General features: G+C 41.9%; 42 protein-coding genes and 1 tRNA gene. 18 read left to right on the top strand and 25 right to left on the bottom strand.

From position 1 onward, the window contains the following. The 3 genes from ACFFAP_RS05470 to ACFFAP_RS05460 form a co-directional block, all read left to right on the top strand. Positions 1–2,713 (top strand): response regulator (locus ACFFAP_RS05470; RefSeq protein ID WP_375510270.1); only part of this gene is annotated, 2,713 nt, incomplete at its 5' end. A gap of 992 nt (positions 2,714–3,705) precedes the next feature. Next, entirely contained in the window at positions 3,706–4,050 is a 345-nt protein-coding gene (locus ACFFAP_RS05465; protein ID WP_118162512.1) for a DUF1815 family protein, read from the top strand. Between the two features lie 833 nt (positions 4,051–4,883). Next, complete coding sequence (locus ACFFAP_RS05460; protein ID WP_375510269.1) at positions 4,884–5,384, top strand: acyl-CoA thioesterase; 501 nt, start codon at positions 4,884–4,886, stop codon at positions 5,382–5,384. Between the two features lie 99 nt (positions 5,385–5,483). Here ACFFAP_RS05460 and ACFFAP_RS05455 read toward each other — a convergent pair whose 3' ends face one another. Together ACFFAP_RS05455 and dxr are read right to left on the bottom strand one after the other, a co-directional pair. After that, positions 5,484–5,681 carry a hypothetical protein gene (locus tag ACFFAP_RS05455; RefSeq protein WP_375510268.1) on the bottom strand — a complete coding sequence of 66 codons (198 nt, stop codon included), beginning with the start codon at positions 5,679–5,681 and terminating at the stop codon, positions 5,484–5,486. A 327-nt stretch (positions 5,682–6,008) separates the two neighbouring features. Further along, positions 6,009–7,205: a 1-deoxy-D-xylulose-5-phosphate reductoisomerase gene (dxr, locus tag ACFFAP_RS05450; RefSeq protein WP_375510267.1), complete on the bottom strand. Its 1,197-nt coding sequence runs from the start codon at positions 7,203–7,205 to the stop codon at positions 6,009–6,011. 446 nt (positions 7,206–7,651) lie between these two features. Between dxr and ACFFAP_RS05445 the strand changes: the two genes are divergently transcribed. Both ACFFAP_RS05445 and ACFFAP_RS05440 read left to right on the top strand, forming a co-directional pair. Then, positions 7,652–8,959 carry a mannosyltransferase family protein gene (locus ACFFAP_RS05445; RefSeq protein WP_375510266.1) on the top strand — a complete coding sequence of 436 codons (1,308 nt, stop codon included), beginning with the start codon at positions 7,652–7,654 and terminating at the stop codon, positions 8,957–8,959. A 332-nt stretch (positions 8,960–9,291) separates the two neighbouring features. Further along, complete coding sequence (locus tag ACFFAP_RS05440; RefSeq protein ID WP_375510265.1) at positions 9,292–10,557, top strand: hypothetical protein; 1,266 nt, start codon at positions 9,292–9,294, stop codon at positions 10,555–10,557. A 44-nt stretch (positions 10,558–10,601) separates the two neighbouring features. On the opposite strand, the gene ACFFAP_RS05435 is transcribed toward ACFFAP_RS05440, so the two are convergent. Beyond that, positions 10,602–12,170: an ArnT family glycosyltransferase gene (locus ACFFAP_RS05435; protein WP_375510264.1), complete on the bottom strand. Its 1,569-nt coding sequence runs from the start codon at positions 12,168–12,170 to the stop codon at positions 10,602–10,604. A 77-nt stretch (positions 12,171–12,247) separates the two neighbouring features. Between ACFFAP_RS05435 and ACFFAP_RS05430 the strand changes: the two genes are divergently transcribed. After that, positions 12,248–13,639 (top strand): DUF2079 domain-containing protein, encoded by a 1,392-nt coding sequence (locus tag ACFFAP_RS05430; protein ID WP_375510263.1) that lies wholly within the window; start codon positions 12,248–12,250, stop codon positions 13,637–13,639. A gap of 168 nt (positions 13,640–13,807) precedes the next feature. Here the strand turns inward: ACFFAP_RS05430 and ACFFAP_RS05425 are convergent, their stop codons facing one another. The 9 genes from ACFFAP_RS05425 to ACFFAP_RS05385 form a co-directional block, all read right to left on the bottom strand. Next, positions 13,808–13,939 carry a hypothetical protein gene (locus ACFFAP_RS05425; RefSeq protein ID WP_375510262.1) on the bottom strand — a complete coding sequence of 44 codons (132 nt, stop codon included), beginning with the start codon at positions 13,937–13,939 and terminating at the stop codon, positions 13,808–13,810. An 827-nt stretch (positions 13,940–14,766) separates the two neighbouring features. Next, positions 14,767–15,528 carry a Uma2 family endonuclease gene (locus ACFFAP_RS05420; protein ID WP_375510261.1) on the bottom strand — a complete coding sequence of 254 codons (762 nt, stop codon included), beginning with the start codon at positions 15,526–15,528 and terminating at the stop codon, positions 14,767–14,769. Between the two features lie 522 nt (positions 15,529–16,050). After that, positions 16,051–16,359, bottom strand: coding sequence for a KGK domain-containing protein (locus tag ACFFAP_RS05415; RefSeq protein ID WP_375510260.1), 309 nt, complete (start codon positions 16,357–16,359; stop codon positions 16,051–16,053). Positions 16,360–16,697: 338 nt separating this feature from the next. Further along, on the bottom strand, positions 16,698–17,759 hold the full coding sequence (ccsB, locus tag ACFFAP_RS05410) for a c-type cytochrome biogenesis protein CcsB (RefSeq protein WP_375510259.1): 1,062 nt from the start codon (positions 17,757–17,759) through the stop codon (positions 16,698–16,700). Positions 17,760–18,053: 294 nt separating this feature from the next. Beyond that, complete coding sequence (locus tag ACFFAP_RS05405; RefSeq protein ID WP_375510258.1) at positions 18,054–19,820, bottom strand: DUF3352 domain-containing protein; 1,767 nt, start codon at positions 19,818–19,820, stop codon at positions 18,054–18,056. Positions 19,821–20,268: 448 nt separating this feature from the next. After that, the gene (locus ACFFAP_RS05400; protein WP_375510257.1) at positions 20,269–20,832 is read right to left on the bottom strand and encodes a Uma2 family endonuclease; all 564 of its coding nucleotides are present in this window, start codon (positions 20,830–20,832) and stop codon (positions 20,269–20,271) included. Positions 20,833–20,863: 31 nt separating this feature from the next. Further along, positions 20,864–21,439: a Uma2 family endonuclease gene (locus ACFFAP_RS05395; protein WP_375510256.1), complete on the bottom strand. Its 576-nt coding sequence runs from the start codon at positions 21,437–21,439 to the stop codon at positions 20,864–20,866. A gap of 176 nt (positions 21,440–21,615) precedes the next feature. Beyond that, positions 21,616–22,239 (bottom strand): chorismate lyase, encoded by a 624-nt coding sequence (locus ACFFAP_RS05390; RefSeq protein WP_375510255.1) that lies wholly within the window; start codon positions 22,237–22,239, stop codon positions 21,616–21,618. Positions 22,240–23,201: 962 nt separating this feature from the next. Then, a tRNA-Leu gene (locus tag ACFFAP_RS05385) sits at positions 23,202–23,282 on the bottom strand. A gap of 157 nt (positions 23,283–23,439) precedes the next feature. On the opposite strand from ACFFAP_RS05385, the gene ACFFAP_RS05380 reads away from it, so the two are divergent. Both ACFFAP_RS05380 and accC read left to right on the top strand, forming a co-directional pair. After that, positions 23,440–23,604: a hypothetical protein gene (locus ACFFAP_RS05380; RefSeq protein ID WP_375510254.1), complete on the top strand. Its 165-nt coding sequence runs from the start codon at positions 23,440–23,442 to the stop codon at positions 23,602–23,604. 75 nt (positions 23,605–23,679) lie between these two features. Beyond that, positions 23,680–25,023, top strand: coding sequence for an acetyl-CoA carboxylase biotin carboxylase subunit (gene accC / locus ACFFAP_RS05375; protein WP_375510253.1), 1,344 nt, complete (start codon positions 23,680–23,682; stop codon positions 25,021–25,023). A 72-nt stretch (positions 25,024–25,095) separates the two neighbouring features. Here accC and ACFFAP_RS05370 read toward each other — a convergent pair whose 3' ends face one another. Further along, a complete protein-coding gene (locus tag ACFFAP_RS05370) occupies positions 25,096–25,389 on the bottom strand; it encodes a YggT family protein (protein ID WP_375510252.1) in 294 nt (97 codons plus the stop codon). 259 nt (positions 25,390–25,648) lie between these two features. Here ACFFAP_RS05370 and psbX point away from each other — a divergent pair, with 259 nt between their 5' ends. The 4 genes from psbX (at position 25,649) to ACFFAP_RS05350 (ending at position 28,113) form a co-directional block, all read left to right on the top strand. Continuing rightward, entirely contained in the window at positions 25,649–25,768 is a 120-nt protein-coding gene (gene psbX, locus ACFFAP_RS05365) for a photosystem II reaction center X protein (protein WP_099100805.1), read from the top strand. 245 nt (positions 25,769–26,013) lie between these two features. Beyond that, positions 26,014–26,934 carry a Ycf66 family protein gene (locus ACFFAP_RS05360; protein WP_375510251.1) on the top strand — a complete coding sequence of 307 codons (921 nt, stop codon included), beginning with the start codon at positions 26,014–26,016 and terminating at the stop codon, positions 26,932–26,934. A gap of 47 nt (positions 26,935–26,981) precedes the next feature. Next, a complete protein-coding gene (locus ACFFAP_RS05355; protein ID WP_375510250.1) occupies positions 26,982–27,542 on the top strand; it encodes a TolB family protein in 561 nt (186 codons plus the stop codon). 46 nt (positions 27,543–27,588) lie between these two features. Continuing rightward, on the top strand, positions 27,589–28,113 hold the full coding sequence (locus tag ACFFAP_RS05350; RefSeq protein ID WP_375510249.1) for a TolB family protein: 525 nt from the start codon (positions 27,589–27,591) through the stop codon (positions 28,111–28,113). A gap of 58 nt (positions 28,114–28,171) precedes the next feature. Here ACFFAP_RS05350 and ACFFAP_RS05345 read toward each other — a convergent pair whose 3' ends face one another. Beyond that, complete coding sequence (locus ACFFAP_RS05345; protein ID WP_375510271.1) at positions 28,172–29,176, bottom strand: succinate dehydrogenase/fumarate reductase iron-sulfur subunit; 1,005 nt, start codon at positions 29,174–29,176, stop codon at positions 28,172–28,174. Between the two features lie 1,453 nt (positions 29,177–30,629). Here ACFFAP_RS05345 and ACFFAP_RS05340 point away from each other — a divergent pair. Both ACFFAP_RS05340 and ACFFAP_RS05335 read left to right on the top strand, forming a co-directional pair. Next, positions 30,630–31,067, top strand: coding sequence for an AbrB family transcriptional regulator (locus ACFFAP_RS05340; protein WP_069074038.1), 438 nt, complete (start codon positions 30,630–30,632; stop codon positions 31,065–31,067). Positions 31,068–31,362: 295 nt separating this feature from the next. Then, complete coding sequence (locus ACFFAP_RS05335; RefSeq protein ID WP_375510248.1) at positions 31,363–32,232, top strand: lysostaphin resistance A-like protein; 870 nt, start codon at positions 31,363–31,365, stop codon at positions 32,230–32,232. A gap of 154 nt (positions 32,233–32,386) precedes the next feature. Here the strand turns inward: ACFFAP_RS05335 and ACFFAP_RS05330 are convergent, their stop codons facing one another. From ACFFAP_RS05330 to ACFFAP_RS05315, 4 genes are all read right to left on the bottom strand, one after another. Further along, positions 32,387–33,508: a geranylgeranyl reductase family protein gene (locus ACFFAP_RS05330; RefSeq protein WP_375510247.1), complete on the bottom strand. Its 1,122-nt coding sequence runs from the start codon at positions 33,506–33,508 to the stop codon at positions 32,387–32,389. Positions 33,509–33,667: 159 nt separating this feature from the next. After that, positions 33,668–34,216, bottom strand: a complete 549-nt coding sequence (frr, locus tag ACFFAP_RS05325) for a ribosome recycling factor (protein WP_375510246.1) — start codon at positions 34,214–34,216, stop codon at positions 33,668–33,670. Beyond that, a complete protein-coding gene (gene pyrH / locus ACFFAP_RS05320) occupies positions 34,203–34,931 on the bottom strand; it encodes a UMP kinase (RefSeq protein WP_334998183.1) in 729 nt (242 codons plus the stop codon). The genes frr and pyrH overlap by 14 nt, the downstream gene beginning before the upstream one ends. 71 nt (positions 34,932–35,002) lie before the next feature. Beyond that, positions 35,003–35,557, bottom strand: a complete 555-nt coding sequence (locus tag ACFFAP_RS05315; protein WP_375510245.1) for a thioredoxin family protein — start codon at positions 35,555–35,557, stop codon at positions 35,003–35,005. A gap of 446 nt (positions 35,558–36,003) precedes the next feature. On the opposite strand from ACFFAP_RS05315, the gene ACFFAP_RS05310 reads away from it, so the two are divergent. Then, positions 36,004–36,903, top strand: a complete 900-nt coding sequence (locus tag ACFFAP_RS05310) for an alpha/beta fold hydrolase (RefSeq protein WP_375510244.1) — start codon at positions 36,004–36,006, stop codon at positions 36,901–36,903. A 771-nt stretch (positions 36,904–37,674) separates the two neighbouring features. Here the strand turns inward: ACFFAP_RS05310 and ACFFAP_RS05305 are convergent. After that, entirely contained in the window at positions 37,675–38,379 is a 705-nt protein-coding gene (locus ACFFAP_RS05305) for a diacylglycerol/polyprenol kinase family protein (protein ID WP_375510243.1), read from the bottom strand. Between the two features lie 60 nt (positions 38,380–38,439). On the opposite strand from ACFFAP_RS05305, the gene yidD reads away from it, so the two are divergent. The 3 genes from yidD (at position 38,440) to ychF (ending at position 40,204) form a co-directional block, all read left to right on the top strand. Then, on the top strand, positions 38,440–38,676 hold the full coding sequence (gene yidD, locus ACFFAP_RS05300; RefSeq protein ID WP_334977793.1) for a membrane protein insertion efficiency factor YidD: 237 nt from the start codon (positions 38,440–38,442) through the stop codon (positions 38,674–38,676). A 163-nt stretch (positions 38,677–38,839) separates the two neighbouring features. Then, on the top strand, positions 38,840–39,067 hold the full coding sequence (locus tag ACFFAP_RS05295) for a hypothetical protein (protein ID WP_334693680.1): 228 nt from the start codon (positions 38,840–38,842) through the stop codon (positions 39,065–39,067). A 45-nt stretch (positions 39,068–39,112) separates the two neighbouring features. Next, the gene (ychF, locus tag ACFFAP_RS05290; protein WP_292823730.1) at positions 39,113–40,204 is read left to right on the top strand and encodes a redox-regulated ATPase YchF; all 1,092 of its coding nucleotides are present in this window, start codon (positions 39,113–39,115) and stop codon (positions 40,202–40,204) included. A gap of 43 nt (positions 40,205–40,247) precedes the next feature. On the opposite strand, the gene ACFFAP_RS05285 is transcribed toward ychF, so the two are convergent. The 6 genes from ACFFAP_RS05285 to ACFFAP_RS05260 all read right to left on the bottom strand — a co-directional run bounded on the left by ACFFAP_RS05285 (position 40,248) and on the right by ACFFAP_RS05260 (position 48,070). Next, complete coding sequence (locus ACFFAP_RS05285; protein WP_375510242.1) at positions 40,248–40,370, bottom strand: hypothetical protein; 123 nt, start codon at positions 40,368–40,370, stop codon at positions 40,248–40,250. Positions 40,371–40,380: 10 nt separating this feature from the next. Then, complete coding sequence (locus tag ACFFAP_RS05280) at positions 40,381–41,292, bottom strand: hypothetical protein (RefSeq protein ID WP_375510241.1); 912 nt, start codon at positions 41,290–41,292, stop codon at positions 40,381–40,383. A gap of 205 nt (positions 41,293–41,497) precedes the next feature. After that, positions 41,498–43,798, bottom strand: coding sequence for a response regulator (locus tag ACFFAP_RS05275; protein WP_375510240.1), 2,301 nt, complete (start codon positions 43,796–43,798; stop codon positions 41,498–41,500). A 5-nt stretch (positions 43,799–43,803) separates the two neighbouring features. Then, entirely contained in the window at positions 43,804–44,250 is a 447-nt protein-coding gene (locus ACFFAP_RS05270) for a response regulator (protein WP_375510239.1), read from the bottom strand. Continuing rightward, the gene (locus ACFFAP_RS05265) at positions 44,247–46,808 is read right to left on the bottom strand and encodes a GAF domain-containing protein (protein WP_375510238.1); all 2,562 of its coding nucleotides are present in this window, start codon (positions 46,806–46,808) and stop codon (positions 44,247–44,249) included. The genes ACFFAP_RS05270 and ACFFAP_RS05265 overlap by 4 nt, the downstream gene beginning before the upstream one ends. An 824-nt stretch (positions 46,809–47,632) precedes the next feature. Next, entirely contained in the window at positions 47,633–48,070 is a 438-nt protein-coding gene (locus tag ACFFAP_RS05260) for a hypothetical protein (protein ID WP_375510237.1), read from the bottom strand. Between the last annotated feature and the right edge of the window lie 244 nt (positions 48,071–48,314).

Raw genomic sequence — 48,314 nt, 5'->3', positions numbered from 1 at the left:
TACATCCACCTATATTCAGATGGAAACTACAGATAATACTGTGGATGAACTATCGGCTATAGAAAATATCAATTTTGGTGAAATTTCAGATTTAGCCCAGACAAGCCCAGAAGTTTTAGGTACTGAGCCGAACAATAACTTAGAAACTGCCTTTGAATTCCCAGAAAACACAGATGAAGATACAGAGCTGGGTTTTGCAAATGATTTATTGTTTACAGAAACTGCTCTATCAGAAGTAGAAAACCAGCCAAAATTAAGAGAAAGTGCGATAATAATTGATTTGCAAGATGTCAATGAATTCACACAAACGGTTATTCAGGAAGGTGTAGAAACCGATTTGTGGGGTATAGCAGAGACATCTGAACCTATACCAGTGTCAGAGGGCGAAAACGCTATTGTTACCTCAATTGAAGAATTGGTAACGACAGAAAACATTGAAGTAGTTGCTCCAGAAGATGATTTTGCAGACTTGGAAGCATTACTAAAAGAGGAAGTAGCACTTAACCCCAAAGCTAAGGAGATACCAGAAGTAGATTTTGCAGCCCTGGAAGAATTGCTAGGTACAGATAACGCCAGCGATGTCTACGACGGGCTACGCCAACGCCAGCCCTTCAACACTCAACCAGTCTTAGCGAAAAATGCCATTCCATCACCAGCTATAGATGAATTTGGTGACTTGGAGAAGTTGCTGGCACAAGCGGATCAAACAATATCCCATTCACCATCAGTAAAATCTAACACCAACAAAACTCCTCGTCCCTCTACTCGTCGGGCTGCGAGATTTGAAGAAACGATGAAGGTTCCAGTTAAGCAACTGGACGATATGAGTAATTTAGTTGGGGAGTTGGTGGTAAATCGCAATACCTTAGAGCAGGATCATGAACGGCTGCGGCAGTCATTAGATAACTTGCTGATTCAGGTACAACAACTCTCGGATGTGGGCGCAAGAATGCAGGAGTTGTACGAGCGATCGCTACTGGAAGCTTCTCTATTAGCTGGACGCAAAAAGAAAGACTCCGGCTTACAAGCGTCTGATTCCAATGCCGATAGGGGTTTTAGCGAGTTAGAAATGGATCATTTTACTCCCTTCCATACACTCTCACAGCAGATGATTGAACGCATTGTGCGAGTGCGTGAGTCGGCAAGTGACATTGATTTTGTTACCGAAGAAACCGAGCGCGTAGCAAGGCAGTTCCGCCAAGTAACCACCCAGCTACAAGAGGGATTAACAAGAGCGCGAATGGTACCTTTTGCTCAAACTATCGATCGCTGGCGGCGAGGAGTGCGCGACAACGCTATCAAGTGTGGCAAACAAGTGGAGTTGGTGATCGAAGGTGGTGATACCTTAATTGACAAGATGATTTTGGATCATCTCACCGATCCGTTAACTCACATGCTGAATAATGCGATCGCTCACGGTATTGAAACGCCAGATGAAAGGCAAGCTGCTGGTAAACCACCCGTAGGAATCATTACTATCCGTGCCTTCCACCAAGGCAACCAAACGATCATTTCTGTAGGCGATGATGGCGCAGGCATCGATTCAGCAAGGGTTAAGGCTAAGGCAGTGAAGATTGGCATGATTACAGAAGCGCAATCATTAGCCATGTCTCGCCTGGAAGTCTACGATCTGCTGTTCCAGTCTGGTTTTACAATCAAAGACCAAGCAGATGAAATTTCTGGTCGTGGTGTGGGTATGGACGTAGTGCGCTCCGAAATTAGCGAAATTCGGGGGACAGTGAACACCGATTCTGCGATTGGCAAGGGAACCATTTTCACCATTCGTCTGCCACTGACTCTGAGTATTTGTAAAGCTCTCTGCTGCGTCTCTGATCGAGCCAGGATTGCCTTCCCGATGGACGGTGTAGAAGATACGCTGGATATACCAGTCAAAAATATCCAGCACGATGCCAATGGGGAATCATTTATTTCCTGGCGCGACACAGTGCTGCCATTCCGACCCCTGAAGGAACTTTTAACCTTCAATCGCCAAATCAGTCGTGGTAATGTCTATGGCGGCACTAGAGATGATGATATGGTTTCTGTGGTCGTGGTGCGATCAGCAAATTCCCTAATTGCTCTACAGATTGACCTAGTATTGAGCGAACAAGAAATTGTAATTAAGCAATTTGAAGGCCCAGCGCCTAAACCCATTGGTGTAGCTGGTGCTACAGTCCTGGGTGATGGTCGGATTATGCCCATTGCTGACGTACTAGAAATAATTGACATCTTCCAAGGACGGATTTCTACACAAATTGGTGGCAATTCTTGGCAACAGAAAGGAATTCCTGTAGACACCTCTCCTGCGAAGATTGACCCGACAGTGCTAATCGTCGATGACTCGATTACAGTCCGAGAGTTGCTCTCCTTAACTTTTAATAAGGCAGGCTATCGTGTAGAACAGGCGCGTGATGGCCAGGAAGCTTGGGATAAACTCCGCTCCGGTCTGCCTTGTGATATCGTTTTTTGCGACATCGAAATGCCCCGTTGCGATGGTCTGGAGTTACTCTCTCGCATTCAGAAAGACTCTAACCTTAACCACTTACCGATCGCCATGCTCACCTCGCGGGGTGCAGACAAGCACAGACAAATTGCAGCTCAACTCGGTGCTAGTGGCTACTTTACCAAGCCTTATCTCGAAGAAGCTTTACTTGAAGCTGCGACGCGGATGTTGAAAGGTGAGAAACTTGTTAGCACTACAGGTAATGTTTAGTAAGTAATAAGTAGTAATGCAAAATTATTTACACATCTTATTTGGCTCTGTGCCTGATCCATAGGGCTTACGCACAGGTAACGGAAAACCGTAGACGCATTCGCGTAGCGTCTCGTAGAGAAGCGGCTTACCGCAGGTTACCACTCCAGACACAGAGAACACGGAGAAATAATAGTTTGAGAGGTATTTTGCGTAAGTCCTGATTCAATAAAGGATACAGTATTTCAAAACATTAGAACAAAGGATGTACCACAGAAAGTTAAAGATCGAGCAGAAGTAATTAGGTTAAGCGCACATGACTGGTATGTGGAAAAAATAGCTAAAAATATTGCCTAAATGGCAACATTGCTCTGCTGAGTTTAGGTATTGTTAGTGTTGAGTTTATCCATTGTGGATTCTACACTCAGACTTGTCTATTAATTACGTAAAGTTCGTATAAAGAACTATAACTAACTGCTTTTAGTACTGAATAGCAAATTTGCACTGTTATCTGCTCAACTTTATATATAGAGGAGAAGAAAATTTGGTATACTTAATTCTTTGTCTATACCAAAATCTAGGTTACAAAGAGAACATAGCAAACATCTAAATAAGACACTAGAACGATGTAAAACTACATTATAGCCTCTAATAACACTTATTTTGGCTGCACCTCGCCAATCAAAGCGAAATATGTAGCTTTTCTGTAGTTGACTAGTGCTAGATTTAAGTTACTCTTAAAGCGGATCGCTTCTTGTAAGAATCTACCCTGACAGAAGTGTATAAAGATATAGTTAAATTTAGCAATTGTGTCCGAGATTTTTAATTTGCAAACTGAATAGTTTGATACGGCGCTCAAAAACCTGATCCACTACCCTAAACAAGGTAGTCAATTAACGACTCAATATCATCTGTCTGGTAATTGTATTGAATAGTTTACAATACCAGTGGATGAGAAAATCTAAAGAAAATATAAAAGAAACTCAAATTACTGTGGTGTCTGGAGGACAAAAGTGTTTCTGAGACTAGCACATCAACATCGACAATTCGTCCAAGACTTGGTAATGAACCTGCAAGCCTTGGCGGTTGTATTAGAGCGGCGCGGGTATCCTGCATCTTGTTACACGTGTGGCGACCAAATGAATAGTGCATCGTTTATGGTTAGCTTGGGTGATAACCACCTGATTCGGTTTTTGGTGTCCGATTACGGGATTACTTGGACGGAAATGCGGGATGACCGCGAATTAATGAAGCTAGAAGGTGCGGAGGCAATTAGCCAGCTGGACGAACTGGCTGATCTTGTCAAGCAATCTATGCAAACCGATACAGGCTCTAAAACTCTTGCCAAGAAGTATTAAGGTTCCAAAGGTCGATGGCAAACTAGAAATTGATTATCGGTAATTGGTAATGGTGGCTTAGTTAGCGATCGCTCTTACCTGTTCTCCATTACCATTAAGTGATTGGCTCGTGGCTGGCCCATCGCATATTTTTTGGTATCTGCCAAAACCTCACAAGCCGGATTCTGAGCCTTTAGCTGGAAGGTTAGTAAAACGCACTACTAATCACAATCAAGATAATTAGTAATTACTAATTCATAATTCATAATTAAAAGACAGAGGTTAAAAACCTGCAACTATCAAGCAAGCAACCCTACTTAGCTTGGGGTCTAAATCTACTTATATAACGCAATTATGAATTATCAATTATGAATTATGAATTTTTAATGAATTTTTTAGCTGACCGAAGAGGCAGGGGAGCAATAAGCAGGGTGCAAAGGGGAAACTTTCTCCCCAGCAAAGCGCACCCTGCCTTATCCCATTAATTTTGCTGGGTTCGTAGTAAGCACAAAGCGTGCTTAAAAATCTAGGACTAAAGTCCTTACTACGAACTTTTTCCCCCTTCAAAATTAATGACATAAACCACTAGTACGCCACGGCGTAAATAGAGCAACCATCTAAAATCCCTAAAAAGCCTATTCAATAATACTTTTGAATGCGTGAATGCGTGAATGTGTGACTTCCGCCTTGCGGTACTAGTGGGACTTAAACAAAAAATCAAACCCAAGTTAGGTATACCGTTATACTGCTGGCTTGGTGGATTTTCAACTCGGAATTGGTTTCAGCGAAAACATTAAAGGTTTTTTATGCTATTCAATAATTTATAAAATTTATAGGTGCTGAGAAATTTGAAGATGTTAGAAGAAAAGCCCAGCCAACCAAAACTACCACCAACCAACGCCCTTGACAATCCATCAAGTCCTGAATTTGAGAATTGGTTTGAATATCCTGTCAGAGTGCAACCCCACCACACTGACTATGCAGGTATTGTCTGGCACGGTTCTTATATAGCTTGGATGGAAGAAGCACGGATTGAATGCTTGCGATCTATAGGGATTGAATTTGCTGATTTAGTTACTATAGGTTGCGATTTGCCAGTTGTAGAACTGTCGGTACGCTATCACCACTCAATTCAATTGGGTATGGCAGTGCTAGTAAAAACGCGCATGGCTGAGGTGACTGGTGTGCGAATCAATTGGGATTATGCTATTGTCTCAACTGATGGACAACAATTGTACGTCACTGCCAAAGTGACTTTAGTAGCTTTAGATCGCGAAAGAGGCAAGATTATGCGTCAGTTGCCGCCAAGTGTTAAGGATGCACTGGCTAAAATTTCAGCATTAAATAAAAATTGACCAACAAAGGTTATAAAGGCAATTTGCTTTAAAGTTCAAAATTTTATCTGATCATTTTTTGTAATTCACCTTGATTAACAAAGGTGAATTTTTAATTTTTTACTTGCCGTTTTGGAACTGTGATATAGTTTGCTTAAACTGCATTATGTGATGCCAAATATCTTGTGGGGTAATGCCAAAACTAATGTTTAATAAAATCAGGATTGCGGCAATAGTTAATGCACTACTCACGGTTGCTTTCAACAACTTCGACAATATTATGAAGATAATCCAAGCTACAATCAACGTAGCAATCATAATGTAGAAATTCCTTAAGAATAGCCCTTATCTGAAAAGGTGTTTAGTCAGAAAGGGGAAGTTTTTATCGGAAGTAAAAATTACTACTATTAAAGCTATTAGACCTAATTTGCAATAGATACTAAAGCTAATATTTTTTAACTGTACTAATGCTATATTATTTGAAAATGAGACAATGATTCAGAGAAGAGGCAATTTATTTGGCAATTTGGCAGAGGATAGACAAAAATGAATTTATTCGTTAGCCTTCAGCCTAATGCTGAAGGCTAAACAGGAATTGGCCAAGAACCAGAAAATCCGCCTTTTGGGTATCTGAACTAAAGGTTTTTATCGCAGAGAAATTATCCGCGAGTGAGTTTCTAACTTTTCAGTCGCTGTTAAAACTTCTTGTCTTGCCCATTTATCTGCTGTCAAAATGTCATCTAAAGAGGGATTAGAACGGTTATCATTTTGATGGCGATCGCACACCCATTCGATACATCGGGGAATATCTAAAAACCGAATTTTTTCTGATAAAAATAAAGCCACAGCTTGCTCATTTGCGGCATTCAACACAGCTGGCATCGAACCACCAGCTTTACCCACAGCATAAGCTAACTGCATACAAGGATACTTTTGGTGATCTGGTTCACGGAAGGTTAAGTTTCCAGCTTTGACTAAATCTAGTCGTTCCCAGTTGGTGTAAATGCGATCGGGCCAAGATAGCGCATACAGCAAGGGTAAGCGCATATCCGGCCAACCGAGTTGGGCTAAAACTGAAGTATCTTGCAGTTCAATCAGCGAGTGAATAATACTCTGGGGATGAATGACAATTTCGATATTGTCATAATCCAACCCAAACAGGAAGTGAGCCTCAATTACTTCCAGTCCTTTATTCATCAAAGTAGCAGAGTCTACAGTGATTTTACGCCCCATCGACCAATTCGGATGCTTGAGAGCGTCAGCAACGGTTACATCTGCTAACTTTTCTACATCCCAGTCCCGGAAAGCCCCACCAGATGCAGTCAGCAAAATTTTCCGCAAGCCTCCCTTTGGCACACCTTGGAGACACTGAAAGATTGCGGAATGTTCGGAATCAGCAGGGAGTAACTTTACACCATGTTTTTCGACTAGGGGTAGAACCACAGGGGCCCCAGCAATCAGGGTTTCTTTGTTCGCTAAGGCAATATCTTTACCAGCTTCAATAGCTGCGATCGTGGGTAGCAAACCAGCACAACCAACGATCCCGGTGACAACAGTTTGAGCATCGCCGTAGCGAGCGACTTCTATCACTCCCGCGTCACCTGCCAGTAAAATCGGTTGGGGATCAAGGTCAATGATAGCTTCTTTGAGCGCTGGTAATTTATCTTCTGAGCAAATGGCTACTATTTCCGGTCGAAACTGCCGAATTTGAGCAGCCAACATCTCTACATTGTTCCCAGCTGCCAATCCCACAATCCGAAACTGATCTGGGTACTGAGTGACAATATCTAAAGTCTGAGTACCAATAGAACCAGTGGAACCAACAAGAGTAATCGCTTTCACAATTGCTTAAGGATTTACAAACAACTCCCACTATAAATTGCTGGGGACTCTTTAATAACAGGAATCACTATAATCGATACACTGACGACGACGGGGAGAGAGCCAGAGACGCAAAGAAGGAAAATTTACCCGTGTCCTCGTCACTGCACTAGCCCTAATCCGTTAATTTCAACTCGATAGACTGCTAGCCATAAAGTACTAAAGTTGCTCATTTTCCATACAAATAGACAAAAATTGTCTTCATAAATAGTATATTTTTAAAGATAAATTCGGAAAAAATTGTCAAAAGTAACCAAATAAGAAATAATTTTAATTAATTGGGAATCTGTCCAGTTTATTAATGATGTTGATGGAGAATTTCATATGGAAAAGATTACTTATAAATTGCTGTATTGCAGCTATAAGTAAAAGGATACATAAAGGAGTTTGTTGAAGCACTCAAGCTTATGGTTAAAGTTCAGATAGTTAGAAAAAAAGTTTTATGGAAAAATGATTTACTGTTTCCAGCAGCAATATGGCTTGCCAGCCGAATATTCATCTGGACTGCTATGTTGCTGGTTGCGCCAAAGCTACCGTTAGCAGCAGAAGAATTTTTGCCCCCTTTTGGCTGGGGGGTTTTTGATGCATGGGATAGTATACATTACCGAGCGATCGCTACTTCTGGATATGAATTTGTGAATGACGGCAAGCAACACAATCTTGCCTTTTTTCCCCTGTTTCCCTTAAGCATTTGGGTTGTGATGAAACTGGGCTTGCCGTTTGAATTAGCAGGTACGTTAGTCAACAACTTGGCATTTTTCGCAGCCCTTTACTGTTTGTACTTTTGGATCAAAGAGAATTATGGGATCAATGCAGCGCAGTGGACGACTGCTGTAATTTCTTTGTATCCATCTTCCATGTTTACGGGGGTGATTTACACAGAGGGCTTGTATTTGTTTTTGAGTACATCGGCTTTGCGGGCGTTTGATCAAAAGCAGTATGGCTGGACTGCGCTTTGGGGCGCGATGGCGACAGCAACACGTCCTACAGGTATGGCATTAATTCCAGCATTTGCGATCGCAGCCTGGAAAGAACGCCGACCACCCATTGCCTATATAGCTGGTTTTACTACCGCTATTGGCATACTCCTATTCAGTTTGTATTGTGCGATTTATTTTGGCGATCCTTTAGCTTTTATCGAAGCACAACGGGGATGGCGACCAACTCTGGGGTTTGATTGGCAGGGTTGGTTAAATATGCTCATGCAAATTGTAGTTGGCACAAATAATTGGCAATTTGGTTGGATTCAAAACCCCTCTGGCGGAATTCCAGACCCCTGGTATCTGTTGTTGTTTGGCGTAATTGTTGCCAGTAGCTATCTTTTATGGCGTTTCCATCAACGTTTTAGTTCTGTGAAATTATTTTATGGCTTTTATGCTTTAGTCTTATTTTTGTTGATTATAGCAAGTGAAGAGTGGATCAATAGCTTGCTCAACTTGTTCATGGTCTTAGGTGGTGGCTATGTGTTGTGGCGCTTAGGCAGGCAATTGACCGCAGTTACAGTTATTTATGGCTTTTGCGGTATTGGTTTGCTCCTAGCTTCTGGAGGTACCATCTCTTTGAGCCGCCTTGCCTATGGTATAGTGCCTCTGAATATAGCCATTGGTGTGCTGCTATCTCGCCATCCTCGTCAGGGATATTTAATATTGGGCGCTTTTGTGACATTACTAGCCAAAATAGCTGTAGGATTTGCCCAAGAGCGTTGGGTTGGTTAGAGAATTTGATACCATTATTTGAATTTAAATTTCCTAATGACTGCATCCAATCAAACGAAGATAGCGATCGCTTCATTATTTGTAGGTGTAGATGCCATTTCTTTTGGCTCTATTTTTATGAAATTGAGCGAATCAGTGCGATCGCGGCTTTAGTAATCTTCCCCATACTTTTGTTCACTTTTTCAGAACAAGTAGCTTTCTTTGACTGGGCAATTGCGGTAGTTTTAGTGGGTATCTATCTAGCCCAATCTAGCCAATCTACTGTTCAAGTAACGAACGAAGGCTCGTAGTACCATGACAGTTAATAAAAGTTCATTTATCTATCTGCAAAGATGAATATAAGGAAAATTTTTTTGGTGAATGGCTTATTTTTTGTCATAGCTATGTGGCTTTCTAGTAGGCTTCTAATAGCCATCGCTATGTTACTGATTGCCCCATTATTTCCAAGTTCATCAACTGCCGTTGCTGCCACGTTCAGTTGGGATGTTTTTCATGCTTGGGATAGTGTTTGGTATGAGAAAATTGTGACTTCTGGTTATGATTTCTCTAGTGACGTAAAGGAAATTCACACAGTTGCATTTTTTCCTTTATTTCCATTGTTAAGCAGGATAATTATGTTCATTGGTTTGCCTTTTAAAGTGGCAGGTATATTAGTTAATAATTCGGCTTTTTTAGCTGCCTTGCTCACACTTTATTTTTGGGTACAGGAGCTTTACGACACAAGCACAGCACGATGGGCGACAGCTACTTTAGCATGGTGTCCCTATTCCCTTTATGGAACTGTAATTTACACTGAAGGTCTGTTTTTGTTGTGTACCACATCTGCCTTACGAGCTTTTAATAAAAAGCAATATATTTGGGCAGGATTCTGGGGAGCATTATCTACAGCAACCCGACTACCTGGAGTTGCTCTTATCCCCGCTTTTCTGTTTGTTTCTTGGAAAGAATGTAGAGGCATAAAAGCCTATATTGCCAGTTTAACTGTTGGTTTGGGTATATCTCTGTACAGTCTTTATTGTCAAATTAAATTTGGCGATGCTTTGGCTTTCATCCATGCACAAAAAGCGTGGCGTGGTGATGCAACAGGGTTTGCTTGGGAAGGTTGGTGGAAGATGCTGATGCAAATTACGGTAGGTTTCACTAATTGGAAATCTGGTTATATTAAAGACCCTTTATATCTATTATTCTTTTTAATAATTATTGGTAGCGGCTATTTATTATGGCGCTTTCGTTTACATCTGGGGATGAGTAAATTCCGCTATGGATTATATTTTTTATGGCTATTGTTGTGGTCATTGACAGGAGATGAATTATTTAAAATTGCACTAGTTTTTGGCGGTATTTATTTACTATGGTTATCACGAGATAAAATTCCCCTTGTTACTGTTGTTTATGGCTTTTCTTCCTTCGCTTTAATTTTGAACACAGGGATTACAGCCTCGGCTGAACGCTACGCTTACGGTATTGTATCGCTGTCAATAGCATTCGGGTTATTACTTGCGCGTTATCCTCGTTGGGGATACCCAATTATGTACTTTTTTGGAATACTAATGTTTACATTTTCTATTCGATTTGCCCGCGATCTTTGGGTAGCTTAGGTTTAATTCTGAATCCTGGCTCCTGACTCTTAAATTCTGTTTTGTTAATTTTTGGTAATTAGTGTAAATCCGTTAGCTGCGCCTAGAATTTTACTACCAGTTAAATTCATTTGCTGTAAAGCCTCATTGTCTAACAGCAAATAATATTTATTAGATAACATTTTTTGTAAAATTGGCAGAGTTGTAGCAGTTACTTTGCAATCGCTGTAAAAATCTAAACTAGGACGCCCATAAGCAAAAGAAGTATAAATTTGTGTTCCTGGTGAAACATTTGCCCGAATTAATTCCGCTACTGGTTTAACTGGAAAAGCTTCGTTTAATTCCCAAATCCACGATTGCGAACTTACCAACAGGGCTAAAACTAAGTACATCCCAGAAAATAACACTGGAATAAAGTTGCGATCGCGCTGTTTAACTAGCCATGCTGCCATACCCATGCTTATTACCAAAACAATACTCATGACTATTAAAATCGGCTCTTTTTTAATAAAAAAGTAAATACAACCTCCTAAACCAGCAATAGAAATAATAGCCAGAAATATTGTCCAACTTCGCACTCTAAAATGACGATTGTACCAAACTTCGCTCAAATTAGCCCCAATTGCCAAAGCTAAAAATGGATATACAGGCATGATATACCACGGGAGTTTAGTTCTCATAAAAGAAATAGTTCCTAAGTAAATAATTGTACCCAATAGAACTAGATAACCCCAAGTATTATGACGGTTTTTCCCAGCTAGATAAAGCCCTCCAGGCAAAAATAACAGCCAGGGAAAACCATATTTAAGTATTTCTAATAAATAGTACCAAACAGGCCCGCTATTACCTTCAACAGGTTGTAAAAGGCGGTCAAAAGCTTGTGCTTGAAAATGCACTTCTAAAAAAGTATTACCGTAATGTTGCCATTGAGCAGTGTACCAAGCGATCGCTGGAGCATTTCCTAACAAAATTCCCACCCAGAGATAGGGACTTTTCAGCAAAGCTAATTGTCGATCTGCAAGTAGGAATAAACAGGCGATCGCGCCCAAAAGCAAAACTATCATTCCCTTAGTCAGAATAATTAACCCCAGACAAAATCCCATGCCTACAGCATATTTTCGGTTTTGACGTGCCTTCAAAAGACAAAACAACAACAGCAAGAAAAAAGAAATAGTCATCCCATCTAACATTGCTAGCCGTCCATGACGCACCACAGGCAACATTGTCAAGTAAACTAAAGCAGCAAATAGAGCCGGTAAACTTTGGTTAAAAGCCAAACGCCCTACCAAGTAAAGTAAAGGCACTCCCAAAGCAGTTAAAACCGCACCAGGTAAGCGTGTCGTTAACTCCTGCACTCCTCCTAAGTGGTAGCACCAAGCTATTAACCATTGCATCAAAGGCGGTTTTAATAAAAATGGTTCTCCCTGAATAGTGGGATAAAGCCACTTACCAGTACGGTAAATTTCTCTGGCAACTAGAGCGTAAGTACCTTCATCCCAATCTCGTAAAGCGGAGTTTCCTAAAAATATCAGCCATAGAACTAGAGATATTACCACTAAGCTAAATAACCATTCTTTTTCTCGGAATATGACGGTTCTTTTTGTGAATAGCTTTACAATATTTGTGCGATACATTTAGGGCTGATTGTGGTATTGAATAATATTGCTAATTATGTCTCTAAAATACTCACGATGAATACTTTTTTGATGGTATGAGGAAAAAACTGAATCAGCTTGGTTATCTTGGTTGGATAATTGGCGTGAGTGCCTTAATTTTGTTTGGGTGCAGCAGCTTGCGACACGAGTTGTTTCAATCAAACGCTTTTGACTTAGGAATTTTTGACCAGGCAGTTTATTTAATTAGTCAAGGGCAACCGCCTATTAGTTCTTTCATCGGTTTTCATATTTTGGGCGATCATGCTGCTTGGATATTCTATCCCTTGGCTTTACTGTATAAAATCTACCCTAGTGTTTACTGGTTATTTGCTGTCCAGGCTGCTGCCTTGGCATTAGGCGCTTTGCCGACTTGGCATCTAGCCCGCCAAGCTGGATTGAAGGAAAACCAAGTAATAGCGGTGGTATTTGTGTATCTCTTGCAGCCATTGTTATTTAACGCCAATTTATTTGATTTTCACCCAGAAGTGATAGCTGTACCACTACTATTGGCGGCGGTTTTAGCAGCAAGGTTAGATCGGCTAGGATGGTTTTGTTTAAGTATTTTCCTGGTGTTGGGATGTAAGGAAGTATTATCCCTGACCGTTGCTGGAATGGGAGTTTGGTTACTTTTGTTTGAAAAGCGGCGTTTATATGGTGCGATCGCTCTTTGTGCTGGTGTCGCCTGGTTTCTGATTGCTACTCAGGTAATTATTCCTTTTTTCAACAGTGCAGAAGCAACAGCAATGCTACGTTACAGCTATTTAGGTAATTCAGTTCTAGACATTGCAAAAAATATAGTGTTTCAGCCAGGACTGCTCGTGGGAAGGGTTTTTTCACGGAATAACCTAGAATATTTGGTTCTGCTGCTAGCACCTGTGATATGGGCGCTTTCCCCACAAGGAATAAAACCTTTAGTAGGAGCTATTCCTTGTTTGGCGCTCAACATTCTAGCTGATTACCCACCTCAAAAAAACTTGATCCATCAGTACTCTATTCCAGCGCTGCCATTTCTGGTGTTGGCTGTAATTTCCAGCCTCGCCGCAGGTAGGGGATGGCTCCAAAATAAACGAGCGATTATCCTGTGGTCATTAGTGGCGTTTTTAAGTCTGGCAAAATTTCCCCATTTTGGAGGTAAATATTTAAAATCTATAGATACTTGGCAAGCTACAAAACAAGCGATCGCTCAGATTCAAACTAAAGGAAGCGTTTACACCACAGCAGAAATTTCCCCGCATTTAAGCCACCGAAAATTGATTACGTTTACAACTAGCGATTCCCCACCTGCTGATTTAAATACTTATAATTATGTATTGCTCAATGTCCGTCATCCAGGCTGGTCAAATAGTCAGGAGTTTACTGCTAGCTTGGCCAATCAACTTAAAAATAATCAAGGATTTCAGTTGAAATATCAGCGTGATGATGTGTATTTGTTTGTCAAAGTCGCTTGAGCGTTGGAGTAATAATTCTCATTGCTGTTGATAAAAAGTCGATGTATAGCAATCCGATTTGATTCTTGAATTACTCGTAGAGACTGGGGACTGGGAAGAAGAAATAAAGGTGTACTGAGTTTTTTCACGCAATCAAATATGAGTCCTATATAACTCCTCAATTGTTACTCAACCGCCCTCAGTAAACTGTATGACAAGTTCATGCTCATCAAGTAAAGCAGTTTCTAATAGAGCTAGCCGTCCTGTAGCAATTACATTCACTTCCCGTTCTTCGGGTTTAATAAATAATAAAGCAGACATGATATAAATTATCTTAACTGAATACCAAAGAACAGCGCTTTGCCTTTGTGCTGGATGACTTTGAGGCTATAAAGCGATCGCACTCTACAATCAATCTTTAGAAATAACTGAGCGTATTGGTAATGTCTAAGGCAAAGCAATGACTCTGTGATGGTTAGAACATTTGGCAGAACAGCAGCGTGAATATACTAAAGCGATATCCTATTTGCAACCAGCTTTAGAGATTTTGCAGCGATTGAAGTCACCACACGCTGAAACTGTGAGTGCAAGTCTTGATAGGGTAATTCATAATGACGCTCCTACGTCGCTCATAGCGTTGCCATGCCGCAGGCTTTACGCTACGCTAACGTAATTCGTAATTACAGCACCGAAAGATTTTTTATCTCACGCAAAGGCGCAAAGACGCAAAGAAGAACGCGAGAGTGTTTTATAAATAAATGAAAATTGCTGTAATGAGTCTTTGATACTCGCGGACGAGTCTTTTATACTCGCGGACGAGTCTTTTATACTCGTGGACGAGTCTTTTATACTCGTGGACGAGTCTTTTATACTCGTGGACGAGTCTTTTATACTCGCGGACGAGTCTTTTATACTCGTGAATGAGTCTTTTATACTCGCGGACGAGTCTTTTATACTCGCGCGAGAGTCTTTTATACTCGCGGACGAGTCTTTGATACTCGTGAATGAGTCTTTGATACTCGCGGACGAGTCTTTGATACTCGCGGACGAGTCTTTTATATTCGTGAATGAGTCTTTGAACTCCATTAATCAACCTCAGAGCTTCGTTAATGAACCTTTGAGCTTTGTTAATAAGTCTTTACAGCAATTCAGGACAGAGAATCAGGATCTATGCCGAGCGATCGCAACCGTTCTCGTAATAATTGGGTTTCCTGCTGTGCTTGCTGAACTTTTTGTTCTGCTAGTTGAACTTTTTGTTCTGCTAGTTGAGCTTTTTGTTCTGCTAGTTGAGCTTCTTGTTGAGCAAGTTTTTTGTCTTCTTCTGGTGTTAAAAACCTTTGCCCTTGCTGGTTATACCAATACAACCACTCGCGCGGAATGCCTAGATAAGTTCCCTGTTCCATGCCAATTCCTAAACCAATATCTGGTAGCCAAACAGGATTACCATCTTGAAATTCATAAACATTATTAACTAATTTGTAAACTTCTAAACGTGGCTTACGGCGACGAAATGGATTGTAAACCACATAATACAAAATCCCCAATCTTGCATACTCTGCTTTCTTGGTTGAGTACTCACCGCAATATGTCTGAGACACTACCTCCAGCGCTAATATCGGTACTCTCTTCTCTTCCCAAAGCACGTAACTGGGGCGGAGGTTTTGATCGTAAAATCGCTCTACGCCCAAACTCAAAAATCCATCTGGGACTATCGCTGGTAAATCTGGGTCATGATAAATCCCCATATCTATACCAAAAAACCAATCCATGCGTTCTGCCCAAACCATCGCTAAGATAACTTTGAGTAAACCTGGAATTATATTTTGTAATTCGTTATCCACTGGGGTATCGTCAGAGTCTGGCAGTTCCTCAGATGAAGGCAAACAAGCTAATGGATCGTACTTTAGCATGATGGGTTTACTCTTCCTCAGTTATTAGTACATTTTTATTTTATAAATGAATTTTGATAGCAATTTAAATGAAAGAATCAGGATCTATGCCTAGCGATGTCTAACGACAAGCCGAGGAAACATCTACGCATTTTTTTACTAATAATTTATACCAATTATCTAAAATAAGCCAACAGATGTAAGCAGGGATTGCTTTGCTGCATCTAAATTTCTTAATTGCGAATGGGCGAAAAAGCGAATTGGTATTAGCTTATTGTTGAGCTTGCTGGCCTTGTTCTTGCCCCCCTTAAAAAGGGGAGCGGGCGCGGTCTTCTCCCATTCGTGAAAGGCTAGCGCCTTTTTTTCGGAACGCTACGCGAACGCGGAGTGTCTCGTAGAGAAGGGGGTTTCCCCCATGAGCGACTGGCGTGGGTTGGGGGGATAAAAAGTTTATCGGGCAACTCTAAAAGACTTGTGTTTACACTGTAAACTAACAGAAAAAGACTAAGGTTCTCAGACTTTAGTACCCTTGCTTATTGGGTATTAGTTTTCTACTTGTTTGAGCTTTTGAAAAATTTCATCAAGTGGTGATTCAGATTCATCAGGACAAAACTCTAAAGCAAGTCTAACTTTTCCTTTTTTCCATCCCTGAGTACTAAATTGCAAAACTTCGCAATTTAATCCTTGGGTATACAAATTTACTTCGTCTGTTTCTTCCGCTCCAATATATTCCTTAATTGCTGTAATCAAATCACGGACTTTAAAAGTTTTAGCAATATTTAACTTATTAAAAGTGTCTGGTTCTATAGACACAACTTCATCATGGTTTAGTATCTCGAATCCATCTTCCATAAAAATCTCCTGTCACTAAATCTATACTTTCCACAGATTTAGCAGTTCATCCGAAATAATTCCCAAGAGATAAATAATAGTAAATTTAAATCTGCTCCTTTCTCCCTCTTTGCCAGAGGCTACGGTATATACACAAGTCTTTGGTGATGCAATTTAAGATTTTCGCCCAGCCCCTAAGATACCTCAAGAAAGGTTTTGCTACGCCAAACCTCTACCTCTCCTTAGTAAGGAGAGGGATGTCCGATAGGACAGGATGAGGTTTTTCTTTTATTTTGGGTAATTCGATCGCTTGTGTGTACACCGTAGCCGCCAGAGGAGAGGGGTTAGGGATGAGGTTACTAAAAGAACCAACCGTAAGAATGCAAACCTTTACCCAAAAGATTCACACCGAGATAGCAAACCCAAACAACAACAAAGCCGGTGGCGGCTAAAATTGCAGGACGACGCCCTTGCCAACCGCGAGTGATTCGGGCGTGGAGATAGGCGGCGAACACTAACCAGGTAATTAATGCCCAAGTTTCTTTGGGGTCCCAACTCCAGTAGGAACCCCAAGCTTCGTTAGCCCAAACGCCACCGGCAATAATACCAATTGTCAGCAGGGGAAATCCTAGCCCGATGATGCGATAGCTGATGTTGTCGAGGGTTTCGGCAAGGCTAAGGCGCTGGGGTGAAAGAGGTTCAGCAGATGCTACAGTTTGAGGCTCAGAGGTAGTTACTAAACCCAAAACTGCGGTGTTACCGTTACCGTTGCCGTTGCTACTAGTTTCAAAACGAGCAAAGCCGTTATTTTCGGCAGAAGGGGCTGATGGTTGAGAAATTAGCTCAGATGCTTTGTTTAAGCGGTAGCCGTTGCTGCGATAGCCACCAGTACCTACAGAACTACCTTGTAGTTGGATGTTTTGACCGCGAGTCACAACTAAAAAAGCGATCGCTAATAATGAACCTACCATCAAAGCAGAATAACTCAACATCATGACGCTGACATGCATCATCAGCCAATTTGACTTCAAGGCAGGTACTAGGGGTTCTGACGCTTGCATCTGGGATGGTAGTGTCACAGTAGCAAAAGCAGCGATCAACATTGCTACTGGAGCTGTAACAACTCCTACTAAGCGGCTACGGCTACTACTTTCAGCAATGAGATGGACGGTGGTAATTCCCCAAGTTAAGAAAAACAGGGATTCATAGAGATTACTTAAAGGAAAGTAACCAGCTTCTATCCATCGTGCCCCTAGTAGAGTCGCCATGCACAAATTAGCGATCGCCATTCCAGCTGTCCCCAAAGCGGCTAGATAAGGCAGATTTGGAAAAGCCGCTCCTCCCCAATACACCAGCATTGTTAGGAATAATATGGCAAAGGAGGCATTGTCCAGCCAGTTCTGGAGTATAACTAAATTCATAAAGTCTTCTCTCCGTGGATGATTTAAAATATCGATTCTGACTGTTCTGATCCTATATGCTTAGAGGGTCATGAAACAGGGTAAAGTTAGGAGTTATGAGTTATGAATTAATAATTTTTAATACCATTCTCTTTTAAGGTTGCTAAAGATGATACCGCTCTGAGGTAAAGAAACACCAGACTCGAAGATTGATATATAGCAATATTTTTGAGAATTGGTACAATTTCAAACTCTTAACTTCCTACTCCAAACTCCAAATTCCAAACTCCAAATTCCTAACTTTTCAAATTGCTGTTATGGAGAAGTCGTAGATGGTGTAGCAGAACTGCTCTTATTGCTTTCTGGACTAGGCAAGGCAGTTGAGTTCCTAACTTTTTTGAGTGTTATAAAAACGTCGTAACGGTTACTGCGACTGTCACTGACGGCAGATGTCATGCCAATTGAGCGCGTTGCAGCTAGCAAAGTTTGTTGATTGGCGGTGAGAATTGTTGGGGGAAGATTTTTCAGAGTTCGTTCCACATCCAGAAAAAATTGACCATTTGTCGGATTTAGTTCTGTAGGAACTGTTTGTTGGAAGGGAAGAGTGCTAGCTAGTGTGTTGTTGGGTTTGGGAAGAATTTTATCAGTAACGGGAGCGCCCACTACTAGAAAAGCGACATCTCCATCTAACCAGCCGTGGGTGGCAGTTAAGGTACCATAGGGTGAAACCCAGTTAACAACGGGTTGCCCTGCGACTTTCGCTGGTTGAACTTGGAACTGGTATTGATTTCTCATCACGTCATCGAGCTGTTTTATGGATGTTTCAGCTGATTGGCGATCGCTGCCCTGTACCATGAACACCAAACCCGCACGAAAATCATTTGGTGAACCTTCTTTTGGAGTAGTAGGAATCACTGATAAGGAAAACTCGCCTTTCATCCAACTGAGCAAATCCTTATCTAAGTCGAGAGTGGTAAGAGATTTTATACCACTTCTAAGTTGTTCTGGTGCGATCGGCGAGAGAGGATTTCCCTGAGATGTTAAAACGTAATCTCCCCACAACCTCTGTAAGTTTCCCCCGGAAAGCATCATTAAGGTTTCTGCTGGTACGCGGCTTTGCATTTGCCCAGCTTTGTTTTCTACCGCCAGCACCCGTTGACTATTAGGGTTTAACCAAGAAACGCCCTTGAAGCGGATTCCTTCTGCCTCTAAGGTCATTGTCCCCGCTAAACCTTGGTTATTTTGCAGTTGAGCCAAAACTTGAGCAGGTAAAGGGCGATTCGGAGAAGCTGCGGCTATTTTGGCTGCTGTTGGCACATTTACGTAAAACTGGCCAAAGCGTTCGTAATTGGCAATTTTCGGAAAGTTCTCAGCAAAGCCCCCTGTTGTAGCTAGAGATGTTTGATTTTTGTAAGCATCAATTGCTCGTTCTGTGGCTTTGGGACTATCAGTTATAACTAAAAAACGCCCATCTAGTAATGCTGCTGAGAAGTTTTCTCCTGCTTGTCCCTGGCTTTGTTTAATGGCGATCCCTTGATAAATACGGTCAATCCATTTGCCTTGTTTAAGGGTTTTGGGTTGTGCCAAAATGTTTTTGGCGATTTCTGGATTTTTCACTGGTAATACCATTACCATCGACTGCTGAACGCTTGCAGCATCTTCATTGGTGGTAACTGGTTTGGGTGCAGCAATACTTGCTGTTGCTGGGGCAAGGATTGCGATTGTAACGTCATTGCCTACCCAAGGAGCGATATCTTTCTGGAAGTCGTAACCATTATTAGTGAGAAAGCGATCGCGCAATTCTACTAAATTTTTGTCCAGTTCAGCTTGGGTTTCTTTTGTGCCAAACTGCCGCAATTTCTGCCACTGCTGGGGATCTGTTGTCAGAGAAACCGCAAACAGGGCATCACCAGGAATAATATTTGCACCTACTAGCAAATCGCTAGAAGATCGTTGTCTCTGGCTTAACAACCAGTATGCTACACTACCCGCACCAATCAATAGCCCAGCAGCCGAGAGCGTTAGCACCAGAGACGGTTTTTTATTTTTCTTCATCGGAACAGACACAAGAGGCGGTGCCATTGAAACCTATACCTTATACTTGCAAACTTATTACTTGCTTAATTAGTTAAGTACACCAACAGGTTTAACCATTTTTTAGGGCAGTTAATTATATTAAATTTTTTCACCCTAGATGTTGATGATACTTCGGTAATCAACCTTCCCTACTCTTTCAAAAGCTGTGTTTTTGACTCAGTTACCATTTTTAACACGCTTTTTTGAATTTCGTAGGACGTTTCCCTAAGATTAATGCCTCAGTCCGAAAGTTTTTGCAAGTAAATCTGTTATTTCAAGCAATTAGAGAATATAACTAACTTGACAAAGCTGGAAGCCAATTTCAGCTTTTGCTCGGTAGCGATATGCGATCGCCACCGGAAAGGGCGGGTACGCGATCGCGCCACATTATAAGTACAGTATTTTTTGGGGCAATGCGGTATAGCTTTGGTATACCGTCAGGCTTATCGCCTACTCATACTTGCAACTCAAATCCAGGTAGTATATCTTCTCCAGAAACAATCGCTGGCATTTGCACAACTTCTACAGCTTTCAAAAGTCGGTAAATTTCAACTCTTGCATCTTGAGGATTAATCAGCCAACCCAAGCGCAGACCATTTTTAATGTATTCCTGCATTTTCTCTTGAATTGGTGCAAGCCGATCTGTCTCCGAACGCAGTTCAATCAAAAAGTCGGGTACAAGTGGCGGAAATTTTTTTCGTTGTTCTGGCGTTAAAGCTTCCCACCGCTCCAATTTTACCCAAGCAGCATCAGGTGAACGTTTTGCACCGTTGGGAAGTATAAATATAGTTGAAGAACTAAAAACTTTCCCTAATTTAGCTTCACGATTCCAATTATTTAAGTCTGTAATTAAATCTGCTTCTTGATTTCCGCTTTCTCCTCCTACTGGTGGCATAATTATTAATTCTCCGGCTGCATTCATTTCCAGGCTTAAATCACGATTGGCAATACACAATTGATAAAATTGCTCATCGCTTAAATGAGCAATTGGTTCTAGATTTAGCACAACAGTATTCATTAAACCTTTCCTTGTGTCTTTCTTGCTAACATCAGTAGGAAATTCTTGCTTGTTGGAAAATTTCTTGAGGTGTAATTTGCAAACCTTCAAATAAGGAATCTTCTAAATTATCAGTACCACGTTTGGTTTGAGGGAGAATATCAGGATAAAAAATAGTAATAGTTTTTGCTCTAGAATCAATAATCCAAACTCGTTTAACTTTAGCTTTTAGATAATCAGTAGCTTTTTCGGTCATTTCTCCAAAAGTTTGACCGGGGGAGATAATTTCAATGACTAATTCGGGTGGAACAGGACAAGCTTCATCTTGCAACCAATCAGCAGAAAGACGATTATAAGAAATATAAGTCAAATCTGCTACAGGAACCCAGTCTTGTTGATTTCGTGTTAGCTTAATTGCCCATTCAATTACAACCCGCCCCTTTCCTTGCGCCCATGCAGACAATAGTATAAATAACGCACCTGTTATAGAACTATGAAAAAATTTTGGTGCCATCTGATCGTTTTTGAATTTGGGAACAGCTTCTCCATCAATGAGTTCGTAGCTGATATCTCCTTCGGGAAGCGCGAGAAATTCTTCGAGGGTGAGTTGGGTTTTGAGTGGAATCATGGTTGAACTGGGGGAATGACTCTATTTTAGAGAGGATGCGATCGCAGAACAACGGCAAACCATCACCGAAAACTCATTAGTCTAACGGCACTACTACCAGATTTGATAATTTCATTGTATGATTTGAGCTACTTGGTTTTGCTGGGTAGCGAGCGATCGCGCCACATCATGCCTTTTTACTGATTTTTGGAATTTAATTGCATAGCTCCCAAATATTTAGTTAAATAAGGGGAAAAAACTTCATAAATTAAGGTTAGTGGCTGTCCATGATGCCAAAACAAGTAATGGCGACCCCAAAAAGGCCCAGTTACATCAAAACCAGACTCTAGCGCCAATGAGTCACCATAGTAAATTCCTCGAACATCCCGATACAACTCTGTGCGGAGACGAGCTAAACTCGCCCAAATTGGTAATGAACGATTTTGCAAATACTCATCTACATGACTGGCTTCCCACCACGAGGTAGCATAGGCTAATCGTTGACCAGAAGCAGTCCGCAGCCACACTTGTCGCCGTAGTCGCGGCCCTGGAACAGCTTGGATTAAGTCAGGTGCAGCATCCAAGTCCATGCCAATCAATGACATATCAATAACATCTACTTCTACAGGCTCACCTGTAAGCAATTCTAGATGACGTGTTGGAGAGCCGTCACCCAAAAGCATTAGCTGCCAAGCAGGTGCTAACTGAGTATGAGGTAAACTTTGTTGAATCACTTCCTCCCCTCCTTGCCAAATCGGAGTGAGGCGATGCCAAGCTGCTGGCAGTGTTAAGTTGTTTGTCGGCGTAAAAGTAATACTCAATGCTTTTTACAAAACTTCACGTATCTCTATAAAAGCATAAAAAACTAGTACTTTGGCAAGGCAAATTTGTTGGGTGGGGAGTAGGGAAAGATTTTTTCGTTTCGTCAAATTTTCTATTATGTAGTAAGCACTTCAGTGCTTTAAACAAGGACTAAGAGAACTCCACACAATGATTTCTTCTATCATAAGAAAAGCAAAATACAGAATAAGTAATCAAAAAGCACAATATTAACACGTATTTATAACTAGAGGTTTTAGTTTATCCTCTTTTAATTTTAGTGCTGGTACTAATGAATATATGTTTTTTCGTGAACTACTATTGGCATTAAATAAATTTGAAATTATTTGAAAAAGTACCTTTTACCACCTTAGGAACAATTAAGTCTATACATAAAATGTCCTCACTCCGCTACTGTTTCCGAGTATAGAGTTACAGTTTGTAAGGGTTGCTGGGCAAGTATAGAATATGGGGGTGATCCGGAAACCGCAAACTTTATAAGAGGTACTTGTGTATTTCTATCACTCTTTGTAAGCGGTAGCATGTGTCTAACTTTCCACATTAGCGAAGCATCAGTCACTGCTATTATTATATTTTTTTTGATAGCTGTAATGCTATCTTCATTGGCGGTTACATGGTATCAAAATCGAACTAAAGGTAGAGTAACCTTCCGTCGTTAGAAATAAAACATTATTAGCACGAAGGCCAACAATCCCGTTGCACAACGACGGATAAAAATATTTGGTGATTCCGAAATTGTCTGCACTCGCTCCTATACCCTCGCTTGGTGAACAAGAGTGTGGGTATCATTGGCTCAACGATCAAGCACAAGTTTATTACCGCAAACTTATTTACCCAGCAACATTACCTTAGGGGAGTAATAAAGCTAGATTCAGATTTAAGGGTCAATAGTCACGGTTCAAAAAACCTTAGACTATTGACCCTATGGTTAGACAAGCAAAAATGCGGATGGCGAGACTCGAACTCGCAAGGCAAAGCCACACGCACCTCAAGCGTGCGCGTATACCAATTCCGCCACATCCGCATGGTTTGTCTAAATATAGACTATAGCATAAGAAACTAATTATAGTAAGGTGATATCTAAAGTTATATTCCTCAAAAATATAAATTTCCTCAAGGCGGTATCAGACTGACAGAAATTTAGCAGATGCACAAGTGATATTAAAAAGGGTAGAGCGACTGTGGGAGGTGCGGTGCGATGGCGGATCGCAAAAGCCCAGTTTGGTAAGCTAGCCAAGACTTACAGCAGCAATGTTGTTAGTGTAGTAAAACTCGTAGAGGCAGCAAGGCTGCAATATGCGAGTTTGCTTAGTAATCAGGGTGGCGAATCTCCTGTGATAATTTGAAATAAAGTAAAAGCGTCGTTTCAAATTGGATCAGAGAAAATGTCAATCTACTGGTAATGATATCGAAACTAAAAAATGAAGTTTGACAAAATATTAATTGCCAATCGGGGAGAAATCGCCCTTCGCATTCTCCGCGCCTGTGAAGAAATGGGGATTGCAACAGTCGCGGTTCACTCCACCGTTGACCGAAATGCTCTCCACGTCCAACTTGCTGATGAAGCGGTTTGCATTGGCGAACCTGCTAGCAGTAAAAGTTATTTGAATATTCCCAATATTATTGCTGCCGCATTGACGCGCAATGCGACTGCTATTCATCCAGGTTACGGCTTTTTGGCAGAAAATGCCCGGTTTGCGGAAATCTGTGCTGACCACCATATTGCTTTTATCGGCCCAACTCCAGAAGCGATAAAGCTGATGGGGGATAAATCCACTGCCAAAGAAACCATGCTAAAAGCTGGAGTTCCGACAGTACCAGGTAGTGAGGGGTTGGTAGAATCCGAGGAAGAAGGATTAAAATTCGCCAAGGAAATCGGCTATCCAGTGATGATCAAAGCCACAGCTGGTGGCGGCGGACGGGGTATGCGCCTGGTGCGTTCTGAAGATGAATTTGTCAAACTTTTCCTGGCAGCCCAAGGGGAAGCAGGAGCAGCTTTTGGTAATTCTGGCGTTTACATAGAAAAATTTATTGAACGTCCCCGCCACATCGAATTTCAAATTTTGGCGGATAACTACGGTAATGTCATCCACTTGGGCGAACGGGATTGCTCAATTCAGCGCCGGAATCAAAAGCTACTAGAAGAAGCACCAAGTCCGGCTCTCGACCAAGACCTGCGTGAGAAAATGGGACAAGCTGCTGTCAAAGCTGCCCAATTCATCAATTACAGTGGGGCGGGTACTATCGAATTTCTCTTGGATAGATCGGGTAAATTCTACTTTATGGAAATGAACACCCGGATTCAAGTAGAACATCCTGTAACAGAGATGATTACTGGAATAGACTTGGTTGCCGAACAAATTCGGATTGCCCAAGGGGAAAGACTCAAGCTTACACAAGAGCAAGTAGTTTTGCGGGGTCATGCGATCGAGTGCCGGATCAACGCTGAAGACCCCGATCATGACTTTCGCCCTTCTCCTGGACGGATAAGTGGCTATCTTCCCCCTGGAGGCCCTGGTGTTCGCATTGATTCCCACGTTTACACAGATTACCAAATCCCGCCTTACTACGATTCCTTGATCGGCAAGTTAATTGTTTGGGCCCCAGACCGACCCACTGCTATTAACCGCATGAAACGCGCACTCCGGGAATGTGCCATCACTGGACTACCTACCACCATTGGGTTTCATCAAAGAATTATGGAAACTCCACAATTTTTGCAGGGTAATGTCTATACAAATTTTGTCCAGGAGATGAACGGGTAAGGGACTGGGGACTGGGGATTGGGGACTAGGGAAGGAGAGTTTTCCCAATACCCAATGCCCTATGCCCCATGCCTAATTCACACGAGCTAGCATTGTCAGTAATCCTTGCTGACCTAGTAATATTTCTCGCACCAGACTGAAGATACCAACCCAAATAATAGGTGTAATATCCACTCCGCCTATAGGTTGCACCAGTTTTCGCAATGGGATTAAAAATGGTTCGGTAGGCCAAGCTATTAAATTAAAGGGCAAACGATTTAGATCCACTTGCGGATACCAAGTGAGAATGATCCGAAATATAAATAAAAATGTCATCAGCCCTAACACAGGGCCAAGAATCCAAGCAGTCAGGTCAACACCAGTCATCGGTTTAAGGTACTATCTATCTGTAAAGAAAGAAAAACTTAGGCAATGGCAAGCCGCGCTTCGATAACGCCACAAAATTTGAAGCTTTGTAAAGCACTCTCATCATCATTTTAACCAAATGCTGCCACTTACTTCTGGAATAGAAAAGCAAACTCCCTCACAGCAGTTACCAAGTTTGGCTGTTCAGAGTTAGAGGCTTCTCAAGAAAGTAATACACTATTAAAATTAGGATGAAGTGTGTAAAAAAAGGTTTAGAAGTATGACGCCTTCTTTAGCAAATTTTCTTTGGAGTCTGCTATGGGGTACTGCAATTGTTGTGATACCCGTTACAGTTGGTCTAGTTTTCATTAGCCAGAAAGATAAAATTCAGCGTTCATAATGCTTATGAGAGTCAAACTGACTCTCACAACCGATTGTCTGTCAGCTATTTATAATTGCACTAAAAGCAGCAGTGTTTGCTGCTAGAAGCAGTTGTAGCTAATAAACATAGGTTTTTTTATTTTTCGGTGAACAGCTTCAGAGCTTCTTTGCCAGAGGCTTTGAAGCTTCAATATATCGTCCCTAATTACAGTAGTGATTTTAATTGTGACTCGCTAACATAGATTTGATATTGGGAAAACAGCAATGATAAATTTTGGGCTGAACTCAGCCAGTTTTCTGGCTCAGGTAAATTTTGGGGCAAACTCAGCCAGTATTCTAGGAATTTTCCTGGCTGTGGCTGGGGCAGCACTGTATTTTCTTCGCACTGTGCGTCCAGAATTGTCACGGGATCAAGATATCTTTTTTGCGGCAGTCGGCTTGCTCTGCGGCTTCATTCTCGTATTTCAAGGATGGCGGCTAGACCCGATTCTACAATTTGGTCAACTACTTTTAGTTGGCACAACTGTGTTTTTTGCAGTTGAAAGTATTCGTCTGCGGAGTATAGCGACCCAGCAAGCAAAGCGCAACACTCCGATTGTGGATGATGAGCGAGAGGTAAGCGGAAATTATTCAATGAACCGCAATCGGAAGAAGTATGGGGCTGAAATGGAGGCAGACTTAGATCCACTGCCTTATGAAGATGAGGAAGACCGCCCCGTGCGTGCCCGGATTCGCGGTAGCAGGGATGAGATTTCCACTCGTGATGACTACTACCAAGAGCAACCCCCCCGTCGTTCAGAACGCCGCAACAGCAGCAGTAGTGAAAGACAGGCTCCAGCAGATAGAACGCGGGGGCGGACTTCTGGGCGTCCTGTAAATCGCCCTTCTGAAAGCTCTGAAGAAGAGAATTGGGGTTCTTCATCTAGGCAAGTTGATGATTGGGAAAGTTCGGGAGGGGAAGTCAGAAAACCTTCTCGGCGTAATAATAACGGATCTGGGCGTCCAGAAAGCCGGGAAGATGATGTTACTCCCAGACCAAGAAGGCGTCGTCCACCCACTGACTCAACTCCTCGAAGACCGCGCGAAGATGATGAGGCGATTCCAACTGATTATGTGCCATACAACCCGGTTGAAATGCCAAATGAGGGGCGAGATAATTCGACCGATTTTGATGACGATGTTTAAAACAGTTTGCGTAGAACTAGGTTTAAAGGCGACGGAAAACAGTTGAGGTGGAAAAATTTACGCCTACATTTTGGCTCCAAAGACCAATTCATTGGAGCCTGGTTTTTGGTTTAACAAGTTTGCTTGCATCTTGTGGTTATAACGATATTTCCATAGGGCCTACTTCTCTCAACAGTCGCTACACCGAGGAGCAACCTGCTTTGAGTGGAAATGGGCGCTTTTTAGCGTTTGTATCTAATCGGAATGGTAATCAGCAGCTACTGGTTTTCGATTTGGAGAGGCAACTGTTTATTGGCACACCGGGGATAAACCGAGCGGAGACAATTGCTGAAAGTCCTAGCTTGAGCTATACCGGGCGTTATATTGCTTATCTTACTAGCGACCAAGGTAGACCAGTGGTGGCGCTTTACGATCGCGCTACACAACAGTCGCAAATCGTCACACCAACCTATCGCGGCTGGGTCAGAAAACCAAATATCAGCCCCGATGGACGTTATGTTGTCTTTGAAACCGCCAGCCGTGGTCAGTGGGATATTGAAGTCCTAGATCGAGGGCCAAATATTGAGTTAGATATTCCTAATGGTGCAACTGTAAGTTCACCTCCGTAGGGGAGCAGGGGGAGAATAATTACTGATTAATGATTAATCACTATATATGAAACGTGTTTTTTTTATACCTATATTTTTATGCTTAAGTTTATTGACTGGGTGTTTTGGCTACCCTCGCCTTTTGAGTTATCCCTTTGACCCGGGGGGGCGGAGTCTTAATAGTTTAGCGTCGGAATTAGACCCCCAAATTTCTGGGAGATACATTGTTTTTATTACTGACCGACGGGGTAGCCAAGATGTTTATATGTTTGATACGGTAACTCGTGATTTGGTTGATTTGCCAGGTTTAAACTCCTTTGATGCGATCGCAACTCATCCTAGCGTTTCCCAAGATGGTCGTTATATCGTGTTTGGTGCTAGTCGTCAGGGGCGATCGGCTATTTTTCTTTACGACAGGGAAACACGCCAATCACGAAATTTGACTAATAACCTACAATCTGAAGTCCGCAACCCTACAATTAGCGCTGATGGTAGTAGGATTGCTTTTGAATCCAGTAACAACGGGCAGTGGGATGTTTTAGTATATGACCGTTATGGACAGCCATTGAATATACCTCAAGAACCACGTTGAAATAGAGTTAGGAGTTATGAGTTAGGAGTTAAAATTCCTAACTCCTAACTCATAACTCCTAACTTTTGTTTTCTACCTGTTGCACAGATTCAATGAGCCTACGCACTTGTTCTGTCCCTTCTGAAGGTTCAAACGACAAGGGAAACTTACCCCGGAGGATCATCCGTAAACCGAGGGGTGCAAGACTGAGTAATCCTCTTAAATCTTTAAAGTAATTACCGACAACTTGTAAACCAAATTGACGTTCATCAATCCAACCACCTTCTTTAACTAAATCCACCAGCACTTTCCGGTGACGAATTGAGCGACTATCAGTTGCTTGTTTGTGGGTGAGAATTTCTTGTTTAATTTTGGTGATTTGTTCTAATGGTGCAACTTCCATTGGACAAACTGAATCGCAGTACAAACAACGGGTACAACCCCATACACCTTTAGTACCTTCGTTGTAGCTTGCTAAACGATTTTCGGTGTCGCTATCGCGGGAGTCTGCTACCATCCGGTAAGCTTTGGCAAGGGCATGGGGGCCAACAAAGTTTGGATCAACTTCACGGGCGTTGCATTCAGAGTAACATGCACCACACATAATACAGTTACCAGTTTGATCGAGGCGCGATCGCTCTTGTGGTGTTTGCAAAAACTCTCTTTCTGGTACTTGTCGTGCTGCTGTACTCACATAAGGAGCAACAGCTTCTAGATTATTCCAGAAGCTGCTCATATCTACAACCAAATCTTTAATCACGGGCATATTGCCCAGAGGAGCGATCGTGATTTCGGGAATGGGATTTACTTTACTTTGGGATGATGCTATTTGTTGTAATCTGGCAAGTTCACTGCCAACATTTTCCTTACAAGCTAAAGCCGAACGCCCATTAATTCGCATAGCACAGCTACCACAAATTGTATTACGGCAATTTTTGCGAAATGCCAACGTTCCATCTTGCTCCCACTTAATATGATTGAGGCAATCCAGAATTGTATTACCTGGTTCTGCCTCTACAACGTAGCTTTGCACCACTGGGGAGGAATTTTGTTGCTGTCGAATGACCTTAAAAATAACTTCCATGACGATTAACCAAAATTTTAAAATTGCTTCACCAGCCTCAAAAATCATGATTCAAGACAGGTAGTTGCGAAAAGTGAGCTATACTTTTTTGATCTTCATTCAAAGCCTGGTGTTAATAGGCTGACCATCAAAGAGCGACTGATTCTAGTTTAACGATAACCATTCAAACTTTACTTGTAGTAGCGCTGTAGGCAAGATTTGTGTCAATTTATCAGATAAAACGCCAAAAATGTAATTATAGCTTTGCATTGAATTTACCTGTTTAGGAATGTAAAGGAAAGAGCGTTTTACCTTCATCTCTGACCTAGCGATCATATCCCAATTAAATGCATGTCAGGTTAGCGACACGTCTTGATGTCAACTTGAGTCAGAGCAACTAACTAGAAAATTGAGCAGAAGCTACCGCTTGACGGAATTTTTTGATTATATAGAAGCGTAAAAGGGTCTGTTCAATATATAGTAGTGGCAATCAAGCGATAGGTATATGTTAAGAGATTTATTCTTACCATAGACAGACGTACAAAATTATCTGACAGCTTTTGAGCTTACGATAATAAACCGAGTAAAAATTCTCACGACTTTCAAATAAAAGTTCTTGTACCGGGAATCCTGGATGCATGAGACTTTTAGATTTTTGCCTCCTCTCAATCAAGAAAATCTTGAATTTAACACATTGGTCAAAACTGCTCGTCTAAATTAGATAAATTTTTATAAAAGGCAGATGGCAATACTCACGCTTGCAATAAAGGGTTAAAAAAATCCTCACTGCTTTTTCCAAGCTTTAAGTCCAGGAATTTAAATAAAAATTTACCAGCAACTTTAATTCAAAATTAAACAACTATTTTGCTATTATTAGTCCATGCTAGTATTTAATATAAAATTACGAAGACACAAAACAGAATCAATAGCCGTATCAGCGCGGCTACTACTGCTTTGTTGATTCGTAATGTAGAGACAAGAAAATTCGCGTCTCTACTGGCAGGACAAAAGGGCAAATGCCCGTAGGACTCTATTGAAATACTATGCTGTCCTAAGCTTAAGAGGAAGAGTAGAGAAAACTCTACCTGCTCATTGGCCAAAAGGGCAAGCACTAGAAGTGGAAAACCTGCATTTTTTGGAATGTACGACTTATTCGGAGTAGAATCAACCCAATTTGTAAAGGTGGCTGAAAGTTACACCGCTACAGTAGCGCCAAAAGAGAAAATAATTTCATTTCTGATGGCGAATAATGGTTAAAAGTGCCGTGAAATCAGCAAAATTAATTTCTATGGCAACTATAACCTCTAATTGGTTGTAGACAAGCATATATAGAAGTGCTTTTGGCTCCTATCGGCAGGAACTGACCCGTTACACTAGAGTCCTAAGTAGCTCTATGCAAATGCTAAAAAGCCAAATGCCAGCATTTGACTACATCATTTATCAGTTTGGAGAGAGTAAGGAAAATTTGAGCATAATGACTGAAACTGCAACCGCACCATTAACCGGAAAAGCACTACTTGCTAAAGTAAAAGAACTTTCCACTTTACCACGCCGAGAAAGAGCTAAACAGTGCGGCTATTACACTGTTACTAAGAATAACCAGGTTCGTGTCAATCTCACTGATTTTTATGACGCTTTGCTATCGGCTAGAGGTATTCCTCTAAGTCCAGAAGCACCTAAAGATGGTCGTGGTCGTGAACCGACATATCGCGTTAGTGTCCATCAAAATGGTCAGATTGTGATTGGTGCAACATATACCAAAGCAATGGGCTTAAAGCCTGGAGATGAGTTTGAAATTAGGTTGGGATACAAGCATATTCACCTGATTCAACTCGGTGAAACTGACAAAAAACTAACCTCACAAGATATAGACTCTGACGAATCGGACGAAGATTTGGAAGACGAAGAGTAAATTTGCTGATGGTAGGGATAAGTTTTAGGTGATGATAACTTGTCCTTACCCCGAAAGCAAACTAGTACAGGTCGGCGGAAATAAACCTACCATTTCATTACAGCCAGAAAGCTCAAAATTAAAGCTTTTTGAATGCGTGAATGCATGACTTTTGACTTCCGCCTTGCGGTACTAGTAGCTTTATTTAGAAAATTTTGTCACAAGTAAAGAATACGATTAGGCCCCTTGCAGAAGTCACCAAATTTAGTTGAGTCTTGATTAATCAGCAAGAAATCTATAGTGCAAGAAGTCTATCGTGTTTTTTTTGTTTATTTTGAAAACTTACTTTGAGTCTCCTGTCAACGCTTTACTAGCGGTTATGGAAAATGCACCAGCACTAGTTGTAGTGATGGCATTTTTTATTTTATGGATAGTTTGCTGGTTGCCAGTGGCAACAGTATCAGCAATATTACTCAATTGGGAACCTCCCAAACCTTTGCAGCCAGAGCAAAAGATGCCGTTATTGGTGTCACTCTACCTATTAGCTCCCCTGATTCTGTGGGGAGTTAGTTGGCTTACCAATAAATCTTTTTCGGATTACGGCTTTGTTGGAAATCTTTCAACTCTTGGTTCTTTAGCACTAGGTTTCGGTTTGGGAGTAGTGAGCCTAGCTGTTGTATTTAGTGGGCAATTCTGCTTAGGCTGGTGTTCTTTTGAAAAGACGAATTTCAAGTTACTACTACCCATCTTGCTACCGATTTTCTTGATAGCGTTATTAGTCGGTGGGATAGAAGAGTTAGTTTTTCGCGGTTTCATGTTCACTGAATTAGCGCAGGATTATCCAGTTTGGGTAGCAGCAGCAATTTCTAGCTTGATATTTGCCTTGCTACACCTAGTTTGGGAGCAACGTGAAACCGCACCCCAACTTCCTGGATTGTGGCTGATGGGAATGGTGCTGGTGTTGGCACGCTTTGCCTCTAGTAACAATTTGGGTTTAGCTTGGGGATTGCACGCGGGATGGATATGGGCGATCGCTACTATAGACACAGCAGAATTAATTACTTATACAGGTAAAGTCTCTGATTGGTTCACAGGTAAGAATAAAAAACCCCTAGCTGGCTTGGCGGGAATTATTTGTGTATTGGGAACTGGAGTAATTATCTGGCTTTTCTCTAGGTATTTTTAACTTCGCGTTAAGGTGCAACTCTAGTTTAGAGAAATGCTAAGTAGATAGACATAAATAAAGTGAAAATAAGGCGCTCGTGTCGCCCACCCCACAAGAGATGATTAATTTTTGTGGGGTGGGCTTCTCTTTGCTAGAGATTCCTAATCCCTAATACTTAACCTCCAAAACCAGGAATTAAACGCTTGAGGGCACGACCGGCAACATCGCTATAGCGCAGTTCTCCACACAGAATCTTACCCATGATTTTGGCACCAGAGGGACGCTTAACACCAACTTTATAGCCAATGCCAGGAAAGCGATAGAATGCTCCACCTAATTTTTGCGCCCATGCCATCTCAGTACCCCATTCTTCATTAATGGCTTCACTATATTTTTCTAAAGCGTTAATTTCACCAGAAAGAGCCTCATTAATGGCTCCTGCTGCAATCAAACCACTAAAAATTGAGGGGCGAATGCCTTCTGCTGTCATGGGATCAACCACACAAGCAGCTTCCCCAGCCAAAACTGCATTTTGAGTATGCAATTTTTGGTTGCCATCCCACAAGCAAAGGGGATAACCATACTGCTTACTAGTTTTGATATCTACATCAAACGATCGCGCATACTCATCTAAAATCTTCTTAAAGTCCTGGGGTTCGCCGCCGACAAATGTACCGATGCCAATGGAATAACCATCAGCCTTCGGGAAGTTCCAAATGTAGCCATTTTTCACCAAGCCAAACTCGAAGTGAATTGTGGATTTGTCTTTGACAATTGCGGGAACTTCTGCTTCCAAAGCTCCTGCTAAACGGCGTTTACGGTCTTTAAAGCCTAGCCATTTTGCCATTGGCCCTTTGACACCATCAGCCGCGATTAAGTAGCGACCTGTAACTGGGCCATTGGCTGTGTTAACTTGCCAATAGTCACTTTTAAATTCAATACCCGTAACTTCAGTATTATCTCGGAGTTCAGCTCCTTGCTTCTGTGCTTGCTGCACTAGAAAATGGTCAAAAATATCTCGTCGCACCATCCAAACTGGTTCTTTTGTGGCGATTTTTGCTTCCACAGGGTCGCCCAATTTCCAGGTAAAGCGAAGGGAGTCGGCTTTCACAGAAATCGCTGGGCTAAAATCAAAGTCAAACCATTGAGCGATCGCTGGAGATACACCACCGCCACAAGGTTTATATCTTGGTAAGGATTCTTTTTCTAACACTAATACTGAGCGACCCTGTTTGGCTAAATGATATGCAGCTGTTCCACCAGCTGGTCCAGCGCCGACGATGATGGAGTCGTACATAAGGCTGAATTTTGCTCCTCAATTAGTTTATTTTCTATTGAGTAGGGGCAATTCATGAATTGCCCCTACTTGATCAATTTTTGTTAAATACCTAAGACATGATAAAGGCTGAAGAATTTATTTATCATCCTTCAGCCTTTATGCTTCAGACTTTAGACTTTAAACAGTCGTGATGTCTTTTTCTTTTTCTGCCAAGAGTGCGTCTATTTTGGCGATATACTCGTTTGTCAGTTTCTGCAAGTTGTCTTGTTGGTCTTTTGATTCATCTTTGGAGATTTCAGAGGCTTTCTCCTGCTTGCGAATCGAGTCTATGCCATCGCGGCGGATGTTGCGAATAGCAACACGACCCTCTTCAGCATATTTAGTAGCCATTTTGACGAATTCTTTACGGCGATCGCTGGTTAAAGGCGGAATATTCAGCCGAATTACAGAACCATCGTTGCTGGGGGTTAAACCCACATCTGAGAGGGAAATAGCTTTCTCAACGATGTTTAGGGTATTACGCTCATAGGGCTGAATCAGAATTGTCGAGGCATCTGGCGTGCTAATATTTGCCAGTGATTTTAAGGGCGTAGGCGAACCGTAATAGTCCACTAATACCTTATCTAATAGACTCGCATTGGCGCGACCAGTGCGAATCGTGTTAAAAGCTCGTTGAGTTGACTCAACAGAACTTTGCATTTTACTTTTCGCGTCAGCTAATATCACAAGAACCTCCCACAAGGGTACCGATGGATTCTCCCAAGACGGCTCGGTGGATGTTACCTCGCACCGTTAGGTCAAATACCAGAATTGGGATATTATTTTCTTTACACAAGGCGATCGCAGTACTATCCATCACCCGCAAATCTTTGGCTAAAACGTGCGCGTAGGTGAGGCTATTGTAACGCTTGGCGTCAGGATAAATATGAGGATCAGCATCATACACCCCATCTACTTTGGTGGCTTTAAAAATCACTTCAGCATCAATTTCTGCGGCTCTTAATGCCGCAGTTGTATCTGTAGTAAAGAAGGGATTTCCAGAACCAGCACCAAAAATTACCACCCGCCCTTTTTCAAGATGACGGATGGCACGACGACGGATATAAGGTTCTGCTAATTCTTGCATAGCGATCGCAGTTTGCACCCGTGTCTGTACTTTTATCCGTTCCAGCGAATCTTGCAACGTCATGGCATTCATTACCGTGGCAATCATCCCAATATAGTCAGCAGTTGCCCTGTCCATCCCCGCCGACGCTGCTTTGACGCCACGAAAAATATTGCCGCCGCCAACAACGATGGCCATTTGAACGCCAGTGCTTATCACCTCTGCTACTTCCTCAGCTATTCCCTTGACCACTTCTGGATCAATGCCATAGCCCATGTTGCCCATTAAGGCTTCACCGCTCAGTTTGAGTAAAACCCGTCGGTAATTCGTTCCCATGAAGTTCCGCTTTATCAAAAAAGTTGCAATTGCCTCCAATTTAAGATAGCAGTTACAGGGACTATCTATGTCTAGTTACGCCAAATCAATGTAGTACCTATTGGTTCTGTTTGTGGTATATCTATTTCTTCACCAAGAAACAGAGAAGTGATCGCAGTTCTCAAATAATCCTTTCCCACCGATAATGGTTCTTGAGGATGATCGTCAATTTTCCCTTTGTAGCGTACTATACCATTAGTATCTATTAAAAATGCCATTGGTGTTTTTGTAGCACCAAAACTGCGGGTTACATCTTGCGTCGAGTCCCACAGGTAAGGAAAGTTCAAATCGTGACGCTGGGTAAAAGCTTTCATATTTTTAAAGCTTGGCCTAGTCTCGTGATTACCATCACTACCATTCATACCAATTAGTGTGAACCCTTTCGGGGCAAATTCGGCTTGAATGTTTTTTAATCTGTCTATATACCACTCTACATAAGGACAGTGGTTACACATAGAAATAACGCCCACTGCTCGGAACTTCTCAAGATAACGCCTGAGATGGTGTACTTGCTCATCAATTCCTGGCAGTTCAAAATCGGGTGCATAGCTCCCAATGGGAGTATCGATTGTTTCTAGTAGATTCATGTTTTCTGGCTCGCAGAATTAGGAACAAGAAAAAGATTGTTAAATTCAGCGTCAGTTTCCAGTTGCAAACCACCCCTTAGCCGATGCCTCATATTTGACAATGTTATAGACTCGCATTAGCGATCGTAAATTGTGAAACTACTGAATCTAGCACTGATGCTAATTCGCTCACATTTAAAAATAGCGAAAATATTATTCACATTGTAGAAGTTATGATTTCTAATACTGACATAATCATAAGTTGTGAGTAAATTACCTCTATCAACAAGACGGAAATCTATGCTGGATAAAACTATCAGCCTAGAAGCTTTCGTGGTGTCTGTCTAAGCTATCACTAAAGCAAAGGATTTACTTTGAAAATCTGATAAATTTTATTCAAATTCAAAACAATTTTACTTGCGTTTTGCGGCTGAAAGGCTTTTACCCTTGTATTTATCAAATTTTTTATGACAACCTCAAGTTCAAAAACAGCACTTACCTCTACAAAAACCTGGATTTGGCAAGATTTCCCTATCTGCTATCAAACCCAAGGAAGCATTGGGCCAGCTGTTGTTCTGGTGCATGGATTTGGCGCTTCTTGGTGGCATTGGCGAAAGAATATTCCGGTATTAGCACAAAGTTGCCGTGTTTATGCGATCGATTTAATTGGTTTTGGTGCTTCTGCAAAACCTCAACCTGGTGAAAAAATTGCCTATACCCTAGAAACCTGGGGACAGCAGGTAGCAGATTTTTGCCGCGAAGTAGTGGGTGAGCCAGCTTTTTTAGTCGGAAATTCTATAGGCTGTATTGTAGCTATGCAAGCAGCAGTAAGCAACCCAGATATTGCTTTGGGAGTTGCTTTGCTCAACTGTTCTTTACGGCTGTTACACGATCGCAAACGGGTAACTTTACCTTGGTCTCGTCGTTTCGGAGCGCCTCTACTGCAACGCCTCTTATCTATCAAACCAGTTGGTGATTTCTTTTTCAATCAACTCGCCAAACCGAAAACGGTGCGGAAAATTCTGCTACAAGCTTATGCGAATGCTGAGATGGTGACAGATGAGTTGGTAGATATTCTCACTTCACCAGCAAGCGATCCGGGGGCTGTGGCTGTGTTCCTTGCCTTTACTTCTTATTCTACAGGGCCTCTACCAGAAGACCTTTTACCACTGTTAGCTTGTCCTGCGATTATTTTGTGGGGAACGGCTGATCCGTGGGAACCAATTAAATTAGGGAGAGAATTAGCTAACTTTCCGCAAGTAGAAAAGTTTATTCCTTTAGAGGGAGTGGGGCATTGTCCGCAGGATGAAGCGCCGGAGTTAGTCAATCCGATTTTACTCGATTGGATTTTGGAGCGATCGCGGTAATAGACTCGGCAGAATTTTCATGTAATGGGTGGTATTGAATATAATAATCGCCTATATAGAAAACGATTTATTTTTCTAAAAACCTGACGCTCACTTAGTACCCGGAGATTTAGTAGAGAAAGAGTTCTGAGCAACATCGTATGAGATCCACTCTGACTGCAACGAATTTGACCGACATTGAATTTTCACTCCCTTGCCTGTAAGCCCATTCGAGAATTTATGGTTTTCTTCAATGCTCAAGACTTTTCCGAAGTAACTGTTGTCATTTTTGTCATAGAGATCAGTACCAATAACTATTGTGTTCGACTGGGAACAGGAAGCAAGGAGAAGAAAGAGCAAGAGAGATTCTAAAATTGGGAATCGTTTCATAGTTGAGAAAGTGAGTAAGGTATTAACCAAACAGGAATTGAGGTACGATGCCCAATATCCTAGTCACATCTATAACTTGTCTAGATTATCCTGACAAGAGCCACGAGTTGTTTTTTATTGAATTTGCTGAAAGCCATCTCTAGCAATAGTTGTGAGAACCACAACCGTACAAGTCAGTTACATAGTGCTACCAAGATATAGTCCGATTTACTCAACCCTGAAACGTTGCAGGCTATTTTTTTGGGACTTACGCACAGGTAATGGAAAACGAACCGCAGAGGACGCAGAGGTCACGGAGGAATGAGAGTTTGAGAGGGTTTTTGCGTAAGTCCTATTATTAACTAACGATGAATTTTTGGCACTATCTCTTATTTGATCAATTAGGAATAGCACTCAAAAAAATTAGTAACTAAGAATTAAGTGACTTAAAAAGAAAGCAAGCGCTGCACTACCCAAGGGAACTGTCAAATTGTCAATACCCAAAAATGAAACAGCCTCTAAAGCCGTAGCTATAACTGCTACTAACAGTGATACTGCCCAAGTTTGCCAACTGTTTCCTTGAGTTGCAATTAAAATCAAACTACAGACGACATAGCTAACGAGCATCATAGTCAGGGAGCCTTCCCAACTTTTTTCTGTCCCAAAAACTTTATACTTATGTTTACCAAAGCGTTGCCCAATCAAGGCTGCTAATCCATCTCCCCAAGTCATTATCAAAATTCCTAGTGCTGCGTACTGAGGTTGTTGCAAGTACCAGAACCAGGCAACTAAAATACCGAAACTGACAGAGTAAAAAAAAGTCCCTAAACTTTGGCGTCCAACGCTATTAATACCAGGAAGAATAGGCAATCGGTATGATAATAAGGTAATTGCACTGGCTAAAATAGAAGCTGTAATCCCAACACTGGCGGGAATATCAAGCCACCAAGCGATTAAAATCACATTACCAGTGCCAATATGAACAATCTTCCGCACGATTTCTGGCTTGTCGGCGAAGCGGTTTACCACCCATGCAATCAGGAGGATGAGTAATACCCAAATTGCAGCCGACGCAATTTGCAGCCAGAAAACTGGAATTGAGGTGAAGTCAGAAAATGTAATTAACAAAGATGCAACAAATGAAAATTTTTACCTCTGTTACTAATTTATAAGATTTGGGTAACTGCAATGAAACTATTATTGATTTGGCTGATTCGGGGCTACCGAATGTTTATCTCGCCGTTGTTTCTCCCGACTTGTCGCTTTCAACCAACTTGTTCGATGTATGCTATTCAAGCCATTGAACGATTTGGAGTCTTGCGTGGTGGGTGGATGGCAACTAGGCGGATTTTGCGCTGTCATCCGTTTCATCCAGGTGGTTACGATCCTGTGCCAGAGGTGGTAGAAAAGGTAAAAGAGCAGTAATTTAGTACAAATTTGTTAAATTTAGGGAAGGGGAGATGGGGGAGATGACAAGAACGGTAAATTATTAAAGGAAGTGTTCGTGGGTATAGCCATTTGGGGAGATGTCAACAGCTGAGGTTGTCATCTAATTTGAGAAGGTTGAATAATTTAATTTAGACTTACCATGATTAATCCTACTGCGATTTCTATACCCGATCCACAAATTCCTACTCCTGGCCCGAGTCCGCTACCGAGTCCCAATCCTGAACCGAACCCGTTACCGAGTCCCGAACCTGTACCGGGGCCAGCTATACCCCAACCCTTACCGGGACCTGTACCAGAACCAGTACCTGCTCCGATTCCTCAAACAGTACCTGCTCCCATTCCCCAAACCATACCGGAACCTGTTTGAATTATCTTGGTAATGTAATCCAAAATCCAAAATCCAAAATCCAAGATGCTAAGAGCCGGAATTGTCGGACTTCCCAACGTCGGAAAATCTACTTTATTTAATGCTGTAGTTGCTAATGCCAAAGCTGAAGCAGCTAACTTCCCTTTTTGCACGATTGAACCGAATGTCGGCGTTGTCGCAGTACCGGATGAACGGTTAAATGTTCTTGCTAAGATTGCCAGTTCGGCACAAATTATCCCGGCGCGAGTTGAATTTGTCGATATTGCCGGTTTAGTTAAAGGTGCAAGTCAGGGTGAGGGACTAGGGAATCAATTCCTGTCCCACATCCGGGAAGTTGATGCGATCGTCCATGTAGTACGTTGTTTTGAAAATGACGATATTATCCATGTTGCTGGTTCTGTTGATCCAGCGCGAGATATTGAAATCATTAATATAGAACTGGGTTTATCAGATTTAGCACAAATTGAGCGGCGAATTGACCGTACTCGCAAACAAGCTCGTACCAGCAAAGATGCACAGTTTGAAGTCTCAGTTTTAGAAAAATTAGCTGCGGCTTTAAATGAAGGTAAATCAGTGCGTCAGGTGAGCTTGAATGAAGAAGAAACAGAAATTATTAAAGGATTAGAACTGCTCACTTATAAGCCGATTATCTACGCCGCGAATGTGTCTGAAGATGAGTTGGCAACTGGTAATCATTTTGTGGAAACAGTACGGCAAATTGCAGCAACTGAAAATGCCCAAGTTGTGATAGTTTCGGCTCAAGTTGAAGCTGAATTAGTGGAATTACCAGAGTCAGATAAAGCTGATTTTCTTGCGTCTTTAGGTGTGGAAGAAGGCGGTTTGAAATCATTGATTCGGGCAACTTATATGCTTTTAGGCTTGCGGACATATTTCACCTGCGGCCCCAAAGAAACCCGCGCTTGGACAATTAATGCTGGAATGTCTGCACCTCAAGCTGCTGGTGTAATCCACAGTGATTTTGAACGGGGATTTATTCGCGCTGAAACTGTTGCTTATAAAGATTTGGTAACAACTGGTTCGATGAATGCTGCGAAGGAAAAAGGGTTGGTTCGCAGTGAAGGGAAAGAGTATGTTGTGCAAGAAGGGGATGTAATGTTGTTCCGATTTAATGTGTAGGGGTAATTAATAAATGGCCGTTATCGATAAGATAATGGTCAAGCTACACTGAGTTGCGATCGCACTGTAACCCTTGACACTCCTTAAGAAAGTTGCTAGGCGATCGCACCCTCAACAAGCTAAAAGTGGGTAGGCAGACAGAATGTCCGCCTATTCTCATAATCATTGGACATAGTTCAGCTATTTCCACCCACAATATATAAATATGAACCCAAGTTCTCATCATCTGTACCAACAATCACACCGCCTTTTGCACCTGGAATAAGTTCCATACCTTCAATTTTGTGGTAATCAGAGCGGTAAAGGGGAACAAGTTGAGGATTTTGCCGCCATGCAATTTTGTTACCACGAAATCCTAAGTAACCAGCGACATACACAGCTGACTGAAATGGCCCATCATCTCCGGCATCACTTGCTGAGGTGATGTATACAATTCCTACCGGGTCTACCTTAATATCTGAAATATGACGAACTTTGCCAGATGGAAACGGTACTTTCAGATTGGCAGAGCCTGCGAGAGTAATTTGATATTTAGCTAAATCAAACATTCCCCAAAAAATAGTTGCTGGTTGTTCTCCTTCTCCTCGATGTCCCCAAATAGCAACTAATTTGCCATCTATATTTTGTAATCCAAATGCTTCAAAATTATTTCCTTGAATAATTCCTGGTAAATTGAATTCATTGATAATAGAGATAGTCTTCTTGGCAGGCTCTAACCTGATGTAATAAGCTTTTCCAGAACTACTTAAAGTGATAAATGAGAACTTTGTTTTTTCTGGAACAGATGTTAAAGCTTCTAAGTCGATGGGCAATTCTATGTTATTTGGCCAGCTTAATGGGAAATATTCAGGTTGGTTTTTACCCTTAATGCTGATGATTGCTAAACGACCTTGGTTTTTTTGTTTGTTGTCATGGGCAATCAGAAAATCGAGCGTATTGTTTTGTTGCTCTATCAAAGCCATACCACTGATACCGAAAGGGATACCACCGCGAACCGGACGCCAATCTTGCGCCCAAACTTGCTGGGATATGACTAACAATGCACCTAAGACTACTATATTGATGATTAACCTAAGAAACCGAGGCATATTGATTTAGCCAAGCTGTGAGTATCAGTAAAAGGATGCTCAATCATATCAAATCCCAATATGCTTGGGTTTCACTTCGTTTAACCCAACCTACAATTATCTTTAACCCAAGCGTATTGATATCAAATCCAGGAAATTCGCACCCACATCAATAAAGCTGTCTTTTGTAGTTACAGCCATCAGGATACTTACGTAATTACTTGAGTCACGATAATACTTTTTGTAAAGAAAGCAATAATTCGTTGACAGTATAGGGCTTTGACAAAAATGTATTGACACCAGTAGCAGCTACTGCACTGAGCTTATTGTCAGACATAAGTCCACTGCTGGCAATAATTCTGACTTGGGGGTTGATTTTTCGCAGGGTACGGATGGCAGTTAAACCATCTAGCGAGGGCAGCATAATATCCATTAGTACAGCACTAATTTTATCGCTATTTTTAGCGTACAGCGCGATCGCTTCAATGCCATCACTGGCAACTAAGGTTTTGTAGTTGTGAGCTTCTAATGATGTTCTCGTAATCTCTTGAATTGCAGCTTCATCATCCACAACCAAAATCAATTCTCCATGTCCTGTCTGTAGTGGCAATTCTTCTGGAGTAAATGTTTCCATCCCCCCCACTGCTGGCAAGTAAACCTTAAAACTTGTGCCACTTCCCAGTTCACTATACACGTCCACAAAACCTCCGTGGCTTTTAACTATCCCCAGCACGGTGGAAAGTCCTAAACCAGTGCCTTGTCCCACATCTTTTGTGGTAAAGAATGGCTCGAAAATTCTATCTAATATTTCTCTCGGAATCCCACTTCCAGTATCGAAAACAGTAATTACTATGTAAGGCCCCTCTTTGGCTTCCAGGTTCAGGCGGGCATAATTTTCGTCAATAAACAGATTCTCAGCAGAGATGCTCAAACTACCGCCATTGGCCATAGCATCGCGGGCGTTAACGCAGAGGTTCATCAGCACTTGATGCAGTTGGGTGCTATCTCCAGAAACCATCCACAAATCTTGCGGTACATCAGTGCTGATTTCTATGGATTTGGGAAATGTCTCTTTGAGAATCTTGGCTAGTTCCACAATCAGATGTCTGAGTTGCAAAGTGATACGCTTCCCTTCTACACCCCGCGCAAAGGACAGCACCTGTTTGACTAAATCAGCACCGCGTCTAGCGTTGATTTCCAAAATTTCTAGTAGATGGCGAGTTCGCTCATCTGCATTAGGAAATTTGAGTGGTAGCAGTTGCGCTCCTGCCAAAATTGGTGTCAGGATATTGTTGAGGTCGTGAGCAATGCCACTAGCTAAAGTGCCAATACTTTCCAAACGTTGGGCGCGAAACAATTGGGCTTCTAGGTGTTTTTTATCAGTAATATCTGTGTCAACGGTGAGAATTGATTTGGGTTTCCCTTGTTCATCGCACACTAGACTCCAGCGACTAGCAACAAGGATTTCCTTATCCATTTTAGTAAGTTTAGTTAACTCGCCCTGCCACTTTCCTTTACTAACAACTTGTAAAAGAGCCGCTTCAATTTCTGGTGAAAATTCGTCATACAAAAGCTCACTAGCATTTTTGCCCCAAGCTTCTGTAGCTTTCCAGCCGTAAAGTGTTTCTGCGCCTTTGTTCCAGAAGATAATTTGATTGTTTAAATTTCGCAGGCAAATGGCATCTGTGGTCACATCAAGTAATGCTGCTTGTTCGCGGATTTTTTCTTGTGCCAATTTGCGATCGCGTAGCGCAGCTTGCTGTTCGCGTAGTGCGGCTTGTCGTTCGCTAATATCAATACTGGCGCATGTCACGCCAACAACTTCTTGCGACTCATTCCGTAATGGCTCAACTGTCAAATCGTAATATCGAGTTGTATCTTTGATTGTTATTGATACTTCCTCTCGCGTTCCTATGCCAGTGGTTAACACTCCACGTTTAATTGTGGTGAGACGTTGAGCATCTTCAACTGGGATTATATCCAAGTCTTGTTTGCCCAACATTTCTTCAACAGTTAATCCATCGGAGGGATTGTAAACCCAGGTGTACCGTAACTCGCAATCTTGGTTGTAGACAAAGATGGGAGAGTTTTTCAGGGCAACCCGAAATCGTTCCTCACTCTGTTGCAGTGCGTTGTCTGCCCGTTGACGCTCAATGGCATAACGCATTGAACGCACCAGCAAGTCGCCAGTTACTTGCCCTTTCACCAAATAATCTTGCGCTCCTTCTTGCATTGCCCTAATTGCTAGGGTTTCATCGTCTATACCCGTCAGCACAATTATCGGAGTGGCTTTTGCTTGATGGTGAGCGATGACAAAGGTTTTCAGTCCCTGGCTATCTGGCAGCGAGAGGTCTAACAGAATTATATCAAAAATTTCCTTTGCTAGGTAGTCGAATGCTTCTGAAAGCCGCACAACACGGATCAAATCAACTACAACTGTGGTAACTTCCTTTAAAAACTCTTGTAATAAAAAGACATCACCAGGGTTATCTTCTACTAATAAAACTTTAATATTTTTACCTGCCATTTTCATTACTCCGGTGGCAGTTTTACGATCGCAAACCAAAAATTTTCTATTGATTGGACAATTTTAACGAATTGATCGAAATCTACTGGTTTAGTTATGTAACAGTTGGCAGAAAGGTTATAAGCTTTGAGAATGTCTTCTTGAGTTTGGGAAGTCGTCAAAACTACTACAGGAATTCGTTTGAGGTTTTCATCTCCTTTCATTTCTGCTAATACCTCCCGCCCATCTTTTCTGGGCAGGTTGAAATCGAGCAACACAATATCTGGATGGGCTGCTTTGACATATTTTTCCTGTTTTCGCAAGAATGCCATTGCCTCCACACCATCTTCGACCACATTCAGGTGAATCGAGATTTTGCTATCTTCCAGGGCGATGCGTGTGAGTTGGGCATCGCCAGGATTGTCTTCTACTAACAAAACCTGAATAGGCATAATCGCTGTTATGGTGCTCACGATTGCTTAAGAGCTATATCTGGAATTGTGAAGTAGAAAGTCGAGCCTTGACCCGGTTTTGACTCAACCCAGATTCGGCCGCCGTGGCGTTCTATAATTTTCTTACAAATTGCCAGACCAATTCCAGTACCTGGATACTTGCCTCTACCATGCAAGCGCTGAAAGATTATAAAAATTCGTTCAGCATACTGAGATTCCAAACCAATTGCATTATCACGCACCCAGAACAACCATTCATCTGCCGACGGGATAACATTTAAACTTTCCCCATCTAGATTTATATCTCCCTTGGCTACTCCGATGTGAATTCGTGGCTGCTGATTCTGGCAAAATTTGATCGCGTTGGCGATTAGGTTTTGAAATACTTGTGTCAGTTGGGTAGCATCAGCCATCACTTGAGGTAGAGTCTCATGAGTGACAACTGCTTTACTCTCGGCGATCGCCAGTTGGAGATTAGCGATCGCTCCCGCTAAGACAACATTACAATCAACTTGCATAAAGGGCTGTCCCCGGCTGCTGACGCGGGAATAGTTCAACAGATCGTTGATTAGCGTCTGCATCCGGCGGGCCCCATCTACAGCGTAGGTGATAAACTGATCGGCATTGGCATCAAGTTGACTTTTGTATCTTCGCTCTAGTAGTTGTAAATAACTCGTTACCATCCGCAATGGCTCTTGCAAGTCATGGGAAGCGACATAGGCAAATTGTTCCAATTCCGCATTAGAACGAGCGAGTTCCTGACTTTGCTGGCTTTCTTTTTCTAGTAGTTGCGCTTGAGATAAAGCAATCCCAATTTGGTTCCCTAGTTGCTGTAACAACTCTGTCTCAAAGTTATTCCACTGTCGAGGTGCAGCACACTGATGAGCCAGCAACAAGCCCCAAATGCTGTCCCTAACCAGAATTGGCACTACGAGGTTAGCTCTGACAGCAAACTGCTGAAGAAATTCTCGATGGCATGGTTGAAGATCAGCAGCTTGAATGTCTTTCATCGCACTGATTCTTCCCTGGCGATATCTTTCTAGGTATTCTTCTTTAAAACAAGGGTCGAAAATATTTTTTCCCAAAATTACCGGCCAACCAGGTAGCACCGCCTCTTGCACTACTGTTCCCGAACCATCAGCTTGCAGTTGAAAAATTAAAACTCGGTCAGCTTGTAGTAGTTTCTGTACTTCAGTAACCGTGGTTTTGAGGATTTCGTCTATTTGTAAAGATTCTCGAATTTTCAGGGTGATTTCAGCAAATAATTGCGATCGCAAATTCTGCCACTTTAATTCCTCATCTGCCTGCTTGCGCTCTGTGATATCAGTATAGGAACCCACCATCCGGAGTATATCACCCGACGCGTCCCAAAGTGCCTGTCCTCGATCTAGAATCCACTTATAGCTGCCGTCTTGGCACTGGACTCGATATTCACAAACGTAAAACGGTGTTTTCTTAGCAAAGTGGTCTTGGAAGGCTTGAAGTACCCAATCTCGCTCATCGGGGTGGATTCGTTTTGTCCATTCATCCCAACCGTTGGAAACTTCGTGGTCTTTATAACCGAGCATTTCCTTCCACCGAGTTGAGAAGAACACTTCATTAGTCTTGAGGTTCCAGTCCCAAATACCATCATTATTACCATGTAATGCTAATTGCCAGCGTTCTTCACTCTCTCGTAGTGCTTCTGCTGTTCGTTGTCGTTCAGTAATGTCTTGGAAATAAACAGACAAGCCGTCTTTTGCAGGATAGGCGTGGACTTGAAGCCAGCACTTTTGTGGCGGATAAAACTCCTCAAATTCCACACTTACCTGTTCTAAGATTGCCCTGTGATACTCACGATGGAATGTTGTGTCTATGAGTTCTGGAAATACCTCCCAAATGTTTTTACCCAAAAGTTCATTCTGGGTTTTTTGCAATAACAGTTCTGCTTGACCATTAATGTAAGTAAATCGCCACTTTTTATCTAAGGCAAAAAACGCATCAGTGATGCTTTCGAGCAAATTAGCAATGCGGATTCTGGCAGCTTCAGACTCGGCGTGTGCTGCTTGCTGGTGCGCCATTAGTTTATCGGTAACTTCAGATACCTCAGTTACATAACGCCTGAGTTCTAATTGGTCGATTACCAAGCGGCTCAGAGCTACAAGCGCCTCCACTTGTTTTTGGCTCAATTCTTTTGGAACTTGGTCAATTACACACAGAGTTCCCAGCATATCTCCCTGCGGCGTAATTAGGGGTACACCTGCATAAAACCGCACATAGGGATAGCCAGTTACTGCCGCATTATTTGCCAATTTTTCATCAGCTAGAGTATCAGGAACCACTACAACGTTACGCCGCTCTTCGCAAAGGTAAGATAACCCAACACTGCGGGGCATTTCTGATACATCTAAACCGACTTTTGCCTTAAACCATTGACGGTTTTCATCAATTAAATTTACCAAGGAGATGGGAGTGCCACAAATAAATGCCGCTAACTGAGCAAGATTGTCGTAAGCTTCTTCGGGTTCGGTGTCAAGAATTTGATACTGGCGGAGGGCTTCTAGCCTTGCCATTTCTGTATCAATTTGTCCAGCTTTCATTAATTTTTATTAATAAATTTCAATGTAATATTCATTGTTAAGAAATTTCAATATAGGGTGTGTTATATCAATTTGCAATTCGCAATTCGCAATGACGCTCGAATGCAAGAGCGTGCCGTAGGCAAGAATCGCTAACGCAACGCTTTCGGAATTCGCATGTATAGTGTGTTATGCCGTAGGCTAACGCACCCTACAAACGATTTATATTTCTTCATCTACATTGAATTTTTCTCGCCGACTTACTTACACAATTTTACTTAAATAATGCAAAAAATGTTGACGACAAATTACCCTATCCAAATTGAACTGTTGCAGGGGTTTTAAAAAATATCGGCACTAGGTAAAATATACCGACAGTTATGTTAAGAATACGAACAAAGTTGTTTACTGATGTCAGGTAGAGATTTATTTCATGAAGCGGTAAAAAATACACTCTAGAAAGAAAATAAAATAATTCGTAATTACGTTTTGTAATGGGGATTTCAGTTAGGTATCGAAACGTGCTGCCGTCGTTAGGCAGGGGAATTAAACCCCCAAAATTGATTAAATGTAGGTTGAATTGCAATACGGTTCGGTTAAGATCCCCCCGCCTACGGCGACCCCCGATAAATTGGGGGTAAAAGAGGCTTGGAAGCCTCCCAATTTATCGGGGGGTTGGGGGGATCTTCAAAATATAAAAACGTTAACCGAACCGTATTGGGCTGGGTTGAGGCAATGCATTACCCAACAACATAATCGATGTTGGGTTTCCTTACTTTAACCCAACTTACATTTAATGCACAAATTTAAGCTTGACACTGCATTAGATTTATGCAGGAAGTGGATTATTGCAGCAAAGGAGTTGTGCCGTTACCGTTAGTTGAGGCATTCACAATTGCAGCTTGAGCAGGTTGAGTGGAAAGAACCGCTACAACTGGAGCAACTTTTGAACTAGATTGTTTATTTCTTTTTCCATTAGAGCCACCAGCTTTGGAATACTCTATACTGTTTCTGCCGTAGATAGTTGCAACTCCACTTAGCATTCGTTCAGACATTTCACTGAGGGCTTTATCCATCTGGATTATTGTTTTACGCGATTCTTCAAGATTGGACACAAGCGTGTTATGAGCTTCTAACGTCGCACGGGTAGTGTTGAGCAGGTGGTTGTAGGCTTCAATGGTTAATCCATGTCCTAAATCCAGATTTTCATCAACGGATTTAAGCAAGGCGAGACGAAGTTGGGCTTTGTCAACAGCAGCAGAACCACGAGTTCTTAAAGACATGAGATATCCTTTTTTTTTAAAATTCCTTTTTCAACATAGTGGAGTATGCTTTTGCCTGAGATGGGTAGTTTTGGGGATTTATTTCATTAAAAGTTCAACGAAATAATTACGAGTTTGTCTGTATTTTTACTCATTTTTCATATCGATTTGTTGTTTGAGAATAAGTGCAATCAACAAATGCGTACGCCGAATCAACAAATGCGTACGCCGAATCAACAAATGCGTACGCCGAATCAACAAATGC

It is taken from the genome of uncultured Nostoc sp., from assembly GCF_964245575.1.
Taxonomy (GTDB): domain Bacteria; phylum Cyanobacteriota; class Cyanobacteriia; order Cyanobacteriales; family Nostocaceae; genus Nostoc.
The sequence above is the reverse complement of the archived record's forward strand: the minus strand, read 5'-3'. Positions and strand labels throughout refer to the sequence as shown.

Coding starts and splice junctions, on each gene's coding strand:
- ACFFAP_RS05460 (WP_375510269.1), top strand. CDS start 4,884: ATGTTAGAAGAAAAGCCCAGCCAACCAAAACTACCACCAACCAACGCC.
- ACFFAP_RS05455 (WP_375510268.1), bottom strand. CDS start 5,681: ATGATTGCTACGTTGATTGTAGCTTGGATTATCTTCATAATATTGTCG.
- ACFFAP_RS05445 (WP_375510266.1), top strand. CDS start 7,652: ATGGTTAAAGTTCAGATAGTTAGAAAAAAAGTTTTATGGAAAAATGAT.
- ACFFAP_RS05440 (WP_375510265.1), top strand. CDS start 9,292: ATGAATATAAGGAAAATTTTTTTGGTGAATGGCTTATTTTTTGTCATA.
- ACFFAP_RS05435 (WP_375510264.1), bottom strand. CDS start 12,170: ATGTATCGCACAAATATTGTAAAGCTATTCACAAAAAGAACCGTCATA.
- ACFFAP_RS05430 (WP_375510263.1), top strand. CDS start 12,248: ATGAGGAAAAAACTGAATCAGCTTGGTTATCTTGGTTGGATAATTGGC.
- ACFFAP_RS05425 (WP_375510262.1), bottom strand. CDS start 13,939: ATGTCTGCTTTATTATTTATTAAACCCGAAGAACGGGAAGTGAATGTA.
- ACFFAP_RS05420 (WP_375510261.1), bottom strand. CDS start 15,528: ATGCTAAAGTACGATCCATTAGCTTGTTTGCCTTCATCTGAGGAACTG.
- ACFFAP_RS05415 (WP_375510260.1), bottom strand. CDS start 16,359: ATGGAAGATGGATTCGAGATACTAAACCATGATGAAGTTGTGTCTATA.
- ccsB (WP_375510259.1), bottom strand. CDS start 17,759: ATGAATTTAGTTATACTCCAGAACTGGCTGGACAATGCCTCCTTTGCC.
- ACFFAP_RS05405 (WP_375510258.1), bottom strand. CDS start 19,820: ATGGCACCGCCTCTTGTGTCTGTTCCGATGAAGAAAAATAAAAAACCG.
- ACFFAP_RS05400 (WP_375510257.1), bottom strand. CDS start 20,832: ATGAATACTGTTGTGCTAAATCTAGAACCAATTGCTCATTTAAGCGAT.
- ACFFAP_RS05395 (WP_375510256.1), bottom strand. CDS start 21,439: ATGATTCCACTCAAAACCCAACTCACCCTCGAAGAATTTCTCGCGCTT.
- accC (WP_375510253.1), top strand. CDS start 23,680: ATGAAGTTTGACAAAATATTAATTGCCAATCGGGGAGAAATCGCCCTT.
- ACFFAP_RS05370 (WP_375510252.1), bottom strand. CDS start 25,389: ATGACTGGTGTTGACCTGACTGCTTGGATTCTTGGCCCTGTGTTAGGG.
- psbX (WP_099100805.1), top strand. CDS start 25,649: ATGACGCCTTCTTTAGCAAATTTTCTTTGGAGTCTGCTATGGGGTACT.
- ACFFAP_RS05360 (WP_375510251.1), top strand. CDS start 26,014: ATGATAAATTTTGGGCTGAACTCAGCCAGTTTTCTGGCTCAGGTAAAT.
- ACFFAP_RS05350 (WP_375510249.1), top strand. CDS start 27,589: ATGAAACGTGTTTTTTTTATACCTATATTTTTATGCTTAAGTTTATTG.
- ACFFAP_RS05345 (WP_375510271.1), bottom strand. CDS start 29,176: ATGGAAGTTATTTTTAAGGTCATTCGACAGCAACAAAATTCCTCCCCA.
- ACFFAP_RS05340 (WP_069074038.1), top strand. CDS start 30,630: ATGACTGAAACTGCAACCGCACCATTAACCGGAAAAGCACTACTTGCT.
- ACFFAP_RS05330 (WP_375510247.1), bottom strand. CDS start 33,508: ATGTACGACTCCATCATCGTCGGCGCTGGACCAGCTGGTGGAACAGCT.
- pyrH (WP_334998183.1), bottom strand. CDS start 34,931: ATGGGAACGAATTACCGACGGGTTTTACTCAAACTGAGCGGTGAAGCC.
- ACFFAP_RS05315 (WP_375510245.1), bottom strand. CDS start 35,557: ATGAATCTACTAGAAACAATCGATACTCCCATTGGGAGCTATGCACCC.
- ACFFAP_RS05310 (WP_375510244.1), top strand. CDS start 36,004: ATGACAACCTCAAGTTCAAAAACAGCACTTACCTCTACAAAAACCTGG.
- yidD (WP_334977793.1), top strand. CDS start 38,440: ATGAAACTATTATTGATTTGGCTGATTCGGGGCTACCGAATGTTTATC.
- ACFFAP_RS05295 (WP_334693680.1), top strand. CDS start 38,840: ATGATTAATCCTACTGCGATTTCTATACCCGATCCACAAATTCCTACT.
- ychF (WP_292823730.1), top strand. CDS start 39,113: ATGCTAAGAGCCGGAATTGTCGGACTTCCCAACGTCGGAAAATCTACT.
- ACFFAP_RS05285 (WP_375510242.1), bottom strand. CDS start 40,370: ATGATTATGAGAATAGGCGGACATTCTGTCTGCCTACCCACTTTTAGC.
- ACFFAP_RS05280 (WP_375510241.1), bottom strand. CDS start 41,292: ATGCCTCGGTTTCTTAGGTTAATCATCAATATAGTAGTCTTAGGTGCA.
- ACFFAP_RS05275 (WP_375510240.1), bottom strand. CDS start 43,798: ATGGCAGGTAAAAATATTAAAGTTTTATTAGTAGAAGATAACCCTGGT.
- ACFFAP_RS05265 (WP_375510238.1), bottom strand. CDS start 46,808: ATGAAAGCTGGACAAATTGATACAGAAATGGCAAGGCTAGAAGCCCTC.
- ACFFAP_RS05260 (WP_375510237.1), bottom strand. CDS start 48,070: ATGTCTTTAAGAACTCGTGGTTCTGCTGCTGTTGACAAAGCCCAACTT.